The organism is Streptomyces sp. NPDC005791, assembly GCF_042871485.1.
GTDB lineage: Bacteria > Actinomycetota > Actinomycetes > Streptomycetales > Streptomycetaceae > Streptomyces.
In genome coordinates, this window is record NZ_JBIAIP010000004.1 from 113,979 (window position 1) to 170,181 (window position 56,203).

Sequence of the window (56,203 nt, forward strand, 5' to 3'; positions counted from 1 at the left end):
TCGCCCACGCGGTGGGCACCTACGCCCACGATCTGAGCTCCCTGAGCCGTCCGGTCCCGGCCGCGGACGACGAGTCCCGCGGCGGCGTCGGCCTGCGCAAGGGCCACGCCCAAGGTGTCACCGAGTGACGGACGACGTGCACACACTCCGCGGGCGACGCGCTCCCCGCCCGCGGAGTGACGCCCTGGGGCGATATCGGGCCGCCGCCGTGCGGTGGCGGTTCTCCGGGTGCCCTCACCGGCATGCCCCCGCACACACATCGGAGGCAGTAACGCTTTGAGGTGTTTCATACCGTTCTGCCGGACCTTGCAGTCCGGTTCCCTGGCTGCGCCCGCAGGTCCTTCCCCGGTAGGCTTTCCGCGTGATCTTCAAGCGCATCGGAAATGGGCGGCCGTATCCCGACCACGGCCGGGAAAGCACCCGCCAGTGGGCGGACGTCGCGCCGCGCCCGGTCCGCCTCGACCAGTTGGTGACCACCAAGGGCCAGCTGGACCTCGAGACCCTGCTCGCCGAGGACTCCACCTTCTACGGCGACCTGTTCGCCCACGTCGTGAAGTGGCAGGGCGACCTCTACCTCGAGGACGGGCTGCACCGCGCCGTGCGCGCCGCCCTGCAGCAGCGCCAGGTACTGCACGCCCGCGTGCTCGAACTGGGCTGACCCCGCCACTCCCACCCGTGGAGCATTTCGGGCCTTTCGGGTGTTTTTATGCTCAGATGGGTGCCATACGTTGATCGTTTGGTAGGCATCATCACCAGGTCGCACTACGCTGCGCCCATGAGCATGCTGACCCCTCCCGGCATGGGCGGAAAATACCGCATCACGGGTAACGCGTACCCGCGCATGCGCCGCCCCCGTCATCGCCGCAAGCTGGTCCTTTCGGTGGCCTCCGCCGTGGTCGCCCTCGGCCTGGCCGGATGGGGCACGCTCCAGATCGTCGACGTCTTCACCGGTGGCGACGGACAGGCCAACGCGGCCGGCCGGCCGAAGGCCTGCCCCTCCCCGAAAGCCCCGGCGCCCGCGAAGGCACTCCCGAAGCCGGCCGCCATCAAGGTCAACATCTACAACGCGACGCCCCGCAGCGGGCTGGCCAAGGCCGCAGCGGACGAGCTCAAGAAGCGCGGCTTCGTCGTCGGCAAGGTGGACAACGCCCCTGCCGCGTACGACAAGAAGGTGCCCGGCGCCGGAATGCTGCTCGGCGGCCCGACGGCCATGAACGGCTCCTTCCCGGTGCTCGCGACGCAGCTGCCCGGGATCACGCAGAAGACCGACGCCCGCAGGACGGCGGACGTCGATCTGATCATCGGTACGAAGTTCAAGGCGTTCAGCACCCCCGCGGCTGCGGCATCGGCGCTCACGGCCCTGACGAAGCCGTCCCCGGCGCCGGCGCCCTCCTGCTGAAGCGGCAGGGCCGGCCCGGGGCGGCCGGACCGGATCAGCCTGCGGTGCCGTACATCCGGTCCCCGGCGTCGCCGAGCCCCGGCACGATGTAGCCGTTCTCGTTGAGCCGCTCGTCGACCGAGGCCGTGACCACCGTGACCGGCGTTCCGGCCAGCTCGCGCTCCATCACCTCGACGCCCTCGGGCGCCGCGAGCAGCACGACCGCGGTGACATCGTCCGCGCCGCGCTTGATCAGCTCCCGGATGGCCGCCACGAGCGTGCCGCCCGTGGCAAGCATCGGGTCCAGTACGTAGACCTGACGGCCGGAGAGGTCCTCGGGCATCCGCGTGGCGTACGTCTCCGCCTGGAGCGTCTCCTCGTTGCGGATCATGCCCAGGAAGCCGACCTCGGCCGTCGGGAGCAGACGCACCATGCCGTCCAGCATGCCGAGACCGGCGCGCAGGATCGGGACGACCAGGGGACGCGGATGCGACAGCTTCACACCGGTCGTGGGCGTCACCGGGGTCTCGATGTCGACCTGCTCGGTCCGCACATCCCTGGTGGCCTCGTACGCGAGGAGGGTGACCAGCTCGTCGGCGAGCCGCCGGAAGGTCGGGGAGTCGGTGCGCTTGTCGCGCAGTGTGGTGAGTTTGTGCGCCACCAGCGGGTGGTCGACGACGTGGATCCGCATGCCGTCAACAGTAACCGGGCCCCGGCGGGCTTCCCGCCGGTCCGCACTGGCATCAAGCGCCTGTTCGGGGGGAAGGTGGGGGCATACGGACCCAGGCTTGGGGTGGTGTGTCGATTGCCCGACGGGGAGCAGCGGAATCAGCGGCAGGCCGGACGCGACGCGCGCGACCTGCCCGACACTCAGGAGAACGTGCCGGACGCGCAGGAGAGTGAAGCGGCACGCCGGAGGCGCAGGGCGCAGTTCCTCCGTGAGCTCCATGAGGCGAAGCAGTTGCGTGACCGGGTCCAGCCGCGCCGGGCCCGCGCGGCCCGTATGCGCCAACAGATGCGGATGCGTACGTTCCGCTGGTGAGGGCGGCCCCCGGGGGCGGCCGGGTCGCCCCGCAGGGGCGCGGGAGCACCCTCGGCGGACACCCGCTTCTGACAAATGGTGGCCGACGCAACGGTCGAAGAGGCTTCGCATCGCGCTCGTTTCTGCCACGATGCCGGTTGGGCGGGGCCCAGAGCAGCCGGACGACCGGCTGCCCTCCCGTCGGACCGATTCACCTATTCAAGTGGGAGAGTCACGGTGTACTTCGCCGCACTGCTCGCGCGCACCGAAGACGGGTGGGAAGCGAGCGACACGGAACTCGACGATGTGGAAACCCTGTCCGACCTGACGGATCTGGCCCGTGAGGCCTCGGTGGACGAGGACACCGTCCTGGTCTACATCGAGCAGGAGGACGCCTGGTTCGGCGTCCTCAGGGTGGACGGTGAGGAGGACCCCCGTATCTACGTCTCGGACGCGTCCGCCGCCGCCCGCTCCTCGTACGGGGAGATCCTGCTCACCGATGAACTGCTCGGCCGCGAGCCGGGGACCGAGGACGAGATCGCCGCACTCGAGGAGCTCGTGGACCTCGACGGTACGGAGGACGGCGAGCCGGAAGACCCCCGGTCCGACAGCGTCGGCAGCGCTGTCGCCGAACCCGACCTCGATCACGACTCCGACGCCGTACCTGCGGGGCCGATCGGTGATCTCGGGGTCCTGGCCGACCTCGGGGTGTCCGAGAAGGATCTGCTGACCCTGCGCACGGACGCGCTGACGGAGATCGCGGACGCACTGGGAGCGGCCGAGGTCCTGGAGGCCGTCCGTTAGGGTCCGCGGGTGAACGCACCACCGCCCACCTCCTCCTCACCACCTCCCGCCGATCCCGTGAGGGACCCGTGGCAGGCACCCATGCGCCGGGCCCTGGACGAGGCCGCGCAGGCGGCGTCGGCCGGCGATGTGCCGGTCGGCGCCGTCGTGCTGGGCCCCGACGGCGCCCTGCTCGCCGCCGGCCACAACGAGCGCGAGGTGAGCGGCGACCCGACGGCGCACGCCGAGGTGCTCGCCCTGCGCCGTGCCGCCGCCGCTCTCGGCTCCTGGCGGCTGACCGGCTGCACCCTGGTCGTCACCCTGGAGCCCTGCACGATGTGCGCGGGCGCCCTCGTCCAGTCCCGGATCGGACGGGTGGTCTACGGGGCCCGGGACGAGAAGGCCGGGGCCGCCGGTTCGCTCTGGGACGTCGTACGCGACCGCAGGCTCAACCACCGCCCCGAGGTGATCAACGGCGTCCTGGAAAGCCGCTGCGCCGACCTGCTGACGGCGTTCTTCCGGGAGCGCTGAGGAGAGCGCCGCGGGAGCGCCGGGGCTGCCCCCACCGCGCGCCGACCCGTCGCCGGGAATCGGATTTCGAACCAGGGCCCGGCATGGTCTAAGCTCTCTCTCGGTAGCGTGTCCGAGCGGCCGAAGGAGCTCGCCTCGAAAGCGAGTGTGGGGAAACTCACCGAGGGTTCAAATCCCTCCGCTACCGCAGGTGGATGAAGGGACCGACCCGTACGGGTCGGTCCCTTCACTGCGTTCCGTCTCCGTTCCCGCCGACCGCCGCCGACTCGTACCCCGTGATGTCGTCGGGCGTCACCAGGCCGTCCTCGATCGCCCGGGCCAGCATGTCCGCCTTGGTCGGCGCGGTTCTGCCGACCTGCGCGTACTTGACTCTCGCCCGACGGATGTACACGTCCACCGTGTGGACCGACACATCCATGCGCCGGGCGACCGAGGCCTTCGACATGGACTGGAACCACCACAGCAGCGCGGTGCGTTCCTGCGAGGACAGCTTGGGTCTGCTCGCGCCGCGATCACCGACGAGGACCCCCGCGGCCGTCGGCGTGACGTAGGGCCTGTCGCCGGCCGCCGCGAGAACCGCGTTCACCAGATGCGCCCGGCCCTCGTTCTTCGCGACGAACTCGCACGCGCCGGCCTCCAGTGCTTCCAGCACCACCCGCTGCTCGGTGAACTGGGAGAAGGCGATGACCCGCTGCCCCGCCGCGGCCAGCGTCGCGATGTCGCCGATGACCAGTCGGCCGTGCAGATTCAGATCGAGGATGAGGACGTCCGCGACACCAGGCTCCACATCCGCCGTCTCGCCGGTGTGCCGGACCGAGATCCGTGGCTCCTCCGACAGCCAGGTCTGGATGCCCTCGATGACGACGGGGTGGTCGTCGATGACGGCGACGGTCAGCGAGCCGGTCGTAGCGGCCATCGGGTTTCCCACCACAGCTGGTCCTCCTCCTGGTCGTACACGGCGGACACGGTGAGCGGGCCCGGCGCCTTCTCGAGCGTCTCCGGTGGGGCGTCGGCCACCACGCTCACCACGACCTCATCGGATGTCGTCACCACGGTCACCCGTGCCCGGGTGCCGGCGGCGGCCAGGACCAGCAGGGTCCCCTCCGCCAGTTCACGCCGGACGGTTGTCGGCAGTCCGGGCAGTTCGCCGTAGCTGAGCAGGGTCACGCGCACGCCACGGCGCTCGGCGACATCGGCGCAGGCCCGCAGTTCGTTCAGGAGCGGGTGCGGGGTGTCGTCCGTCTCCACGAACAGCCTCCTCAGGCGTGCCGCCTCCACGGCGGCGCGCCGGCGTACGACGGTGTCCCCCGGGTCCAGCCGGCGCTCCGCCAGCCCGCGCAGCAGCGGTTCCACCCTGACGCGCAGATACTCGTAGCGGCGCCTGCGCTCGGCGTGCACGGCCTCGTCGGCGGTGGCACGGGCGAGGTGCTCCGCCTGCGCCGCGGCGACCTCGGTGGCTTCCCTCGCGCCGTCGTTGAGCCGCCGTGCCAGGTACGCGAAGGTCAGCTGGATCCCGGCGGTGGTGTAGACCGCCGCCAGCAGACGGGAGACCGTGACCTGGTCGAGCGCCCCGTCAGCGGCCAGGAAGCCCACCGTGACGGCCGTGTTGGCGGCGAGCAGGGTGATCAGCTCCCACAGCGGACGCTGCACCAGGAGCAGCACACCGAACCAGCCCACGGTGTTCCACGCCCAGCTCACGTCGCCGATCGCCCCGCCCGGCGGGTACGTGGCGGTGGCGACGACACCGGTGACCAGCGCCGCCGCCGCGAGCAGCCGCGCGGTGCGCCCGCTGAGCACGTCGCGCAGCAGCAGGACGGACCCGGCCGTCTGGATGACCACGAGGGCCAGCCATGCCCCCGCGGCCGCCGCCCGCGGCTCGTACGTCGGCCAGCCCCTCAGCACCAGCACGGTGTCCAGTCCCAGGTGCCAGACGCCGACGATCGCCACCAGCCCGATGTTGACCGCCTTGGCGAAGCGGGTGGCGACCACTCCCTCGACGACGCCGACGGTCATGGTTCCCACCTCAGCACGACGCGGGTACCCGCTCCGGGGGATGACACCGCTCGGGCGCTGCCACCCACGGCGCTCATCCGGCCGTAGACCGATTCCCGCAGGCCACGCCGGTGGGAGGGCACGGCAGAGGGGTCGAATCCGCGTCCCTCGTCGTGCACTTCCACGGCGACGCCCTCCCCGGCAGGTCCGGCCGTGACCCGGACGGCGCAGGTGTCCGCGTGCTGGGCCACGTTGGTCAGGGCCTCCGCGAGCCCTTGCGAGAGGGCCTCCACGACCTCGTGGGGCAGGTCCAGCGGCGGCACGTCGAACTCGATGTCCAGAGGCCGGAGACCGACGCGGTGCGTCACCACGACGGTACGCAGCGCGACGTCCAGCGGTGCGGGGTCGTGCGCGACGGTACGTGCCGTGCTCGGATGGGCCCGCAGGTCCTCGATGACGGCCAGGTCGGCCGCGGCCCGTTGCGGCAGCGCGGCGGAGTCACGGGTGATGCTGCTGGTCCCCACCATGGTGAGCGTCGCGAGCACGGTGTCGTGCAACAGCCGCTGCTGGTGCAGTTCGTCGGTGCGGGCGGCCGACCTGGCCCCCGCCGATGCGCGCGCAGACGCCTTCTCGGACAGCGCGAGGTCCGCCCTGCGCGCTCCGTGGCGCAGCAGGACCATGACGGCGGCGGCGAGCAGCCCCTGGAGCACGAGGACGACGGAGGCCTCCCGTATGCCGGCGCCCGCCGCGTGTGCCGCCGCGATGGCGATCGCGGCGGCCATCGCCACGGGCTGTCGCAGCATGAACTGGGCGATGAAGACGCCGGTGCCGGCGATCATGTCGATCCACCCGGAGCCCGCACTCGCTCCCAGGACGTCGGCCGGGACGAGGTTGCCCTGGGCCAGACAGAGCACGAGGACGACGGCGACGTCACCCGCGTAGACCCAGGGGTACGGCTTCGGTCCGAGCGTCAGAACGGTGAACAGGAAGCTCCACAGCAGCAGTCCGACGACCGCGACGGCCACCCAGAGCGAGCGGGCGGGCGGTGCGAAGCCGACCACGGCGACCACGGTCGCCCCGACGGCACTGGTCCCCCTCAGGACAGCGGCCATGCGTGCGGACTTGCGCCGGAGCTGCAGTTGCGCGGGCCCCTGTACCGGCGGGCCGCCCTCCTCGGAGGGATGCCCGCCTCCGTCCGGAAGGGCACGGGATCCGACCGCATTCCTCACAGTGTTTCCCCCGAACGCCGACGAGACTCCAACCTAGGTGAGCGCGAGGCCGACGGACAGAGGCTGTGTGAGGCATCTCACCGCTCCTGCCGCGCGGACAATGAACCCGCTTCCCGACAAAAGACGCACATGAGCAGCGGTGATGTCACGTGTTCGCGTGACACGCCCTTCTCCGGTCCGCCACGTAATCTTCGATACCAGGACGATCGAGGGGGGACCTCAGGTGCGACGCGAGGCTCGACGGAATGCCGAGAACCGACAGGAGGCGGTCACGCCCCTCTCCCGGCCGCGGGGCACTGCCCGCGCACAAGGCCGGTAGCCGGCCGGCCCACGGCACATCCACCGCGCACGGTCGTCCACCCGGAGACCGGAAGGTGGAGCAGAAACGATTCTCAGCGGCACGCCGCCCGCAACCGTGGCAGAGCCCCTGCACAGTGGAGCGGCACGCCGGCGTCGATCACTCACCGGGAGGTCAGGAGAGGTCGCCCCGGGAGTCCGGAACGTCTTGAAGGTGGTCGCGGTGGTGGTCGCCGGCTCAGGCGACACCGCCCCAGTCGATGAGAGTGAGACACGGGGACATGCTTTTCAGGATTCTGGGCCCGCTGCGGGTCCACGAGGCCAGTGCCATGGGATCGCCCGTCCGGCGCGCCATTCTCACGGCCTTCTTACTCCGGCCGGGACGGTCCATAGGCATCGGGGAACTGCTGGAGCTGCTGTGGGACGAACCACCGGCCTCCGCGACGGCCAACATCCGCAGTCATATAGCGGGTTTGAGACGTGACCTGGAAGACATCGCTCCCGGACTCAGCGACCGGCTGAAGACCTACCGGGGCAGCCAGAGCAGTTACGGACTGGACGTAACCTCCGCGGAGTTCGATCTGGCGAAGTTCACGCGCTCCGCCCGGGACGGCAGGAGTCTGCTCCTGAGCGGCGACGCCGACGCCGCGGCCGACGCACTCGAGGAGGCCACCGCTCTGTGGCGTGGGCCGTTCGGCCTCGACCTGCCACCGACACGGTGGTTCACCGGGCACGTCGCCGGCCTCAACAGCGCCCGCATCGACGCCTACCAGGACCTGTTCACCGCCTGCATCCTGGCGAACCGGACCGAGATGCTCTGTTACCGCATAGAGCGCGTCATCGTGGAGGAGCCCTATCGCCAGAGCCTCTGGGAACTGCTCGCCGCAGCGCATTGTGTCTGCGGCGACGCCGTCGGTTCCCTGAACGCGATCAAGCGATGTCAGACGCTGTTCGCCGACGACCTGGGGCTCGGTCTGCCGCCGACCGTCGAGGCCATGCGGAGCGCCGCGCTCAACTGGGACAGTGCCCGAGCCCTGCGCCTGATCGAGGCGCGCGCCTCGGCCTCGGACAGCGGTCAGCGGTATCGCGCCGCGCCGAAGTCCTTGGCGCTGTCCTGACCGGAGGGGCCGGCGCACCACGCGCGCGCCGGCCCCCCTCGTGCCCACCGGGTACGGCGTCAGCTGTCCCTGCGTCGCATCGCCACGTACCCCAGCGCCACCGAGGCGGCGGTCCACGCCACGAGCACGGCCATACCGGTCCACGCGTTGAGCACCGTGCCCGCGGGCTGCTCCCGGAAGAGGACGAGCCCCCCGGCCACGTCGGGCAGGAACTGCGCGACGTTCTTCACGCCGGGCAGGTTGTTGAGGATCGTCGAGACCATGAAGAACAGGGGGATCAGAATGCCCATCGTGAGCGCGGAGCTGCGCAGCACGGTCGCAAGGCCGACGGAGAACGCGCAGAGCAGCGTCGTGTAGAGCACCGCCCCGATCAGCGCCCGGGCCACCCCGTCGTCGGAGAGCGACACGCTCCGTGTACCGCCCAGGGCCACCTGGGTGGTGAAGAAGCTGACGACCACCACGACGAGGGACGTCACGAACGCCGTCGCGGTGCCGGTGAGCACCTTGGCCAGGTAGAAGACGCCGCGCCGCGGCACCGCCGCGAGCGAACTGCTGATCGTGCCCGACGCGTACTCGCTGGTCACGGTGAGCACGCCGAAGACGACCAGCGCGATCAGGCCGAGCCGGAGTCCGCTGAAGCCCGTGGAGACCGGGTCGAAGTCCGCCTTGGCCTGAGCGCTCATGCCGTCGTACACGCCTCGCATGAAGTATCCCGTGAGGAGGGCGACTCCCACGCTCAGGAGGAGGAACACGGCCAGATTCCACTGGGTGGAACGCAGGGTCCGGATCTTGGTCCATTCGAAGGCCATCGCCGCACGTGTGTCCGACATCGTCACCGCACCTCCTTCGCCCGGTAGTCCACCGCGTCGGCGGTGAGTTGCATGAAAGCCGCCTCCAGGGACGCCACTTGGGGACTCATCTCGTACACGGTCACCTGGTTCGCGGACACCAGCGCGCCGACCCTCTCCAAGGTGGTGCCGACCACCTCGATCGCTCCGTCGGGCCCCGTGTCCGTCTGTACGCCCTCGGCCGCCAGGACGTCCCGAAGCCGCTCCGGCTCGGGCGTGCGGATGAGGATGTAGGAGCGGGAGTTGCGGGCGATGAACTCCTCGACCGGCATGTCCGCCAGGAGACGGCCCTGGCCGATCACGATGAGGTGCTCGGCGGTCAGGGCCATTTCGCTCATCAGGTGGCTGGAGACGAACACCGTACGTCCCTCGTCCGCCAGCCTCTTCATGAGCTCCCTGATCCACAGGATGCCCTCAGGATCGAGGCCGTTGACCGGCTCGTCGAGCAGCAGGACCCGCGGATCGCCGAGGAGGGCGGCGGCGACACCCAGGCGCTGGGTCATCCCCAGGGAGAACCCCTTGGCGCGCTGCTTCGCCACCGCGGCGAGCCCGACGATCTCCAGGACCTCGCCGACCCGCCGGTCGGGGATGCGGTTGCTGCGGGCGAGGCCCAGGAGGTGCCCGTGGGCCGTGCGGCCGCCGTGCAGCGCTCTGGTCTCCAGGAGGGCGCCGACCTCGCACAGCGGCTGCGGCAGGTCCACATAGGGTCTGCCGTCGATCAGGACCTGGCCTGACGTCGGGCGGTCGAGCCCGATCATGGCGCGCATCGTGGTCGACTTACCCGCTCCGTTGGGGCCGAGGAAGCCGGTCACACGGCCCGGTCCGACACGGAAGGACAGGTCGTCGACAGCGAGCGTCGCTCCGTAGCGTTTGGTCAGTTGCTGTACTTCGATCATGGGCCATCACTCGCGCTCAGGGGTGGGGGACAGGCCCCGGCCGGTGCCGGAAACGGCGTGGCCGAGGTGGCTTGATGGGCTCGGGACGGCGCCGACGCGCCGGCGCCCCGAGCGGGTCCGGGGTCCAGCGCGGTCCGTACGAGGGTGTCCATGACGCCGTGCGGATCCCGGCCCCGATCGCTCCCGCCCGGTGCGGGTCGAGTGGGCCGAGTCCGGCAGGCGCATCACGACCCGGGCACCGCATTGAGGATCTTCAGCAGATCGCGGGCGGCGGCCTGTGGGCCGTGCGTCAGTCCGACCCCGGTGGCGTTCAGCACGATCTCGTCCACGCCGAACGCCCGGTACTCGTCGAGCCGTTCATGGATCTCCTCGGGGGTGCCGTAGAGGAACACTCCCCCGTCGATCAGCTTGTTCGCGTCATCGGGCCCGTGTTCGCCCGCGACGTCGATGCCCGCCTTGCGCAGGGTGTCCTGGTAGTGCGGGAGCTGGATGTGCGAGCCGCACGCCGCCGCCGCCAGGGTCGTGGCGCTGCGATCCGGTCCCGACAGGGCGACGGGCACGATGGCGGTGACCTTGACCGGATCGGCCAGTGTGCGCTCCGCGCCGCGTATGGCGGGCAGCAGGGTGGTGCCCACGTACTGCGCGGACCCCATCCAGGTGATGGCCACGTCGGCGACCTCGCCGGCGAGGACGGCCATCTTCTCGCGGAGCACCCCGAGGCCGACGGACACCTGCGGTGCGAGGGACTTGGCCAGGGCCCCTGACACCGAGTGGTACTCGCCCGAGATCTCGACGGTGTCCCCGGACAGGAGTCCGCGCACCGCCTGGACGTACTCCCGGGAGGCCCGGAGCGGGCTCGCGTACGGCCGGTTCATGACGCCCCGCTGGATGGAGAGCGATCCGGGACCGAAGCCGGCGACAACGGGGTGTCCGGTCGTGAGCGCCACCGACCGGGCCTCGATCGCCGCCTGGTACGGCGAGCGGAACGGCATCAGCGAGACGCCGAATCCGGCGGGGACGCGGATGCCGATCCCGGCGAGCCAGCTGGCCAGGTGCTGGGACTCGAGGACCATGCCCTGCCCCTGCCAGAGCCGTGCGGCCACGGTCCACTTCACGAGGTTCGCGAACGGCACCACCTGTTCGGGCCGCGTGGGTCCGAACGGGAGAAGTATCGAATACTCCACTCGACGCACCTACTTGCGCCGGGACTTGATGCCCAGGGCGACCGAGAACCCCGCGCCGACGACCACGGCGAAGATCGCTCCGCCGTAGTTCTCCTGAGTGATGGCGACGGCCGCGATCACGACGCCGATGACGACCGGAAGGCTGTGGCCCACGGTGTTCTTCATAAGGAAGCTCCTTGTGCGGTCGGTCAGTTGGAGGGGCGGCCGGCGAGTGCCACCGGCACGGGGAAGTCGTCCCGGCCGGAGTGGGCCGCACGCAGCATCAGATCAGTGTCTCCGATGCCTGACCACCCGAACATGTAGCCGAGCAACGAGGTACGTCCCGCGACCCCGGTGTGGAAACCGTGCGAGCGGGCTGCCGCGAGCACCCGCTCCTGGTAGTCGCAGGCCCGCTCCAGGAGGGACGTGTCTCCCAGGATGCGGCCCGCGGCGATGAGCGACTGGATCACACCACTGCTGCCGTGGCAGACGGAGAGGTCCACCGGCCCGTCGGCGGGCAGTCGGGTGGCCCGCTCCACCAGGGCGGAGAGACGGCCACCGGTCAGCCATTCCTGTCGCCCGGCCGAGGTGAGTACCTCCGCCGAGGTCAGCAACAGTCCGGCGGCGCCGTTGCACCAGCCCGCCACGGGCAGCTCGGCACCGTCGGCCGACCGGCTCGTCAGCCAGTCCGCCGACGCGTTCACCAAGGCGGGGTCGTCGAGGACCCGGCCGATGCGCGAAGCAGCCCACCGCATTCCGATGTCACCGTGTGCCACGTCGAACCAGGGGGCCGCCAGCGTCGCCTCCACCTGCGTGAGGACCAGGTCACACAGTCGCCCCAGCCGCTCCTGGCCGAGTGTCGCGCCCCCTCCCGCCTCCAGCCGGGAGAGCAGGACCATCAGCAGGCCCGCCGGCCCCGTGGAGAGGTCGGCGTCCAGCGTGCCCGCCGCCGCCCGCTCCTCGATCGAGTCGGCCACTCTCCCCAGCCAATCGGTGTCGACCTGGTACGGCCGGGTCAACAGCAGGGAGGCGGAGCCCGTGAACACGCTCTCGGGGGCCTGGATGAGGACGTCGCCGTACTCCGCGAGCAGCGTGTCGAGGCCGCGGGTGGCGCTGCGCGCGGACTCCCGCAGATCACGGTCGTCGCGAGCCGCGTTCTCCAGGAACGTGACGATGCCGCCCGCGTCGTGGAAGGAGATGAAGTTGCCCGGGGTGACCGTGGGCGCGTTGCGGTCGGGGCCGATGCCGCACACCCAGCCGGTCTCCGCCCCGTCGGGACCGTCGTACGACACGCTCACGGAGGAGATGGTGCGGGCGATCCCGGCCCACCACGTCTGCGGGCGCGCGTCGCGCAGCACCGGGGCGAAGACGCTCCGCGCCGACATGGCCGCGGGATGCTGTCCGGCCACCTCGTTGAAGCACTCCTCCATCACGAAGCGGTGGTAGAGGTCGCTCTGGCGGGCGTTGAGCGCCACGCCGCTGCGCGCGAACGCGAGCGGTGACGTCCTGTGCAGCCCGGGGAAGCTCGTCCTCGGTGTGGCCAGTTCGGTGGAGTCGCCCCGAGCCGTGAAGTACGGGACGTTGCCGGTGTGCAGGGAGGCACGCTCCTCGTCACCGACGTAGGCGGCGCCCTCAGGGGTCAGGTAGTCGGGGTACTTCCCGAGGAGCCGGAAGACCCGCTCGGCCTCCTCGGTGTCCCGCAGGTAGTCCGGGTGCGTGGCGGCGTCCAGGAACCGGGCGTAGACCATGGTGGACCGGATCAGACAGCGCACCGGCATGTGCGGGTAGCTGCCGAGCACCTTCTCGACCCCACCACCACGGACCGCCCCGAGGGCGTCCAGGTACCCCTTCAGGATCTCGTCGAAGTGGGTGACGGGGGACAGCGCCTCGCCGCCCAGCCGTGGCACGTTGTCCGTCTGCCGGTGGGTGACGTTCTCCCACCTGACGGCGATGCCGTCCGTCTTCATGTCGTGGATGACGGGGCGCCTCATCTTCGACGTCTGGTCCCCGTCGATGCCGACACCCGCCATGACGAGGTCGATCGGTGAGTTGGGGTTCGCCATCGGGACGAGCATCGTGGAGGCCACGGAGAGCTTCAGCTGGTTGATCAGCACATGTGGCAGGGAGTCGTTGTCCACTCCGGCGTTGGGCCGCACCATGGTCTCGGTGTCGATCACACAGGGGTTCTCGCCGGCCGCGAGCAGGTTCTCGTCGTGCAGGTCCGAGGCGCCGATGGCGCCGAACAGCGCGCACAGTGCGCCGAACCGGTAGAAGTAGCGGGCGGGCTGGTCCGCGCCTGTCATGGCCCGCGCGGTGACGAACTGCTGCCACCCGTGCGCGCCGATCGTCAGGGACACCGGCGCGCACTGCCGCAGGGAATACGTCAGGAAGGGGTCCGCCGCGGTGTAGAGGTCGTGCACGAAACTGTCGGACACCAGGGCGCGGGGCTTGAACACGACCTTGCCGCCGTCGGCCAGCTCCAGGCCCACCACCTGGCGGTTGTCGTTGTGCAGGTCCGCACCGGTGGCGAAGATCCCGACGACGGGGCTGTCGGCCCGGGGCACGAGCCCGGCGGCGTACAGGGCCGCGCGGTCCTCGGCGTAGGCGGTGAACAGGTCGGCGTAGGCGTCGAGCGAGTTGGCGAGCACCCGCTCCAGACGCGTCCGGAGCACGGGGTATGTGTCGCCGAGCCCCCGGATGTGCTCGGGGTCCTCCAGATGCCGGCGGAACGCCGTGAGCGCCGTGTCGCTCTCGACGGTCATCGGCAGGCCTCGGTGCTCCCGGAACGAGTGGAACTCGCCGATCAGCATCCGGAAGGAGTGGCCCTCGACGGTGGTGACGAGGTCCTCCCACACCGCGTCGAGCAGCGCGTCGGCGTGTTCCGGGGCGGACGCCCCGGCGATGAGGCCGGCCAGACGGCCGACGGCGGCCCCACGTGGCATCAGGCTCAGGTAGTAGGGCATGAACGCCGGTATGGACACGTGCGGTTCGGTCATGCTCGGTTGCCTCCGACGAGAGTGTCTGCGGTGGGGTCTGCGTAGAGGTCGGAATAGACCGAGCCGTTGTTCACCAGCGTCTCGTGCGTCCCGTGCTCGACGATGCGCCCGCGGTCGAACACGTAGATGCGGTCCGCCGACTTGACCGTCGCCAGCCGGTGGGCGATCACCACCTGGGTCGCGCCGAGGTCCTGGATGATCTGGGTGACGCGCCGTTCGTTGATGGTGTCGAGCGACGCCGTCGCCTCGTCCATCACCAGGATCCTGGGACGCTGCAGCAGTGCGCGGACGATCGCGAGGCGCTGACGCTGGCCTCCGGAGAAGTTGGCGCCCATCTCGGAGACCAACGTCTTCAGGCCCATCGGCAGATCGTCGAGGAAGTCGAGGATGCCGACGCTGTCGCAGTACTCCCTGACCCTCTCGTCCGGGATGTCCTGGCCGAGGGTGAGGTTCTCCAGGATGGTGCGGTTGTGCAGGTGCACCTCCTGCGGGATGTAACCGATGGAGCGGCGCAACGCGCGCTTGTCGTACTCGGCCAGGTCGTGCCCGCCGAAGCGCACCGATCCGCCACTGGGTTCGTACAGGCCGCAGATGATCCGCCCCAGGGTGCTCTTGCCCGAGCCGGAGGCGCCGACGAGCGCGACCTTCGAGCCCGCCTCGATCTCCAGCGACACGTCCCGCACGACGAGGTCGCTGTGCTTCGTGTACCGGAAGCTGACGTCGTCCAGGCGGATGGAGGTCGTGGTGAGCTCGGTGCGGGTGCCGCCGGGTGACTCCGGCGGCGCACCGGTGATGTCGTTCAGCCGCGCCATGTACCGGGAGGCCTCGCTGAACTCGGTGTACGTCTGGAAGACCGACGTCGCGAGGGCGAAGTACGTCGCGGACACCGCCTGGACGGCGATGGCCGCGCCGAGGGATATCTGGCCGTGGCTGACGAAGTACAGGCTGGACAGCAGCAGGACGATCGGCCCGAACATCTGCGTGGTGGTCGTCACACCGGCGATCCGGCCCTGCTGCAGGCGCATCCGCTGCTTCATCGCGTCGAGCGACTGGTCGTACGTCGTCCGCCAGCCGGCGACGAACTCGTCGGCGTATCCGCCCATCTTGATGGTCGGGATCGACACGATCGCGTCGAGCTGCGTGGACTGGCTCTTGGAGAGGTGCGCGATCTCCGCGTCGACCGCTTCCATCACCCGTACGCGGGTCTTCGCGAGGTAGACCGCGTTGAGCAGGAACAGGCCCGACGCCATGGCGCCCAGCCGCCATTCGGTGATGAACAGGTAGACGCTGACACAGGCGAGCGTGCCGACGTCGAGGATGCCCTGAGCCACCCGGGAGGAGAGCAGATCACGGATCGAGTTCACGCTGTTGAGGCGGAACAGCAGCTCGCCGGGTTGTCGTGTGGTGAAGAACCTGTACGGCAACGCCAGGAGCCTGGTGAACGTGTGCGTCATCAGGTGCCTGCCCAGCACGGCGACCAGTGACGACAAGGCGACGACCCGGACGAGGTGGATCGCGAAGTAGCCGACCGCCACGGCGACGACCATCGCGATCACCTGGGTGAGCTCACCGATGTCCTGCCGGTGCTGCGACCGGTCGACGGCCCACTCGGTGAGCATGGGGATGCCGAGGACCGCTCCGTATCCGCCGAGCGAGAGGAGCGCCACCAGACCGATCCGCTTGAGCGACCCCTGTGCGAACAGCTGGACGCCCCGCCACTCGCTCAGCGGCTTCGCCCGCGTCCTCTCGAAGTCGGGGCCCGGCTCGGCCGCGAGGGCGATGTCGCTGAAGCCCGCCTCCAGTTCCGCGCGGTTGAGGCGCCGACGCCCGACGGCCGGGTCCATGACGACCGCGGTGCGGCCGTCGAACTTCTCCAGGACGAGGAAGTGGTAGTCCTCCCAGTAGAGGATCACCGGCGACGTGAACTTCTCCAGTGCGGCTATGTCCTTGATCCGGTAGGGCTTGACGACCATGCCGCGTGACGTCAGGAACCGCGCGAGCTGGCTGGCGGACAGGCCGTCACGTCCCGCGTCCATGGCCTCGCGTGCGCTGGAGAGGTCCTCCGCGCGCCCGTAGTGGCGGAGGACCGCGACGCATGAGCACAGGCCGCACTCGGTCTGGGTGACCTGCGTGACGGTCGGTATGTGACGGGCCATGGTCATCGGCCCCCGGTGGTGAGGGCGACCGGCGAGACGCGGTGCTCCGGGTCGATGCGGTTCACCAGGTGCAGGACGATGCCGGCCGTGCCGACCATGAGGCTGTTGGTGTGCGCGTAGCGGCTCCTGGTGTCCCCGATCTTGCGGATGAAGGCCTCCGGGTGGAGCCACCGCTGCTCGATCCTCGCGATCTCGTCGCGCAGGGCGCGGTCCCCGGCCCCCTGGAGGGCCGTGAGGACGTCGTGGTTCCCCAGGTCGCCGTGGCACCAGGTGAGGTTGCGGCCGAAACCGTGCCGGAGGGTGTTGCCGACGGCCCTGTCGCGCTGTCTCACCACGTCCTTGTCGCCGCTGACGGAGTGGTACGAGGAAAGGGCGAGCGCGATGCCGGTCGCACCGTGGCACCAGCCGGTGGAGAAGGACCGCGACGTCCCGGTGTTGGAGTACCAGTTGCCCTCGTCGGCGTCGTAGAAGCCCTGCAAGGAGCCGGCCAGCTCCGCCAGGGTGGTCCCTGCCGCGTCCCGGCCGCCGGGTGGCAGGTGCGGGTGTGCCCGGCTCAGGGCGTGGACGACGCCGCTGACGCCGTGCGCGAAGCCGGACTGGGACAGGACGGACCGTGCGGCACGGCCGTCGCCGCGCAGACCGTTCACGAGCAGCGACGTGAGCTCGGTGACCGCCGTGCCGGCGTGCGGTCCGCCGAGCGCCGTGACGCACGACAGCACGCCCGCGACCCCGCCGATGACGTCCAGGGGCAGCTGCCCCGGCGGCTGGTCGCGGATCTGGTCGAGCACCAGCGGGACCGCGTCCTGCGCCGCCCGGACCCAGGCGGGCTCGTCCAGGAGTCCGCCCGCCATGGACAGGGCGAGGAGGATCCCCGCCAGGCCCGTGTAGCCGCCGTAACCGGCCTGCTGGACACTGCGCGTCTCGTAGCGTCGCGTCGCGAGTACGTCGGCGGTGGTGGAGAAGATCTGGGCCGACAGCTCGGCGTAGTCCTGCCGGCCCAGGAGGCGTGCGGCGGCGGCCAGGGTCAGGGCCGGGCCGGTGCGCCCGGTGTAGAGGTCATAGCCGAGGACCCCGGGCGGCCACGGCCGGTCGGCCTCCGCGGAGGCGAGCGGACCGATCCAGGTACGGGGGAGATGCGCGAACCGGTCCGGCCGCGAGGTGGCGATCAGCTGGTCGCAGAGTCCGGTGACGATCGAGGTCAGCGCGTCGTCCCACCGCCGCACGGCACCTCCGGCGACGGGCGCGGCGTCGGCGCCCGCGGTGAGGTGGTTGTCGGGAAAGCGCGCGGCGAAGGCCGAGTGGATCAGTCGGAGCTGCTCACCGAGCTCGAACTCGGTCAGGCGCGCGCACTTGTCCAGGGCCAGGTCGAGCGGCGACCGGTCGAAGACGGCACCGACGGGGGCGCCGTCGCCGTCCAGCAGGGCCGTGCCGGTGCCGGCGACGGTGAAGTAGGGGACGTCGCGCTCGGCGAGCTGCCGCATCTCGGAGCGGATGATCTGCGGATCGGAGGTCTTGCTGGCGATCGCGATGCGCTTGAGCAGCGCCAGGTAGGGGGCCGTGCCGTCGAGCGCGCTCGGGCTGGACGTCATCCGCAGCGTCTGGGAGTACAGGACGGTGGGGTTGTGTACGTAGCGGATGCGGACGCCCGCGGCCGCTTTGCGCAGAAGCGCGGTCCAGCGGTCCGGTGCGGCCATGACGGCACGGAAGACCTGGGTGAAACCGTCGGCCATGTGACGCCCGAGGTCGTACGTCTCGTCCTCGGTCAGCGCGTTGACGACGGTCTGGCGCCGTCCGGCGGCGGCCGCGCGGAAGCCCAGGCTGACGTGGTCGGTGAACGGGTGGTCGAACTGCATCGACTTGAACGGCGAGGTGCCGCGTCCCTGATCACCGAGGAACCCGAGGTCGACGTGCCCGGCGTCGGCCTCCTTGCCGGCCATGACGAGGGGCAGGATGCCGATGCCGTAGACGGACTGGGCGATCGTCTCGTACGCGTTGCCGGGGGCCTCGGGGACCGGCCCCGTGTGGACGCGCTCCGGGTGGAGGATCGTCTCCAGGTCGATCGGCAGCGGGCCGCGACGGGTCGGCAGGATGTTCTCGAAGTGCATGTCCCGCGCGTTGAGCAGGTGGAGCACGGCCGCCAGTTCCCCGCTGGCCCGCATGAACTCCGCGGAGATGTCGGAGACGTCCTCGGCGTGGACGTACTCGACGTAGCCGTAGCCGTCGCGCTCGAGCGTGGCCGCGCTGACGAGCGCGGTGCCCAGCCAGGCGTTGAGCTCGTCGGCGACCGTGACGTAGGCGGCCTCGCACGACACGTCGCGCGGCTTGTACACCAGGCGCTGACCGGATTGGAAGGTGAGGACGCACACGCTGCGGCCGTGGTGGTGCGTGTCGCCCTCGGACAGGCCGAAGGAGGCAAGGCGGTCGTCGGCATCGATCCCGAACGCGGCCTCGATGGCCGCGCGATCGGCCCGCAGACGGCGGCAGAGCTCATGGAAGCTGTCCGTCTCGTGGCTGAGGACGATGCGGATGATGTCCCGCATGACCGGGAACGACAGGCCGCTCACCACTTCGAAGGACGTACGGCTCGACTCCCGCACGAAGTGCCCGTACCGGTCCTGCGGGGTGTCGCCTTCGAGCAGGCCCCTCTCCCGCGCGTGATTGACCGCGGCTACCAGCGGGCGCGTACAGACGTCACGGAGGCGTGCTTCGGCCCGTCCGAGCAGCTCGACGAGGACGGCCCGCGGGTCGGCGAAGAGCTCCTCGAAGTCCGCGAGGGGATCGGCTGCCGCGATCGTGACGGCGACGCTCCTGATGACGCGCTGGAACGGGTACTGCTCGTGGTGGCCCAGCCAGGCCTCCACGGTGTCCCGGTGGTCGCGGCGTGGGTGCGCCCCGCCGTCCGGAGCGGTGCGGCCGACATCGGTTCCGCTGTTCTTGAGGACGGCTGCGACCTCGTCGTCGAACCGCGTCAGGGGCGTGATGGTCTCTTCGACTTCGGCGCTGTCGAACTCGGGATAGTACTGGGCTGGAGATATCACGTTCTTGCTCCTGCGCGATGTCGAGAAACGAATCGGTAGGGGCGGGACGGGATCCGGCGGACCGGACCCCGTCCCGCGACACCGTGCTACACCCTCGCCACAAGTGGCCGAGCGGGGTTCAGCACTTGCTGGTGCACTTCGTGGTCGGGCACGCGGCCGCGGAGACCAGGGTCAGCGTGGCGATGCACAGCGCGCCGGTGCCGCCGTACGTGTCGACCTCGCTGAGCTCGATGAGCTCGGCCTCGTCGTAGCCGCCGAGTACGTCGTTCTTCTTGTCCTGCATGGTGTTCTCCTTCTGAGACGGCCGACGGGGGTCAGTTGCAGTTGGGCTGGCATTCCTTGGTGAGGGTGCACCAGCCGCCGTTGTTCCCCAGGGCGTCGGAGAGCGAGAACGTGTTCGTGGAGCAGGCGCCGTACGCGACGCCGACGAAGTCCTGCTCCTGGATCTCTTCCAGCAGTGCTATGTCGCCCTTGTACACAAGGTCTCCTCGAGGTGGGAAGGAAGCGCCGGACTTCTCGTTCTCCGGCGGCCATGGGCGATCCTTCGCCATGGCCGTTCACCCGGAGCACCGGGAAGGAGCGGGCCGCGCACATCGGGAGCATGTGCTGAGCATGCGCGCGCCGTGTGGGGCGTGAAGCCGCCGTCGCGCCGGGCCTTGGGCGCACGCCGGGACAGATCGGGAAATAATTTTGCAGATCGTGCATCTTTGCCTACCATGCAGGACGTGCCGAAGACGACGACATCCGTACCCGGACTGCGGGAACGCAAGAAGCAGGCGACCCGCAACGCCATCGCGGAGGCGGCCGTGCGGCTCGCCGCCGAGCACGGCGTGGAGAACGTCACGGTCGAAGCCATCAGTGAAGCGGCGGGCGTCTCGCCCAGGACGTTCTTCAACTACTTCTCGAGTCATGACGACGCGTTCGTCATGATCGACGACGAGGTCGGCGAGCGGATCAGGCAGTCCGTGCGCGACGCCCCGGCCGACCTGACGCCGCTCGACGCCGTCCGTGAGGCCATCGTCGCCGAGCTGGACGGATTCGAGGACCGCCAGGAACTGTGGGCCCTGCAGGCCCAGGTGCTCCAGCGGTCACCGCATCTCATCCAGCGCGGCCTCAACGCCCATGTCGCGGACGAGCAGGCCCTCGCCGTCACCCTCACCGAGTGGCTCGACGCCACCCGGTCCGGGACGGGAGGACCGGGGGGCTACGGCATCTACCCCCGGCTGGTCGCCGCCGTCAGTCACACCGCCATGCGGATCGCCTTCGAGTACTGCTGCACCCATCCCGAGGAAACCGTGCTCACGGACGCCTTCCAGGAGGCCTTCGTCCACCTGGCACACGGCCTCCCGCGGCCGACGGAGTGATCCGGCCCGCCGCCGACGACCGTTCCCCGCACCCGATCCCTGTTCTGCTCCAGCTCCTAAGAAGGACTCCGTGACCGCAACCGAGGCGCCTGAGCAGGCGCCCACCTCCATGTCCGACAAGCAGATACTCCAGGCGATGTCAGGCCTGATGGCGGGCATGTTCGTCGCCATCCTCGCGGGTACCGTCGTCGCCAACGCCCTGCCGCGGATCATCGCCGACCTCGGCGCGAGCCAGTCCTCGTACACCTGGGTCGTGACCTCCGAGCTGCTCGCCATGACGGCGACCGTGCCGCTGTGGGGCAAGCTCGCCGACCTGTTCAACCAGAAGCTGCTGCTCCAGCTCTCGCTCGGCCTGTTCGTCGTCGGTTCCCTCGTGGCCGGCTTCTCCCAGGACGTCGTCACCCTGATCATCAGCCGTGTCATCCAGGGCATCGGCGCCGGTGGTCTGACGGCGCTGGCCCAGATCGTGATGGCCGCCATCATCCCGCCGCGCCGGCTCGGCAAGTACGCGGGCATCTTCGGCGCGGTCTTCGCCGTCGGCACCGTCGCCGGTCCGCTGATCGGTGGCGTCCTCGTGGACACCTCGTGGCTCGGCTGGCGCTGGTGCTTCTTCATCGGTGTGCCGTTCGCGCTGGCCGGGATCGTGCTGCTCCAGCGCACCCTGAAGCTGCCGACCGTGCGTCGTGAGGTCAAGATCGACTGGACGGGCGCCTTCCTGATCGTGGCGGGCGTCTCCGCGCTGCTGATCTGGACCTCCCTCGCGGGCAACAGCTTCGACTGGGCGTCCTGGCAGACGGCCGCGCTGGTGACCACCGGGGTGGTGCTCCTGGCGGCGGCGGTCTACGTCGAGTCCAAGGCCGCGGAGCCCGTCATCCCCCTCGACATCTTCCGCAACCGCACGGTGTCGCTGACGACTCTGGCGAGCTTCTTCGTCGGTGTCGCCATGTTCGCCGGGACCGTGTTCCTGTCCCAGTACTTCCAGGTCTCGCTGGGCAAGTCCCCGACCGTGGCGGGGCTCATGAGCCTCCCGATGATCGGTGGTCTGCTGGTCTCCTCCACCGTCGCCGGGCAGCTCATCTCCGCGACCGGCAAGTGGAAGGTGTACCTCATCTCGGGCGCCGTCGTCATGGCGGCCGGTCTCGGACTGCTCTCGACCATCGACGCCGACACGCACTTCGGTCTGCTCAGCCTCTACATGGCGCTCATGGGTATCGGCGTCGGCATGCTGATGCAGAACCTCGTGCTCGCCGCGCAGAACGACGTGCCCGCGCACGAACTGGGCGCCGCGACCTCCGTGCTGTCCTTCTTCCGCAGCCTCGGTGGCACCATCGGCACCAGCGTGCTCGGCGCGATCCTCGCCAACCGGGTGGCCAGTGAGATGGCCAAGGGCCTCGAGGAGAGCGGGCTCCCGACGGCCGGCGGCGGACACGGCAGCGCCGTGCCCGACATGACCAAGCTGCCCGAGCCGATGAAGAACATCGTCGAGCACGCGTACGGCGTCGCGACCGGTGACCTCTTCCTCATCGCCACCCCGTTCGCCGTCCTCGCCCTCCTCGCGGTGGTCTTCATCAAGGAGAAGCCCCTCAAGACGACGAGCGGCATGGAACGCCTGGCCGCCGAGGACGCCTCCACGGCAGCCGCCGGCACCGTCCCGGCACCCCGGAACGGCACGGACTCCGACGCTCAGGACGCGGCCCCGGGCTCGATCGGCCTGAAGAAGGACTGACCCCGGTCCGCACCGGCGGATGACACGAAGGGCCCGGCGCGTCGCCGGGCCCTTCGGACGTCAGGTCGGGGAGAGCGGCATCGGGGGGACAAGCCGCTCCCCCCGGTGAGAACGGGGACCGTAGGCCCTCGCCGCGGTCGGGGGGAAGTCACGCGGTGGGGACCTCGTGGAGGTCCCGTTCCTCGGCCCGCGCTTTCCTGCCTGCGCTGCGGGCCCACGCCCCATCCTCCTCCCTGCCGTAAGCCTCGCTCGCCGACAAAGGGCCCGAATCGACGGGTCCTTCGACCCTAAAAGCCTTGTCGGTGCTCGGAAACGGCCGACGGACACGGCCGTACGTGCGGCTAGAATCACCCGACTGCACAGGTGATCGAAGGGGAGGGGCGGGCTGTGGTGCAAGCGAGGAAGATCGCGCTCTACGTGATCGTGGTCTTCGTGCTGTACACGATCATCACTTCACCCGAGCGGGCCGCCGACCTCGTACAAGTAGGGTTCGAAGGTGTTTCGAGCGCCGCTCAGGGCGTAGGAGACTTCATGTCCGAGCTGGTGCAGTAGGAGGACCCACATGATCCGCCACCTGGTCCTGTTCAAGCTGAACGACGGCGTCGAGCGGGACGACCCCCGCGTCGTCGCGGGCGCGGAGGCCTTCCGGGAGCTGGGCGGGAAGGTTCCCGAGCTGGAGTTCTGGGAGTGTGCCTGGAACATCACCGACCGGCCGATCGCCTACGACTTCGCCATCAATTCGGCCGTCGCCGACGAGGACGCGCTCAAGCGGTACATCGAGCACCCCGAGCACCAGGCCGCGGCCGGTCAGTGGCGCGCGTTCGCCACTTGGGTGATCGCCGACTACCCCTTCTGACCCTTTCGGCCATCCGGTCCCGCAGGCCCCTCCCCTACCGGAGAGGGGCTTTTCGGCATGATTAAACGCATGTTTAAACCAAAACACCCCCAACACGACACTATGCGGTGCTTGCACACAGTGGACATGTCTTGTGATGCTATGACCGCTTTTGACGAATGAGTTGACCGTAGTTGACCGCAAAGGGGTGGCGACACCGTGCCGGCCAGTACAGCGCCTCAAGTCCCACCCCAGAACGTCCAGACGGACGACATCCAGACCGAGACCCCCGACCCCGCCACGCCGCCCGCCAGGACGCGGGGCGCGGACACCCGGGCCCTGACCCAGGTGCTGTTCGGGCGGCTCAAGGACCTCGAACCCGGCACCTCGGAACACCACAGGGTGCGCGCCGCGCTGATCGAGGCGAACCTGCCGCTCGTGCGGTACGCGGCGGCCCGCTTCCGCAGCCGCAACGAGCCGATGGAGGACGTCGTCCAGGTGGGCACCATCGGCCTGATCAACGCCATCGACCGTTTCGACCCGGAACGCGGCGTCCAGTTCCCCACGTTCGCCATGCCCACCGTGGTCGGCGAGATCAAGCGCTACTTCCGGGACAACGTACGGACCGTGCACGTGCCGCGGCGGCTGCACGAGCTCTGGGTCCAGGTCACCGGCGCCACGGAGGACCTGACGACCGCTCACGGCCGCTCACCGACCACCGGCGAGATCGCCGAGCGGCTGAAGATCTCCGAGGACGAGGTCCTCGCCTGCATCGAGGCGGGCCGCTCGTACCACGCGACCTCGCTGGAGGCGGCCCAGGAGGGTGACGGGCTGCCAGGACTCCTGGACCGTCTCGGCTACGAGGACCCGGCACTGGCCGGTGTCGAACACCGTGACCTGGTGCGGCATCTGCTCGTCCAGCTGCCCGAGCGCGAGCAGCGGATCCTGCTGCTGCGCTACTACAACAACCTGACGCAGTCACAGATCAGCGCGGAACTGGGGGTCTCGCAGATGCACGTGTCAAGGCTTCTGGCCAGAAGTTTCGCCAGGCTGCGATCCGCAAACAGGATCGAAGCGTAGCCGGAACGGGTAGACCCCGAGAGGGCCGGATCGGGGGGCGTAAATGCCGCACACCCCCTGTTTCCTGCGCACTTTCAGCGCTGACTTGTCGACAAGTCACTACAGCGTGTTGCCGACATGTGACATTCTGCTGGAACCGCGTTTGCCGCAGCCCCACCTCCGGTATTCAGGTGGAGGCTGCGTTCCTCCGATGGTCGTGGCCGCCGCGACCGTCCGCGACCTCAAGGGGGTGGCATGTCCGCAGAACAGGGCAGCTCGAAGGTGCTCACGCTCACGAAGAGCGTGCCGGCACCCGCCGTGCTCACCAGCTCGTCGGAAGCCATCGACACCCGCACCCTGTCCCGCTCCCTGTTCCTGCGGCTCGCCGCGCTGGGTCCCGCCTCGGGCCCCGACGGAACGGACAGCCCGGAGCGGGCCTACGTGCGGGACACACTCATCGAGCTCAACCTCCCGCTCGTGCGGTACGCGGCGGCACGGTTCCGGAGCCGTAACGAACCCATGGAGGACATCGTCCAAGTCGGGACGATCGGCCTGATCAAGGCGATCGACCGCTTCGACTGCGAACGAGGCGTGGAATTCCCCACGTTCGCGATGCCCACCGTGGTGGGCGAGATCAAGCGCTTCTTCCGCGACACCTCGTGGTCGGTGCGGGTGCCGCGCCGGCTCCAGGAGCTGCGGCTCGCCCTCACGAAGACCAGCGACGAGCTCGCGCAGAAGCTGGACCGTTCGCCGACCGTGCCCGAGCTGGCCAAGGCGCTCGGGGTCTCCGAGGAGGACGTGGTCGACGGCCTGGCCGTGGGCAACGCCTACACGGCCTCCTCCCTGGACTCGCCGTCCCCCGAGGACGACGGCGGAGAGGGCTCGCTGGCGGACCGCCTGGGGTACGAGGACGCGGCGCTGGAAGGCGTCGAGTACCGCGAGTCCCTGAAGCCGCTGCTGGCCAAGCTCGCCCCGCGCGAGCGGCAGATCATCATGCTGCGCTTCTTCGCGAACATGACCCAGTCGCAGATCGGCGAGGAGGTCGGCATCTCCCAGATGCACGTCTCCCGGCTGCTGACCCGGACCCTCACCCAGCTCAGGGAAGGCCTCATCGCCGACTGATCCATGCCGGATCCGTACGGCACGGCTCACGGGCCGCCGTGGGCGCCGCAAGCGCCGCCCTCGGCGGCCTCGCCGCGTCCGGGGCCGCTCGTCCCGGGCCGCGCCGGTGACGCGGACGCTCCCGCACCGGCGGGCGGTACGGGAGCGGTACGCGAGCCCGGCGTACACGCTCAGGTGGACGCCTGGCAGGTCCTCCGCCCCGGGAAGGGGACGGCGGGCCCGCCGATACGGGGAGGGGCGGTCAGCCGAGCGCGAGCCAGGCGACCGCACCCAGGACGACGATGACCGCGACGACGGCCACGATCACCCCGGTCTTCGAGCCCGACGCGGCCGCGGCGGGCTGCTGCCTGCGCTGCGGCTCGCCGTCGTCGACGAACGCGCGGAACATCTGCGTACTGCCCGCCGGGTCGGGAGTGCCCTCGGGGCCCGGCTGAGGGGCGTGGGGGTTGTGTGCCATGGGCCAGGACACTAGCGAACGCGGGCCGTCCGCCCAACCCCCGGGTCCCCAGGGGCCGATGCCCTCCCACCGCGCACACGGCCCCTTCACCCGTCCGCCGGAGCGCTCCGCACCTCCTCCACGCGCCCCCGCACCGGTCCGGTCCTGTGACGAGGAACACAGCCGAAGCCGCTCACCCCACGTGCGCTGCACGCTTGACCGGGATACGACACAGCCTTTTGCGTTCCTTTACTTCTGCAAGCCCGATTTAGTTTGCCTGCAGCAACCAACCGCTTCTATCGTTGCCCTAAGCAACAAGATGACCTCGCGAGACGCCTGGAGGGTCAGTGGCAGCACGGAGCCAGTACCAAGAACTGGCCCGGCAGCTCAGCGCCGTCGGAGCCGTCAAGCGGGGCCTCGCCCGCATCCTGCCCGCCGAGTGTCCCGGTGGCTCGGCCGCCGTGCTGACGCTGCTGGCCAAGTACGGCGAGATGCGGATCTCCCGGCTCGCCGACCTCTTGTCCGTGGACATGTCGGTGACCAGCCGCCATGTCACCCACGCGGTGGAGAACGGCTGGATCGAGCGGTTCGCGGACCCGACGGACAAGCGGTCCCGCATCCTGCGGCTGACCCCCGTGGGTGAGGAACTGCTCGACGAGCTGACCCGGCGGACCACCGAGATGTTCGCCCACAACCTCGTCGACTGGACCGACGAAGAAGTCGGACAGCTCAACACGTTGTTGGCCCGGCTGCGCGACAGCTTCTCCTGCCGCGGCTCCGGAGGGTGTACCCCCGGAAGGCACAGCGGCGACTGCCGCACCGGGCACTCCGACGATGCGCACACCCGTACACCTGTGTAACAGAAGCAAAGACAAGGAATTCAATGGCTACGACCACACCACCCGGTGTGCGGGGCGGCCACGCCAAGCACGGGGCTGCCGAAGCCCCTGCGGGCACGCCGATGACACACCGGCAGATCATGGAAGCGCTGACCGGGCTGCTGCTCGGCATGTTCGTCGCGATTCTGTCGTCGACGGTCGTTTCCAACGCCCTGCCCGAGATCATCTCCGACCTCGGTGGCGGCCAGAGCGCCTACACCTGGGTCGTGACGGCCACGCTGCTGGCCATGACCGCCACCACCCCGCTGTGGGGCAAGCTCGCCGACCTGTTCAGCAAGAAGCTGCTGGTCCAGATCGCACTGATCATCTACGTGGCCGGCTCCATAGTCGCCGGCCTGTCGACCAGCAGCGGGATGCTGATCGCCTGCCGTGTGGTGCAGGGCGTCGGCGTCGGCGGTCTCTCCGCCCTCGCCCAGATCGTCATGGCCGCGATGATCTCCCCGCGCGAGCGCGGGCGGTACAGCGGCTACCTCGGCGCGGTCTTCGCCGTCGCCACCGTGGGCGGACCGCTCCTCGGCGGTGTCATCACCGACACCAGCTGGCTGGGCTGGCGCTGGTGCTTCTACGTGGGTGTGCCGTTCGCGATCATCGCCCTGTTCGTTCTCCAGAAGACCCTGAAGCTCCCCGTGGTCAAGCGCGAGGTCAAGGTCGACTGGTCCGGCGCGTTCTTCATCAGCGCCGCGGTCTCGCTGCTGCTGCTCTGGGTGACCTTCGCGGGCGACAAGTACGACTGGATCTCCTGGCAGACCTGGACGATGCTCGCCGGCACCGTCGTCCTGACAGCGATCTTCCTGCTCGTCGAGTCGAAGGCCAGCGAGCCGATCATCCCGCTGCGCCTCTTCCGTAACCGCACCATCACCCTGGCCTCCGCGGCCTCGCTGTTCGTCGGCATCGGGATGTTCGCCGGCACCGTCTTCTTCAGCCAGTACTTCCAGCTGGCGCGGGACAAGTCGCCGACGATGTCCGGCGTCATGACGATCCCGATGATCGCGGGCCTGTTCCTGTCCTCGACCGTCTCGGGCCAGGTCATCACCAAGACGGGCCGCTGGAAGGCCTGGCTCGTCAGCGGTGGCTTCCTGCTCACCGCGGGCCTCGGTCTGCTGGGCACCATCCGGTACGACACCGAGTACTGGCACATCGCGATCTTCATGCTCGTCATGGGGCTCGGCATCGGCATGATGATGCAGAACCTGGTGCTCGCCACACAGAACCAGGTGGCTCCCGCCGACCTCGGCGCGGCCAGCTCCGTCGTGACGTTCTTCCGTTCCCTCGGTGGTGCGATCGGCGTCTCGGCGCTGGGTGCCGTCCTGGGCAACCGCGTCACCCACTACGTCAAGGACGGCCTCGCCGACCTCGGCCCCGAAGGCGCGGCGCTGGGCCACGGCGGAACCGGTGGCGGGGGCATCCCCGACCTGGACGCGCTGCCCGCCCCGCTCCGTACGGTCATGGAGGTCGCCTACGGCCACGGTGTCGCCGACGTCTTCCTGTACGCCGCCCCTGCCGCGCTGGTCGCTTTCCTCCTGACCCTGTTCATCAAGGAGGTCGCCCTGAAGAGCCGAGCAGGCAACGACGACGCCCCCGCCGAGGCGTCCACCGCGACGGAGTCCGTCGAGGCCGCCACCGGCACCGCGCCCGTCACCGGGGCGACGGACGGACACACCTCGGCCGCCGTCCCGCAGGGGTCGGTCGCCACCAAGGAGCTGACCTTCCAGGGCACCCCCGTACGCGGTGTGGTGCGGGGCGCCGAAGGCGCACCCGTCGCCCGCGCCGCCGTCACGCTGATCTCGCTGGGCGGCCGGCAACTCGGGCGCTCCGTCGCCCAGGCCGACGGCGGTTACGCACTGGACGCGCCTGCCTCCGGCAGTTACGTCCTGATCGCCTCCGCCGACGGTTTCCAGCCGCAGGCGTCCACCGTGGTCGTCGGCGACGAGCCGCTGGCCTACGACATCCTGCTCGCCGGCACGAGCGGTCTCTCCGGGACCGTACGGACCGCCGAGGGCAGCACCCCGGTCCATGGCGCCATGGTCGTCGTGACCGATGTGCGCGGTGACGTGCTGGCCACGGGTGTCTCGGGCGACGCGGGTGAGTTCACCTTCGGTGAGCTGATCCCCGGGTCGGTGACCGTCGCCGTCACGGCAGCGGGCTTCCGTCCGCTGGCCCTGCCGGTGGAGGTCGGCGGCCAGGGTGTCACCCGGCTCGACGTGGCCCTGCGGTCCGGTGCGCTGGTGCGCGGCGTCGTCAGGGCCGGCTCCGGCCGGGCACCGCTGAACGACGCCCGGGTCACGCTGATCGACGCGGCCGGCAACGTGGTGGCCACGTCCACGACCGGGGAGGACGGCGTGTACGCCTTCACCGACCTGGACGCCGGTGAGTACTCCGTGATCGCGACCGGCTACCCGCCGGTGGCCGGCTCGCTGACCGTCAGCGGCAGCGGAGTCGACGGTCACGACATCGAGCTCGCCCACCCGGGCGAGTAGGAGAGATCCACAAAGACCACTGGCGGAACAGCACTTCGAGCGGAGAGGCTGTGGCGCCGGCGGAAATGGGCCCCGGGGCGGGAACGGCAGGCAGGGGACGGCCTGCTGATCCCGCCTCGGGGCCCGACTCATCGAGTCGCTGCTTCACGAGTGATTTTGAGCAAGGAGAGAACACGGGATGGGACTTCGCGCACAGGTACGCACGCGGGACGGCTGGGCCGTCCAGCACGCTGTCGTGACGGTGACCGACATGACGGGCACCCAGGTGCTCCGGGCCGCCGCGGACGAGAACGGGGCCGTCCGCACCGAGGACCACCTGCAGGCCGGCGCGTACACGGTGATCGTCACGGCGGTGGGCTACGCCCCCGCCGCGTCGACGGCCCTCGTCACGGCCAGCGGACGGGTCGAGGCCGGCACCGTGGTGCTGGCCCGGCAGGGTGGCGTGGAACTGCCGCCTCCGGGCACCTGGTCACTCGACCCGGTGCACTCCTCGGTGGCCGCGGTCGCACAGCACCTGGGGATCTCCAGCGTGCACGGCCGGTTCACCGAATTCGGCGGCCGCATCGAGATCGCCGAGGACGTCCAGCACTCCCGGGTGGAGGCATTCATCGCCTCCTCCAGCATCGACACGGGCAACGCCATGCGGGACAAGCACCTGCGCTCGGCGGACTTCCTGGACGCGGAGACGTTCCCGGAGCTCACCTACCGCTCCCGTGCGCTGACGCCGGCCGGGCCCGACCGCTGGACGGTCCACGGACTGCTCACGATGCACGGCATCGCGCGGGACGTCGACCTCGACCTCAGCTACCTGGGCACCGGGCCCGACCCGTGGGGCGGAGTGCGGGCGGCCTTCCACGCCACCGCGGAGCTGCGCCGCGACGACTTCGCCATGAACTACAACCAGGTGCTGCAGGCCGGCATCTCCGCGATCGGCACGACCCTGCGCGTGGAGCTCGACATCCAGGCGGTCCAGGGTGATTCCGTCCCGGCCTAGGACCACCGAGCGGGTCTAGTGCCGCATCAGCCAAGGTTCGCCCCGTCGCGACGCCCGGCACGCACTCTCGCCGCACCGGCCGAAAGCCCGAGTACATCCAGTACAAGGGCTTCCGGCCGGCACACCGACAGCACGCACCTGACGCCGCTCCTTGACGGGCAAACCCTGACTGACGCGGCACTAGTGTGGGCCGTATGGCACCCCACATCGCGACCAACACCGCCGTGGAACTCGCGGAACTGCTGGACTTCGTGCGGCCCCGGCACCGGGCGATCCTGCTGACCACCCGGTCCGACGGCCGCCCCCAGGGCTCCCCACTCACCTGCGGCGTCGACGACGCGGGACGGATCGTCGTCTCGACCTACCCCGAACGGGCCAAGACCCGTAACGCGAAGCGGGACGAGCGGGTCAGCGTGATCGTCCTGTCGGACGACTGGAACGGCCCCTGGGTCCAGGTCGACGGCTCGGCCGAGGTGATCGACTCACCGGATTCGGTCGAGCCCCTCGTCGAGTACTTCCGCACCATCTCGGGGGAGCACCCGGACTGGGACGAGTACCGGGCGGCGATGGTCAAGCAGGGGAAGTCCATCATCCGGATCACCCCGGAGCGCTGGAGCCCGGTCGCCACCGGCGGCTTCCCCGCCCGTCTGGCAGGCGGCAGCTGACCGCGCCGATGACCCCGCCCCACCCGGATGCCCTCGCGCGGGCCCGACTGCTGACCTCCCCGTCCCTGAGCCCGGCCCTCGTCCACGAGCTGGAGCGGATCACCGGTCGCCCGGCCGGATCCGCCTGCTCCGAGGAGCCCGGCGGGCCCTTCATCTGCGTAGGTGACGCGCTGCCCGAGGCGTTGCGGACCCCCCGGCTGCTGTGGTTCCACAGCGTCAACGCCGGTACGGACGCGCTGTCGGCCGCCGGGCCCTGGCCGGAAGGGGCCCTGCTGACGCGGACCGTGGGGCGGATGGGCGAACGGATCGCCCAGTACACGCTGGCCTGGGTCCTCGCCGAGTGCCAGTCCGTCCCGGAGCACGCCGCCCAGCACTCCCGGTCCGAGTGGCGTCGTCTCCCTTCCGAACTCGCCGCCGGGCAGACCGCCGTCGTCCACGGCACCGGGCGCATCGGCTCCGCGGTCGCCGGCCTGCTGCGAGCCTGCTTCGTACGCACGGTGGGCGTGTCCCGCACTCCCCGCGCCGTGCCGACGGGCTTCGACCGGGTGGTCCCGGCCGGCTCGGAGGAGGAGACGGCAGCGCTGGCGGAGGCCCGCTGGGTGGTGTCCGCCCTGCCCCTGACCGGCGCCACGGAACGCTTCTTCGACGACGTCCGGTTCTCCGCGATGCGGGGCGCCACCTTCGTCAACGTGGGCCGGGGAGCGACCGTGGACATGTCGGCGCTGGAGACCGCGCTGCACGGCGGGCAGGTGCGCCGGGCCGTACTCGACGTGCTGCCGGACGAGCCGGCCGGCCCCGCTGACCCCGCCTGGCGCCTGCCGCGCACGGTGATCACGTCCCACTCGGCCGGCATCACGGCCGACGAGGACGTCGTCGCGGACTTCTCGGCCTGCTGGACGGCGGTCGCCGAAGGGCGCACACCCGCACTCGCCGTGGACACCCGCCAGGGCTACTGACCCTGCGTCCTCCGCCGCCCGGGGCCGCCCACGGCGTCCAGGACCGGCGTCTCCCGCCGCACCAGGGCACGGCAGGCGGCGGCCCCGGAGCAAGAGCTCCGGGGCCGCCGCCGTCCGCCTGCCTCTAGTGCCGGGTGAGGTCGTAGAAGGTCGCGCTTCCTGCGGTGACCTCCTCGAAGTTGTCCTCCACCCACGCCGAGATCTGCGACGAGGCGCCCTCACCGCCCATACCGCCGCCTCCCGTTCCGCCCGAGATGAAGTAGTGGATCCTGCCGTCCTCCACGTACTTCTCGAACTGGGCGAGCGTGGGTGACGGGTCGCTGCCGTTGAATCCGCCGATCGCCATCACGGGGTTACCGGTGGCGAGCTGATAACTCGCGGCGTTCTGCGACCCGATGGCCGCTGCTGCCCAGGTGTAGGCGTCGGCGTCCTGTCGCAGGAGCGTCTCGGCCTCGGAGCCGACGGAGGCTCCGCCGAGCAGGCCGCCCATGCCACCACCACCGCCCATGCCGCCTTCGCCCGTAGCGCCGCCGGGCACGCCGCCCTGCTGACCGCCGGGAGCCTGGCCCTGCTGCGTGCCCTGGCCCGGGGTGCCACCGCCCTGCGCGTTGCCCGGTGCCCGGCCGCCGCCCTGCTGCGTGCCCTGGCCGGGGGGCTGCATGCCGCCGCCGGGGCCGCCGCCCTCCCCACCGCCGGGACCCCCGCCCCGGCCGCCGCCGGGGCCGCCCATGCTCGCGCCCGACGGGCCCGCCGTGACGATCGAACCCTGGTGCCCGGTGTTCAGCGTGCTGATCGTGTACGCCGTCGGCCCGGCCAGCGACGCCGCGAGGCCCAGCCCCACCACGCCGAACGCCAGCGCGCGTCCCAGCCGTGCCACGAGGAGCAGCCCCACCGCCGCGGCCAGGCCGACGGCCAGGACGGCCCAGCGCAGCCACGGGACGTAGTCCGGCGTGCGCCCCAGCAGGACGTACGACCAGACGGCCGTCGCCGCGACCGTCGTGCCGAGCACGGCGCCCGCCCACCATCTGGCGCGCTCCTCCCAGAGGAGGGTGGCGCCCATGCCGACCAGAGCGGCCGTGTAGGGAGCCAGGGCGACCGTGTAGTACTGGTGGAAGATGCCGGCCATGAAACTGAAGACGAAGGCCGTCATCAGCAGTGAACCGCCCCAGGCGAGGAACGCCGCGCGGGCCGTGTCGGTCCGCTTCGCCCGCCAGGTCAGCCAGACGCCCGCGACCAGCAGGATCAGCGCGGCGGGCAGAAGCCACGCGATCTGGCTGCCGATCTCCGAGTTGAACATCCGGCCGATGCCGGTCTCACCCCAGCCGCCGCCCTGACCGCCGCCGACGCTGCCGGTCTCCTCGCCGTTGATCCGGCCGAGTCCGTTGTAGCCGAAGGTGAGTTCCAGGAAGGAGTTGTTCTGCGAACCGCCGATGTACGGGCGCGAGGAGGCGGGCCACAACTCGACGACCGCCACCCACCAGCCGCCGGAGACCACCGCCGCCAGCGCCGCCAGGCCGAGCTGGCCGAACCTCTTCCGCACGGACACCGGCGCGAACACCGCGTACAGCACAGCCAGCGGCGGCAGGATCAGGAAGGCCTGGAGGGTCTTCGACAGGAACGCCAGACCCACCGCGACACCCGCCCAGACCAGCCACTTCGTCCGGCCGCCCTCCAGGGCGCGCAGCACGCAGTAGACGGTGGCCGTCATCAGGAGCGCGAGCAGCGCGTCCGGGTTGTTGAAGCGGAACATCAGCGCGGCGACCGGTGTCAGCGCGAAGACCGCCATCGTGATCAGCCCGGCGGCCGCACTGAAGCGGCGGCGCACGGCCGCGTACAGGACACCGGCCGTGGCGACGCCCATCAGCACCTGGGGCGCGAGGATCGCCCAGGAGTTCAGCCCGAAGATCCGCACCGACAGGGCCATCGGCCACAGCGTGGCCGGCGGCTTGTCGACGGTGATGGCGTTCGCGGAGTCCAGCGAGCCGAAGAAGAAGGCCTTCCAGCTCCGGCTGCCGGCCTGCACGGCCGCGGAGTAGAAGGAGTTGGCGTAACCGGAAGCGCTCAGATTCCACAGGTACGCAAGCGCGATGACCAGCAGCATGGCGAGGAAGGCGGGCCGCGCCCAGCGCGGGTCCTGCGGCCTGCCCCGGCGGACGCGGAGCGTCAACGGCTTCCGGTGGCCCGCCGCGTGCGCGGGCGCCCCTGGGGCACCGGGCGGTACCTGGTGATGGTCACAGTGGGTTGCGGCGGTCATCGGACGTTCCTCGGTTCGTGTGCGGAACCCTTGCGGGCTTCCTGGTGGCCGGTGCGCCGGTCGGGGAAGACCCAGGCGCGGAAGAGCAGGAACCGCAGCACCGTCGCCGCGAGGTTGGCCGCGATCAGCACGGCGAGCTCGGTGCCGTGCGACGCCGTTCCGGAGGTGCCCAGGGCGGCCAGCGAGCCGCTGGTGAGGGCGAGCCCGATCGCGAAGACGACGAGGCCCTGTGCCTGGTGGCGCGCGGCACCGCCCCGGCCGCGTATCCCGAAGGTGAGTCTCCGGTTCGCCGCGGTGTTGGCGACGGCGGACACGAGGAGGGCCGCCGCGTTGGCGAACTGCGAGCCGAGGCCCAGCCGGAAGAGGGAGTACAGCGCGAGGTGGACGAGGGTGGAGAACGCGCCCACGACACAGAAGCCGACCATTTGCCGGGCGAGTCCGCGCGGCACCCCGGGCACGGCCCGGTCGCGCGGGTCGTCACCGAAGGGCCGGGCCAGCCGGTCGAGCGGCAGTGCTCCGGTGGCCAGGGCCCGGCCCACCCGCCAGACCCCCTTGAGGTCCTCGGTCGCGGTCCTCACGATGTGCACGGTCGAGTCCGGGTCGTCGACCCAGTCGACCGGCACCTCGTGGATGCGCAGCCCGGCCCGCTCGGCGAGCACCAGCATCTCGGTGTCGAAGAACCAGCCGGTGTCCTCGACCATCGGCAGCAGCCGTTGCGCCACCTCGCGTCGTACGGCCTTGAAGCCGCACTGGGCGTCGCTGAACCTCGCGGACAGCGAGGAGCGCAGGATCAGGTTGTAGGCCCGTGAGACGAACTCCCGCTTCGAGCCCCGCACCACCCGCGAACTGCGCGCCAGGCGGGAGCCGATGGCCAGGTCGGAGTGGCCGGAGATCAACGGGGCGACCAGCGGTAGCAGGGCGTTCAGGTCGGTCGAGAGGTCCACGTCCATGTAGGCGAGGACCGGGGAGTCCGAGTGGGACCAGACGGTCCGCAACGCCCGCCCCCGGCCCTTCTCCTCCAGCCGGTACGACCTGACCTCCGGGATCACGGCCGCCAGCCGGGCCGCCACCTGGGGCGTGCGGTCGGTGCTCGCGTTGTCCGCCACGGTGATCCGGAATCCGTAGGGAAAGGTCCGCGCCAGGTGGTCGCGCAGGCGCAGCACACACGTTTCGAGGTCCTTCTCCTCGTTGTACACGGGGATCACCACGTCGAGCACAGGGACGGGTACGGGAGCGCCGACCGCCGCGGCCAGGAGGTGTTCCCGGGCCGGAAGGGTGCTCCAAGGAGTGTCGGTTCGCATGACACCGACAGTCCTCAACCGCGCTGTCACATCCGTGTGCTGAGCCTGTGGTGCGCCTGTGAGTGCGTCACGGAGTCGGTCACAGGGGCGTAGGGGATGTGGTCCGTACCCGCCGGGGGACCGCTCCCGGGGCCGTTCTCCCGGGCTCCCGCACGCACCGCGTCCGCCGGCAGATGGACGGCGAACACCGTGTCGCCCGGCACCGACCGCACCTCGGCCAGCCCGCCGTGCGCGGCCACGACGGCCTGCACGATGGCGAGACCGAGCCCCGTCGAACCGGCGTGCCGGGAACGCGAGGCGTCGCCACGCGCGAAGCGTTCGAAGACACGGGGCTGCAGCTCCGCCGGGATGCCGGGCCCGTCGTCCTGGACCTCCAGGGTCACCCAGGGCAGCTCCCTGCTCGCCTGGCGCACCCGGGCGGTGACGGTGGTCCCCGGCGGGGTGTGCGTACGGGCGTTCGCGAGCAGGTTGACCAGCACCTGCTGGATCCTGGTCGGGTCGGCGAGCACCGTCGCGGGCAGCTCGGGCAGCTCCAGCCGCCAGTGATGGGTGGCACCCGGGGCGCCACCGGGGGCGCGGTCCGCGACGCGGGCGTCGCTCACCGCGTCGATGACGAGCGGTGAGAGATCGGTGCTCTCGTACGAGAGCGGCCGTCCGGCGTCGAGACGTGCCAGGAGGAGCAGGTCCTCGACCATGCCCGTCATCCGCTCCGCCTCGGACTCGATCCGCCCCAGGGCGTGCCGGGTGTCGGGGCCGGTGTTCTCCCGGCCGCGCCGGGTCAGTTCGGCGTACCCGCGGATGGAGGCGAGCGGGGTGCGCAGTTCATGGCTGGCGTCCGCGACGAACTGCCGTACCCGCGTCTCGCTCTTCTGCCGCGCGTCCAATGCCGAACCGACGTGCCCCAGCATCCTGTTGAGGGCCGCGCCGACCTGGCCGACCTCGGTACGCGGATCGGCCTCGGCCTCCGGGACCCGTTCGAACAGGGCGACCTCGCCGCTGTGGAGCGGGAGTTCGGAGACCCTGGTCGCGGTGGCCGCGACCCTGTGCAACGGCCGCAGGGCGACGCCGACCATGGCGGCACCCGCGATCCCGGCGGCGATGAGCCCGGCGCCGGTGACGCAGACCTCGACGAGGATCAGGGTGGTGACGGCCTTGTCCACCTCGGCCGTGGGGATGCCGACCAGGACGGACGTGCCGCCGCTCGACGGGACGATCTCCACGCGGTAGCTGCCGAGTCCGGGAAGTTCGACGTCGTGCGGCTCGCCGTCCGGTGTCACCCCGGCGGCTTCGAGGGCGTCCTCCTGCGCGTCGGTCAGCTCCTCGGTGCTCTGCGGGGCGTCCGGGCCGTTGATCATCTTCGAGACGGTGACGGACCCGTCCGTCACCACGGCACCGAAGGTGTCGGGGCCGCCCCTGCCGACGAAGTCCAGCGGATCCTCGTTCTCCGGACCGCCCGGGGTGATCTTGCCGCCGCCCGGCGGACGGGCCTCGGCCAGTCTGGTGATGTCACGCAGCTGACCGTCCAGCTTTCCGTACATGTAGCTCTGGAAGGCGATCGCGGTGACCGAACCGATCACGGCGGCGACGACCGCGATGAGCGTGACCGCGTACACGACGAGCCGCGTCCGCAGCGTCCAGGGCCGGCGCGCGCCGCTCCTCGTGCCCACGGCGTCAGTCGCCGGGCTTGATGAGATAACCCGCGCCGCGCCGGGTGTGGATCATCGGGGTGCGCCCCGCGTCGATCTTCTTGCGCAGGTAGGAGATGTACAGCTCGACCACGTTGGCCTGGCCGCCGAAGTCGTAGTTCCAGACACGGTCGAGTATCTGTGCCTTGCTGAGCACCCGGCGCGGATTGCGCATCAGGAAGCGCAGCAGCTCGAACTCCGTCGCCGTGAGGTGGATCGACGTGTCGCCCCGGCTCACCTCGTGGCTGTCCTCGTCCAGCACCAGGTCACCCACGACGAGCGTCGAATCGCTGCGGACCGCCGCCGTACCGGAGCGGCGGATCAGCCCGCGCAGCCGCGCCACGACCTCCTCCAAACTGAACGGCTTGGTGACGTAGTCGTCACCGCCCGCCGTGAGTCCGGCGATCCGGTCCTCCACCGCGTCCCGCGCGGTCAGGAACAGCACCGGCACGTCGGAGATCTCGCGCCGCAGTCGGCTGAGCACGGCCAGCCCGTCCATGTCGGGGAGCATCACGTCGAGGATCACCGCGTCGGGGCGGAAGTCGCGCGCCGTACGGACGGCGCCCGCACCGTCCCCGGCGCTGCGCACCTCCCACCCCTCGTAGCGCAGGGCCATGGAGAGCAGCTCGGCCAGCGGGGCCTCGTCGTCCACGACCAGGACGCGGACGGGGCTGTTGTCGGGCCTGAGCAGTTCGGTACGCCCCTGGGGCAAGGTCGTCGTCATGGCTCAAGCCTGTGAGACGGCCGTGAGAACGACCTTTCGCCTACCTGTGAATTGCCTGAGAAACACGTCGGCGGGCTCTCAGCGCCTCGGCTGTCGCGCTCCCCGCACCTCGGCCCGCGGACTTCCACACGCGTCGTAAGCCCTCGAGAACGATCCCGGTGCCGATGTCAGAACAACCCGTGCTGCACGCCACCGGCCCGCACGGCCACGGACGGAACGCTCAGCCCGGCCCGCGCGTCGGCGCCCACCAGGTCCCAGCCGGTGACGAGCCGTGTGTCCAGGACGACGACCCCCTCGTCCACGGTCTCCAGATGCAGATCGGGCCCTGCCGCCGCCACCAGCCGTCCGGCCACCACGCCGCCGTCCACCAGCCCGGTGACCGCCCGCGCCGCCCGGCCCGCACCACCGAGCCCGAACACCGCGGCGTGATCGACCGCCTCGAACGGCAGCCGCTCCAGCGCCTCCGGCCATCCCGCACCCGCCAGTGCCACGGCCCGCCGGTACAGCGCTTCGAGCTCGGCCGCCCGCTCCGCCGCCCCCGGCAGGGCGTCGCGCACGGCACGTTTGCGGGCGTACGGGATACGGTCGGGGACCCCGAGCGCCGAGCGCAGCAGCTCCTCCGTGCGCCGCGCGGCCATCAGCGGGCCGCGCCCCAGCCAGCTGAACACCACGGCCCCCTGCTCCCGCAGCCGGGCGGCGTCCCGCGCCTCCCCCGTGATCCCGACCTTGACCATGCCCGGCCCGAACCAGGCCAGGTAGACGCGGTACGTGCGCGGGTCGTCGGCGATCGTGTCGGCCGCCACCGAGTGCGCCCGGTCCAGCCGCGCGCACTCCGCGCACCGCGCCCCCGTGCTGCGCACCGGCACCGGGGCCCCGACCGGGCACGGGTTGCCGCGCGCGCCGATGCAGTGCCGCTCCCCCTCGGCGCGGAACCCGAGCTCCTTCCCGTACGCCAGGACGCTCACCCGGCCCCGCGCGGTCCCGTCGCTCCGCGCCCACCCGAGCACGGGCCCGCCCCGGGGCCAGCGCAGTCCGGTGCACCGCCAGCCGCTCATGCCGTCCCTTCCCAGCTCACATCGGGGGCCACGCCCGTCAGCGTAGAACCCCTGCGTTCCCGACGCGTACGTGTACCGCCTGGTCGGCCTCGGCTCCTACGCGCGCTGCGGGGGACCCGGCGCTAGGATCCGGGCCATGGCACCGACCACGGACCACCTGGACCGGTTCGAAGCCTCCAGGCCCCGCCTGGAGGCCATCGCGTACCGTCTGCTCGGCTCCGCGAGCGATGCCGAGGACGCCGTGCAGGACACGTACCTGCGCTGGCAGGCCGCCGACATCGACCGCATCGAGGTCCCCGAGGCCTGGCTGACGAAGGTCCTCACCAACCTGTGCCTCAACCAGCTCACCTCGGCCAGGGCCCGGCGCGAGACCTACGTGGGCCAGTGGCTGCCCGAGCCGCTGCTCGCCGGGGACCCGATGCTCGGCCCCGCCGACACCGCCGAGCAGCGCGAGTCGGTGTCGTACGCGGTCCTCACCCTCATGGAGCGCCTCACCCCCGACGAGCGGGTGGTGTACGTGCTGCGGGAGGCCTTCGACTACCCGCACCGGAAGCTCGCGGAGACCCTCGGCATCACCGAGGCCGCGAGCCAGCAGATCTTCCACCGCGCCAAGAAGCACCTGGCGGACGGCAGGGCCCGTGCCGAGATCGACGGGGCCGCCGCCCGGCGGATCGTCGAGGAGTTCCTCGAGGCCGCCACCAGCGGCCGGACCGAACCGCTCGTACGGCTGCTCGCCGAGGACGCCGTCGCGATCGGCGACGGCGGCGGCAAGGTCCCGGCCCGCACCAAGGCGTTCGAGGGTGCCCTCGCGGTCGCGACGTTCATGCGGGGCCTGTTCAGACCCAGCAAGGCCAAGCGCGCCCTCGTCGGCGGCTCACCCGAGGTGCACGCCACGACCGCCAACGGCGGGCCCGCCCTCGTGGTGGTCCTCGACGGCCGGGTCATCGGCGTCATGTGCCTGGAGATCACCCCCGACGGCATCGCCGCGTTCCGCAACCAGGCCAACCCCGACAAGCTCGAACGCGCGACCCGGTCGTGGGCGGCCACCGACCACGGGGACCCCCTGATGTACGCCTTCTGATACCGCTGTGAGGTGCTTCACACCACGTTCCTGTCAGGAAACGTCGGGCTGCCCGGTTCAAGGGGCGAACCCGCGCGAGACAGGAGCAGGGAAATGAAGCACCGCATCATCGTCCTCGGGGCCGGATACACCGGTGCCACCGCCGCCGGGCGCCTCGCCAGGCGACTGCACCGCGAAGACGTCGCCATCACCCTCGTCAACGCCGAGCCCGACTTCGTCGAGCGCGTCCGGATGCACCAGCTGGCGGCCGGTCAGGACCTCGGACTCCGGCCACTCGGTGCGATGTTCGCCGGCACCGGCGTCGCACTGCGGATCGGCAAGGTCACCGCCGTGGACGTCGAGCGCAGGACCGTGACCGTCCTCGACGCGAACGGCGCGGAGGAGCTGGCGTACGACAGCCTCGTGTACGCCCTCGGCAGCGGCTGGAACCCCCAAGGCGTACCAGGCACCACCGAGCACGCCCACGACATCGCCGGCCGCCCGGGAGCACTCCGGCTGCGCGAGCGCCTGGCCGGCCTGGACGCCGGACAACCCGTGGTCGTCGTCGGCGGCGGGCTCACCGGCGTGGAGGCCGCGACCGAGATCGCCGAGTCCCGCCCCGACCTCGACGTCGCGCTCGTCGCCCGAGGCGGCCTCGGCGACTGGCTCTCGCCGAAGGGCCGCCGGCACCTGCGGAAGGTCTGCGACGGACTGGGCATCACCGTGCACGAGCGGACCGCGGTCACCGGAGTCGAGGCCGACGGGGTGACCACCACCGACGGCGGGTCCGTCCCGGCCGGGGTCACGGTCTGGGCCACCGGCTTCGCGGTCCACCCGATCGCGAAGGCCACCACTCTGCAGGTCACGAGTACGGGCCAGATCGTGGTCGACGGGACCATGCGCTCGGTCTCGCACCCGGACGTCTACGCCGTGGGCGACGCGGCCATGGTGAGGGGCCCCGGCGACAAACCGCTGCGGATGTCGTGCGCTTCGGGCGTCCCCTCCGCCTGGCAGAGCGCCGACGCCATCGCGGCACGCCTGACCGGCGGGAAGGTCCCGAACACCCCGCTCCGCTACTTCAACCAGTGCATCTCGCTGGGCCGCAGGGAAGGCCTGATCCAGTACGTCACCGCCGACGACCGCGCCGTCCGCTCGGCCTTGACCGGCCGGCTCGCCGCGCTCTACAAGGAACTGGTCTGCAAGGGAGCGGCCTGGGGCGTCGCCAACCCGACGCTCGGGATCCCGACCCGGCGCCGCCGCGTCGTGCGGACAGCAGCCCCGGCCACCCCGGTGACCGAGGCGTCGGCCTGAACCGGCCGGGCATGGGCGTGACTGCCCGTCCACGCAAAAGCCGGAGGCCCTCAGGATTTCTCCTGAGGGCCTCCGGCCTGCTGTGCACTCGGCAGGATTCGAACCTGCAACCTTCTGATCCGTAGTCAGATGCTCTATCCGTTAAGCTACGAGTGCTTGTCCTCGGCCTGAGCCTCGGTCCCGCTTCCCGGACTTTTCTGCCCGGTCGGCGTTGCGAGAACAACATTACATGACCTGCGCCGTGACGCGAAATCCATTAGTCACACCGCATCTGACCTGCGGAAACATCCTCCTGAGGCGGATTTACGCGGCCGGATACGACCGAAGCCCCGTGCCTGGGGCACGGGGCTTCGGGATCTTGCGGAGGCGGAGGGATTTGAACCCTCGATGGGCTTTAAGACCCAAACCGCATTAGCAGTGCGGCGCCATAGACCGGACTAGGCGACGCCTCCAGCACACCCCACGCGAGCGCGGGTGGTGCGTGCAGATGATGACACAGTCGAGCGCGCTGTCACCAATCGCCGCCCACGGTACTAGGCAGGTGGGCGGCGAGGCAAAGCGCCCTGCGGCGTGTGTTCCGGTGAACGTCGCCGCTCGGCTGTTCCGGTCGGCCCCCCATGAGTTGCGCAACGTGCGGGCGTAAGGAGCGTTAGAGAGGACGAGGGCTCCGCCCTCCGTCCGTCATCCCATGGGCCCGGCGCTCGCCTCCGACACGGCGCGCACCGGAGCAGACCTGCGCGCCTCCGGCGCGCCAGAACATTAGGAGCCCCGCATGCTGCGCCGTCTCACCCTCACCGCCGTCGCGTCCCTCGCCGCGCTGTCCGCCGCCGCACCCGCCGCCACGGCCGCGTCCCCTCTCGTGCCGCTGCCGCCGCTCCCCGTGCTCCAGGGTGGCTGGTCGATGGTGCAGGCCACGGAGACCCGGCTCACCGTGACGGTCTCGGAGTCCGGCAACCCGGCGGCCGACGGGGTGTTCGAGTTGGAGTGCGACCCGGCAGGTGGCAGCCACCCGTCCGCGCAGCGTGCCTGTGACCTGCTGGACCAGGCCGCCGAGTCGGGGGGCAACCCCTTCGTGGCCACGGACCGCAACGCCATGTGCACCCAGCAGGCGGGCGGGCCGGCCTCCGCCCGGGTGCAGGGCACCTGGCGGGGAGAGGTCGTCGACGCGCGGTTCAGCCGGGCCAACGGCTGCGAGATCTCACGCTGGAACAACCTCGTGCCGGTGCTCCCCTCCGCGCGGTAGGGCGTGTTTCGGTGCGCGCCCCTCCACTCCGTAGCCGGTTCGGCGGGGCGTGCGCCGGGACTTCCGCCGGGCCGGACGGCGTGAACCAGGGCGCGCGCGTGCTCTGCCCAGGGGCTCGCACGCCGCCCAACAGGGGGACTTCGGGCTGTCTCCGGCTGGACTCCGGAGGTATCGGCGCACGTCAGAGGGGGGGCGTGCAGTCACGCCATGGACCACCGGCGTACACCGTTTGCACAGAACCTTGGTGAGAGCTCCCCCTCATCCGCCGCCCGCCATGCGCTCCCTGCCTTTAGACTCCTCCAGTGACAGCCTGAGGCCCGAGGGGCAGGATGGGGCCCGCTGTCGGCAAGGTGCGGTATTCAGGGAGGAAGCGTCTCGTGAGCAGCAGGCCATCCCGAGGCGCTGCTCGCCTCGCAGCCATACTCGACGCCCTCCCGGACGGGCTCCTGCTCGTCAACTGCAACGGTACGGTCGTCAACGCCAACACCATCGCCCTCGAAATGTTCGAGACCCCGGGCACCGCGCTCGTGGGGCGCGGACTGCTCGATCTGCTTCCGGAGTTCGACTCCAGGCTGATCCCGGGGTCGATGCGCAGGCCGGACGCTGCGGACGAGCAGGGCAGGACCAAGCCGACGCGGATGACCGCGCGCCGGACCGACCGCACCGAGTACCCCGTCGAGGTCACCAGCGCGTCTTTGGACAGCGGCCAGGCCGGCTACAACGACATCCACTCCAGCTACACCGGTGACGAGCTGCTCATGCTCGTCGTACGGGATCTCTCCGGCACCGTCGACACCGAGGCCGAGCTGGCCCGTTCGCAGCGCCAGACCGAGATGATCCTGCGGGCCGCCTCCGAGGGAGTCGTCGGCACGGACACGGACGGCCGCGTCGTCCTGGTCAATCCCGCCGCCGCGCAGATCCTCGGCTTCCGCGCCAGTGACCTCGGCGGACAGGAGCTCCACCCGCTGATCCTGCACTCGCGTGCGGAGGGCGACCCGTTCCCGTACGAGGAGTCGCCGCTCGCCGACACCCTCAGGTCCGGCCGCAAGCACCGGGTGCGCGGGCAGGTGCTGTGGTCCAAGAGCGGCGCCCAGGTACCGGTGGACCTGACGACCGCCCCGGTACGCGACGGGGACCAGCTCGTCGGCGCCGTCATGACGTTCACGGACCGCAGGCCCTACGACGAACTGGCCCAGCAGCACACCGAAGAGGTCACCGGTCTGACCGAACGGCACGCCGCCGAGATCGCCGAGCTCACCGCGAGCCACCGGGCCGAGATCGCCGCGCTCACCGAACAGCACGCGGCCGAGAGCGCCGACCGGACCGAGCGGTACGCCTCCGAGCTGGAGGAGCAGACGGAGCGTCTGGCCGGCCTCGACGCGCGGCACACCCAGCTGACCGCCGTGCTGGGCGAGTCGCTGCGCGGGCCCCTGGAGGAGCTGCGCGGCGAACTCTCCGCCCTCGCCGCCGACCCGGCCGGCCAGCTCTGGCCCGAGGCCAACCAGATCCTGCACCACCTCGCCGCGGGCTATGCGCGCATGACGACGCTGGTCGACAACGTACTGAGCTACCAGCGCCTGGACACGGGGGCGGAGGAGCTCGTCAAGCAGACGGTGCTGCTCGACTCCGTGGTGACCGCGGGCATCGATGGTGCGGTCGAGCTGATCGGTCCGGGGCGCGCGCAGTTCGCGGTGCACGCGCCGCCGATCGAGGCCGAGGTCGACGCCGGCCGGATGATCACGGCGCTCGCCCATCTCGTCGCCGACGTGGCCGGTGTCGACTCGACCGGCAAGGCCCGGACGGTGCCGGGCGGCGGTTACGTCGACTCCACGGTCGTCGTGGCCGCGGCGCAGCGCGGTGACGTCGTACGCATAGAGGTGCGCGGGCCGTTCGCCGGGGGCGACCCCGTGCATGTGCCCATCGTGCGCGGGATCGTGCGCGCGCACGGCGGTGTGCTCCAGACGCATGAGATGCCCGGGATGAGCGGCAGTGCGTACGTCCTGGAAGTGCCGCTCGGCACGGGCGCCGGGACCGTCGTGCCCGAGCCGCTCCCGGCGCCCGAGAAGGCCGCCGTACCCGTGCCCGAGCCGCTCCCGGTGCCCGAGGAAGCCGCCGCTCCCGCGCCCGGGTCCCAGCCCGCGCAGGGCGGTCGGCGGCGGGCGCGCCGGGGGTCGACGGACGCGTTCCTGGACGCTCCCCTGGACGCGGGGGCGGCCGCACCGGAGTCCGGTGGCACCGCGGCAGCGGAGCCGACCGGTCGGCGCAGGGCACGCCGTACGTCCACGGATCCCCTGGAACAGCAGCAGGAACAGGCGCAGGCACCGGACATGACCCCGTCTCAGCAGGGGGAGGGATCCGGGCGTAGGCGTGGCCGGCCCAGCCCCGCGGAGACGGGTGCGGAAGGTGCGGCAGGACAGCCCCGGCAGGCGCTGGCGCTCCCCGCGGCGGCCTCCGCCCCCTCGGAGGGGTCGGTGGTCACGGCGGCCGAGGGTGCGCAGGGAGGTGGGGGCCGCCCGCAGCGCGGGCAGACGGTTCCGCCCCAGGGCGTGCCGCAGAACGCCTCCGGGCGCCAGGGCGGTGGCAGCCGGCCCGCGCTGCCCGCCCTCGCGTCGTCACCCGAGGCCCGCGGGCCTCAGGAGCCGTCGCGTCCGGAACAGCAGGCGCAGCAGCCCGGGGGGCGACGGGCCCGCCGGGCTCTCGCCGCGGCGCAGGACCGCGTCGCGGCCGAGTCCCGTACCGACCAGGGACCTCGTACGGCCTTCGCGCTGCCGCCCGCCGCCGCGGACCGGGTTCCGCCGGCGGCTCCGGGCGGCTCGCCCGTCGTGGCACCGCCGGCCGCGGCCGCCGCGCAGCCGCTCCCGGGCGTGCCCCGGTCACCTCAGCCGCCCCCGCCGGGCCCGGTCCCCTCCGGTGCTCAGCCTGCCCCGGCGGGTGCGGGGCCGTTGTCCGAGCGCCACGACGCCGTACGCACCGCGCCGGACGCGGACCACACCCCGTCGCAACCGCACCCCCTGCCGTCCGGCCGCCGGAGGGCACGGCCCGCGGAGGTATCGGAACCGCAGGCCCGTCCGGGCCATCCCGTTCCCGGGCAGCCGCTTCCCGCCGTCCCGCCGCAGCCCGACTGGGCACAGGACGGCACCGCCGTACAGGGGCCGGACGTCCCGGCGTCCGAACCCGGCACGGGTCCGGCCGGTGACGTGTCCTGGGCGGGCCGGGGCAGCACCGCGCACACCACGGGCACCGCCGCCGCCCCGGCCGGCTCCGGGCCCGCATCTGGTCCCGCACCGGCGCCCTCGGCGCCCGAGCCGGAACCACATCCGGCCGGCAGCGACGCTCCGGCCCCCGTCCCGGACGCGCGGCGCAAGCCGCTGCCCGCAGAGGCCCCCATGCCCGCGTCCTCGGATTCGACGCAGGGCCGCGCGTTCAGCGTGCGGACGCTGGGTCAGGGCATGCCCTTCGCGCAGCACCTCGCGCATCAGCAGAACCAGACGCTCGGCGGCGCAGGGCGGCGCCGTAAGCTCGCGGCTCCGCCCGAGGCCGAGCGGCCCGCCGCTCCGGCGGCCATGGCTCCCGTGCCGCCGCAGCCCGCTCCCGTCCTGCCGCAGCCCGGTGGCGCACAGGGAAGCACCGTGCAGGGCTCCGGCTCCGGTCAGCTGCTGTCCCCGCCCGCGTCCGAGGGGCGTGCGTACGCGATAGGGGCGCCCGACGAAGGTGCCGAGGGCCCGGAGCCGCTGGACGGCCCCGGTGGAGCCGTCGAGGTGGCCAACCGCCCGCAGCCGCAGCCCGTCGACGACGAACTGCCCCCGGAACCGCTGGACAATCCGCGCCGGCTGCTCGTCTGGCCCGCCCCGGACGTCTCCACCCAGCAGGCACTCAGCGACCGCGGCTACCGTCCGGTGATCGTGCACTCCCGCGAGGAGGTCGACGCCCAGATCGCGGCGTTCCCCGCCGCGCTGTTCGTCGACCCGCTGACCGGGCCGATCACCCGTACGGCGCTGCAGTCGCTGCGTCAGGCGGCCGTGGCCGCCGAGGTCCCGGTGCTGGTCACGGCCGGTCTCGGACAGGCGACGAGGGAAGCGGCCTACGGCGCCGACCCGGCCGTGCTCCTCAAGGCGCTCGCCCCGCGCGACAGCGACCAGCATCCGCCGAGGGTCCTGGTGATCGAGGAACACGAGGAGATCGCGCTGGCGCTTACGGAGACGCTGGAGCGGCGCGGCATGCAGGTCGCGCGGGCGTCGGGCGACAGCGAGGCGGTCGACCTCGCCACCCGGGTGCGGCCCAACCTGGTGGTGATGGACCTGATGCAGGTACGCCGCCGCCGCGCCGGGATCATCGACTGGCTCCGCGCGAACGGCTCGCTGAACCACACACCGCTGGTCGTCTACACCTCGTCCGGCATGGGAGAGGCGGACCTGCCGAGGCTCGCCTCCGGTGAGACGGTGCTCTTCCTCGCCGAGCGGTCGACGAGCGACGAGGTGCAGTCCAGGATCGTGGATCTGCTGGCGAAGATAGGGACGAACTGACTCCCGGACACGGGCACACGACGGGGGCGGTACGGAAGGATCCGTACCGCCCCCGTCGTACGCGGTGAAGCGGGTCAGAGCCGCGTGATGTCCAGCTCACCGTCGGCGTACTGCCTGCGGATCACCTTCTTGTCGAACTTGCCCACGCTCGTCTTCGGCACCGCCGGCACGATCGTCCAGCGCTCGGGCAGCTGCCACTTGGCCACCGACTGGGCGAGGAACGTCCTGAGCGAGGCGTAGTCGGCGGTGGCGCCCTCCTTGAGGACGACGGTCGCCAGGGGACGCTCACCCCACTTCTCGTCGGGGACGGCGACGACCGCCGCCTCGGCCACATCCGGATGTGCCATGAGCGCGTTCTCCAGATCGACACTGGAGATCCACTCGCCGCCGGACTTGATGACGTCCTTGGCCCGGTCGGTCAGCGTCAGGTAGCCCTCGTCGCTGATCACGCCGACATCGCCGGTCTTCAGCCAGCCGTCCTCGCTGAACTTGTCCTTAGGACGCAGGCTCTCGCCGTCCGCGCCGCCGTAGTACGCACCGGCGATCCATGAGCCGCGGACCTCCAGCTCGCCCGCGGACTCACCGTCCCACGGCAGGTGTTCCCCGCCGGGGCCGACCAGACGCGCTTCGACGCCGGCCGGGAAGCGGCCCTGGGTGACGCGGTACGGCCACTCCTGCTCCTCGGTCAGCCCGGCCGGCGGGTTGGACATCGTGCCCAGCGGCGACGTCTCGGTCATGCCCCAGGCGTGGCAGAGGCGGACGCCGAGCTTGTCGTACGCCTCCATCAGGGAGGGCGGACAGGCGGCACCGCCGATCGTGACGCGGGCCATGGAGGAGAGGTCGCGCGGCTTCGAGGTGACCTCGGCCAGCAGTCCCTGCCAGATGGTGGGAACGGCCGCGGCGTGCGAGGGCCGCTCCTGCTCGATCATGTCGGCGAGCGGCGCCGGCTGCAGGAAGCGGTCGGGCATGAGCATGTTGACGCCGGTCATGAACGTCGCGTGGGGCAGCCCCCACGCGTTCACGTGGAATTGCGGCACGACCACCAGCGTCGTGTCCTTGTCGGTCAGTCCCATCGACTCGGCCATGTTGACCTGCATGGAGTGCAGGTAGATGGAGCGGTGGGAGTAGACGACGCCCTTGGGGTCACCCGTGGTCCCGGAGGTGTAGCACATGGCGGCTGCCTGGCGTTCGTCCAGCTCGGGCCAGGCGTAGGAAGTGGGCCGGCCGGCGATCAGTTCCTCGTACTCGTGCACCCGGGGCACGGCACCGTCGAGCACGGAGCGGTCGCCGGGACCCGACACCACCACGTGTTCGAGGGAGGGCAGGTGGGGGAGCAGCGGTGCGAGCAGCGGAAGCAGCGAACCGTTGACGAGGACGACCTTGTCGTCGGCATGGGCGACGATCCAGATCAGCTGCTCGGCGGGGAGCCGCAGGTTGAGCGTGTGCAGGACGGCGCCCATCGAGGGGATCGCCAGGTACGCCTCGACGTGCTCGGCGTTGTTCCACATGAAGGTGGCGACACGCTGGTCGCCGTCGACGCCCAGCTCGTCGCGCAGGGCGTGCGCCAGTTGCGCGGCGCGTACGCCGATGTCGGCGAAGCTGCGCCGGTGGGGCTCCGGGTCACCGGTCCAGGTCGTCACCTGCGACTTCCCGTGGATGGTCATCCCGTGGTTCAGGATGCGGGTCACAGTCAGCGGTACGTCCTGCATGGTGCTGAGCACGGCGTCCTCCCGGTGGGCGCTACGCGGCAGTAAGGGTGCGCTGATTCTGCTCACATACCAAGCGGTATGTCACTACTCCGGGAGTACCAATCGCCGTCGGCCGGGCGCGAGCGGGCCGCGAAGGGGCTGGGCAGAGCGCTCTCGCACGCCCTCGGTCACCGTACGGGGGTGAGCTCCGGATCCTGGCGGAGCTTCCCGAGCGCCCGCGACACGGCGCTCTTGACCGTACCGACGGACACGCCCAGCACCTCGGCGGTCTGGGCCTCACTGAGGTCCTCGTAGTACCTCAGGACGACCATGGCCCGCTGGCGGTCCGGAAGCTTCAGCACGGCACGCCACATCGCGTCGTGCAGCGACTGCTGCTCGGCCGGGTCCGGTGCGGGTGCGGCCTCCTTCTCGGGCAGCTCCTCGCAGGCGAACTCGTCGACCTTGCGCTTACGCCACTGCGAGGTGCGGGTGTTCACCAGGGCGCGGCGGACGTATCCGTCGAGCGCGCGGTGGTCCTCGATCCGCTCCCACGCGACGTACGTCTTGGTGAGGGCTGTCTGCAGCAGGTCCTCGGCGTCGCTCGGGTTCGCGGTGAGGGACCGTGCGGTCCGCAGCAGCACAGGGCCCCGGGCCCGCACGTACGACGAGAACGACGGATAGCGGCGGTGTCCGGTGGTGGCAGCGGCCGCCGTGGAGGCGCCGGTGCAGACTGGCGTGGTCATGGCTCCACGCTAGGAGCGGGCGCGGACGAGGGGATCGGCCCCAGGTCCCGAAGCCATGTCCGCCTCAGGTTGTAGGGGTCGGGCGGGCCCCACCTCCTGAAGGTGGAGGGACGGCCCACCCGCCTCAGGGTCCTCACCCCCGGGGCCCGCCTCGCGCCCCCGCACGGAGGCGGCCCGTGCGGCAGCGGCAGCGACGCCGCCGCACGGGCGCCCGGTCAGTTCACCCAGAGCGGCGTGAAGGTCACATAGACGTTGGACGTGGACTGGTCGATGTACGCGAAGGGCGATCGGCTGACCTGGACCGTATTGCTGTGGTTGGAGGCACCGGCGCCGACGGCCTGCTGCTGCGACGTCGACGTGTTGCCGGTGTTGTCCCCGCCGACACCTCCGGACCCGATGGTCGCCACCCCCGCGTTCGACCCGTCACTCGCGAACGCGCCGTTGTCGGCCGCGGCGACTCCCCCGAACAGGGCGACGGCCAGAGGCAGAGCGGCAACGGCGGCGAGCGCGCGAGCGGTACGGATACGTGCCATGAGATTTCCTCCAGGAACCGAAAAAAGCGGCTTGATACGACTGGGCTCGACACGACTGGTCCCGAAGCGTTGGCCGATTGCCTCGGTGCTGGTCACGACGTCGCGGAAGCAGAACTGCCCACCGCATCCCGGGCGAACCGCCCAGGGCGCGCGATTCCCCCGGACGTATGAGGAACACCCGATAAACCTCCCGCACGAGGAAACGCGTTCCGCCCCGAGCGGACCCGACCCCCTCCCCTTCTTCGAACGTCTGTGCGAAAATACGCTCCATGGCCATCACTGACCGGCAGACCGCCACCCTGGCCCTGGCCCACGCGCTCTCCGCCGCCGAGCGCGGGCTCCCCGTCTTCCCGCTGTCCGCCTCCAAGCTCCCCGCCCTCCGCTCACCGCACCATGACGAGGACCCGCCCGTGCACTGCCGGGGAGCCTGCGGACTGCCCGGCCACGGGGTGCACGACGCCACCACCGACCCGACCGCCGTACGCGCACTCTTCGCCGCAGCGCCTCGGGCCACCGGATACGGCATCGCCTGCGGACGGCCACCGCACCGCCTCATCGGCATCGACCTCGACATCGACACCACCCATGGCAACGACTCCGTCGCCGCTCTCCAGCACCTGGGCCTCCAGCACCTGTTCACCATCCCGGCCACCGTCACGGTGCTCACGCCGAGCGGCGGCCGGCACCTCTGGCTCACGGGCCCGTCCGGCGTCTCCGTGCCCAATTCCGCGGGCCGCCTCGCTCCCGGCATCGACGTACGCGGAGCGGGCGGCTATTTGGTCGGCCCCGGCTCCGTCACGGCCCACGGCAGATACCGACTGGCGCCCGGCACGGCCCACCTGGCCCCGGCCCCCTGCCCACGTGCCCTCCTGCGCCTGCTCACGCCCCCACCACGCCCCCACCACCACCCGGCCGGCCGGGCCCCCACGGTCCGACAGGGACAGGGTCTGGTCCAGTTCGTACGCGACGCACACGAGGGTCAGCGCAACACCCGCCTGTTCTGGGCGGCTTGCCGAGCGTACGAACACGGCTTCGGCGACGCTCTCGCGGACGCCCTCACCGAGGCGGCGATCCGTACGGGTCTCACCGAACAGGAGGCACGCGCCGCGATCGCCTCGGCCGCCCGCCTGACCACCCCACGACGGAACCCCTGACGGGAGCCCCCCTCCACCGCGGGGCACCTCGCCACACATCACCGGCGCGGGCTCGGCCCGAAAAGGATTACTCGTGGCGTCGGGCGTGCGGCGATACTCCGGCATGAGCAGAATCGCGCAGGTCATCGTCTTGGCGAAGTACGCCGATGAGGTCATGGAACCCCTGACCCGCCCTGACGAGTCCCGCAGTTGGCAGGGGCACTTCGAACCTCTCGACCTGTTCGTCGGCGGATGGGTCGTCGAGTTCCACCGCGTGGGGCCGCGCACCGGGTTGCTGAAGCACCTCGAATCGCTTCCGTGGCCCGACCCCGGCCATGTGCAGGTGCTGATCCATGACGAGGAGGACGACTGCTTCGGCCTATGGATGATTTACGACGGCGCACTGGTCGAGGTGCCGCTCCCACGCACCCAGCGCTTCCATCCCCCGGCGCCGCCCTCCGACGAGTACGCGCCGAGTCCGGGGTACCTGTGGCGAACGGACTCGGGCAGCGGCGTGCCGGCGGACCTGTCGGCAGAGCGACAGGATCCGCGACCGGCCTGGTAGAGCCGGAGCCCACGAGAACGGCCCCCGACCGATTCGCCCGGTCAGGGGCCGTTCACCTGCGGTGGGTGTGGGATTTGAACCCACGGTGACATCGCTGCCACGACGGTTTTCAAGACCTTTCGGTGGTCGGGCGGCGTCTGGACTGCATCGCAGGTCAGACGGAGTGCGCACACTCCGAAGAACCCATCGCTGTCGTCATCGTGCCCGCTGCGTGCCCCTCGCCCATGATCGTGCCCCTGCCGAGAGAAGGGCTACCGCTTCAACCTGTGATCACAGGGACGATGACGGCAGCGATGGCCGACAGCAGGCCACCGACCGCGAGGAAGGCGTTGAACTTCTCCTTGGCCGTCGGGAACACTGCGCGACTGAAGTCTCCGGCCTTGCTCCGCATGACGATCATCTTGATCTTCTGCCAACGATGCTGACGTTTGCTGCACCCCATCAGCACGCCGTGGGCGTTGTTCCGGCAGTACGTGTGGCCGTCTCGATTCACCGCCCCACACCAGACCGGCACCTGGAAGGCAGCGTAGATCGAAACACCGATCGACAGAACCGCTATGACCGGCAAGGCCCACCGTTGGCTCCACCCGACGACAAGAGCCGCGACGACTATGTATCCCCAGTACAGACACACCACTTTGCCCATGACCACGCACAGTAGCGACAGCCGCCTAGCCTCGACAGACGGTAACCAGTCACATTCCTCCCACAATCGGCACAGCCGGAGACTGAACAACGCGAATCCCCCTGATGCGGCCTGCGATCCGGAGGATTTTGCATGCGGCGGCAACAGGCAGCGGGATCGGTCTCGTCTCCGCCGCTGAGCCCCGGTCAGCCCCCGCTCGCCTTTACAACGCCAAGATCATCCGGGGGCAGTAGGACCACGCGAACGCCCTCATCGAGCAGGGGCTCAATGGCAAATTGCCCCACTCCACCAGCAAACCCATCGGCATCCTGGCGTCCGCATCGACAGGATGTGCGCATGAACACATCGCTCGACATGATCAAGAACAATCCCGAGGTCTTCGCCGCGCTCGTCGCGGCTCTCGGCATCGCCGGAGGCATCCTTGGCAACTGGATCTCGGCCAAGGTGCAGGCAGCCGGCGGCCGGGCGCAGGCGGCCGCCGCTGTGGATGCGGCCCGGATCGCCACTGAGGCACAGCGCATGGCCGCCTTGCGGGAAGACCGAAAGATACAGATTGCAGCGTTTGTCCGCTTGGCCAGGGAGATCCTCACCCACACCGAGTTCATGTTCGTGGAGGAAGGGCGCTTGGAGCCAGCAGAGGCTGGCTGGGAGGAGTTGATGCAGCTTGAGGGTCAACTCGAACTCGTCGCTCCAGACTCCGTACTCGACCAAGTCAGACGGGTCGTGGAAGCAGTGGGCAAGAGCATGGAGTTGGCAATTCTCCGGGCGCCGGCTGCTCGCGCACGACGCAAACTGTCCCGGGTGCACCCTGGGGACAGTGCGTATGAAGCGGCCCGTCGAGCGTGGAATTGCCTTGAGGAACTTCGGGCCGCCTACGCGGCAGGTGACGGGAACACGGGCGAGCAGAACGCCTTTCACTCAGCGGCCGTCTCCGCGCTGGCTGACATCGAAACGTTCACCGATGCAGAGCGACAGGCGCTGGTCTTCGACGCGACGCTTCCCCCCGCGGACGAAGCACAGAGCGAGATCGCCACACTGCGGAACACTGCAGTGAGGAACCTCGTCGCCTACGCACGCGTGGCTCTGGGAGCGGACGAGAGCTAACACTCTCACTCAAGCCATTAGCTGCCCGCACATGCCCCATACGTACTGGTCAGAACCGGGATAGGGCGGTCCAGAAGCGCGCTCGCCAACAGAATCCTGGCTCAGGGCCTGGACGAGGCATCGACTGCCCTCACTCGACAGTCCGGGCACTTCCCGGACCTCCTCGCGACGAACAGATGCCTGTAGACCGTCACGTGGCGGCGAGGAATGCCGCAGAGTGTCGTCTGATCCACTAGGGCGTGCTCCAAAGCCGGACTACGTGTCGCGCGGCACGCCGTGAAGCTCGTCGGAGCAATTCCGAACGTGAATCTGAAGGAACGGAGGCGGTGACCAAGATTCTTCACGGGTACAACCTTGCACCTTGCTCGATCTACGTGAAGTCAAAGAGGCAGGCTCCATTCGGCGGCAACTCAGCCAGCGGGATCAATCTCGTCGTCGCCGCTGAGCCAAATATCCGCAGCCGCCGCCACCTGATCATCACGACCAGCGACCGGCCGGGCGTAGTGCCGGGTGGTCACGCTCGCGTTCGAGTGCCCGAGGCGGTGAGCGGCGGTCATCACCCCGTACCGGTCGGCGACCCAAGTGCCGTGCGAGGCGCGGAGATCGTGCGGGGTGACGTCGGTCAGGCCGGCCACCGCCACGGCAGGGTCGAAGTACGCCTTGCGCCACTGGTTGTAGCGCAGAGGCTTGCCGCCGGGCGTGACGAAGAGGAGAGCGTCCTCTCCGCCCGACAGCGTCTCCAGGTGCCGGCCGATCCGCGTCGCGAGCGAGGGGCCGATCCGCAGAACTCGCTTCTGATGGGACTTGGGAGTGTCGAAGACGAGAGTGCCGTTCGCTTCCGCCAGGTTCTCGTCAACGACGACCAGGCCGCCGAGTACGTCGATGTCCGCCCGTCGCAGCGCGAACGCCTCGCCGACCCGCAGACCCGCGTAGGCCAGCAAGGAGATCAGCAGGTCATGCGGCTTGGTCGCGCTCCGGACGATCCGCGAGGCTTCCAGCGGGGTGAGGATGTGCGGCTCGGTCTGCGGCATCCGAGGTAACTTCACGCCCCTGCACGGGGTCTGCCCGATCATCTCGTTGTCGACGGCCGCCCGCATGATCTGCGAGAGCACCCGGTACGCCTGCCTGATCCGCGACGCGCTGAGACCGCGAGTTTTCATCGAGCCAACCCACTCGACGACGGTGATCGGCCGGAGGCTGGACAGCTCACGATCACCGAGAGCCGGAACGATCAGTGAGTTGATCAGGGATCGATACGACGCCTGTGTCTTGTGCTTCAGCTGCGGGGAGACCGCCGCGAGCCAGCGCGCCGACCAGTCTCGGACGGTGGTCTGTCCCTCGGCAGGGTCGAGCCAGCGGCCCTCTTCCATCTCGATGCGCTTCCGTGCCAGCCAGCGATCGGCGTCCGTCGTTGTCGCGAACGTTTGATCAGCGGCACGCAGCACCCCGTCAGGCCCCGGGTATCGAGCCTGGAAGCGGCCGGACGGCAGCTTGCGGATCCGTCCGAAGGCGCGGCGGGACTTGCGCTTGCCGGCCATCAGGCAGCCCTGCGGTACGGCGCGGTGGGCCGCAGGACGATCGGTTCCACCGTGTGGGCACTGACGTACTCGTCCACGGCGCTCTCCCGGATTCGGACGTGTCGCCCGACCTTGACGAACGCGATGCGGCGTTCCTCGATGAGCCGACGTGGGAAGCGGAGACCGGTGCCGAGGCGTTCGGCGACCTGGCCCACGGTGAGCAGTCGGTCCACGGTCACCACTCCCCTTCGTCGGCGGTGAGACCGCTCAGCGCCTCGCGGGCGGTCTCACGGTTGGTCTGGAGATCACGGGCGATGGTGGCGGCAAGGGCTCCTTCACCGGGGGTGTGTCCGTGGCCGACGTACTGCCAGTCCGTCAGGACGAGGACGGTGTCCGGTTCGCGGTCGGCGAGGCCGAGGGCGGGCGCTTCCTGCGCGGCGCGGTAGTCGGCGCGTTCCTGGCGCAGAGCGCCGAGGGTGGTGGAGTACGTGCGCGACTTGGACGAGAAGTGGCCGCGGAAGCCGAGCATGTGCGCCCAGGCCCAGAGGCGCCGGTCCGGATAGAGGCCATCGAGCTCACGGCATGCAGTGATGAGCCGACGGGTGTGATCGGGGACCCGGTGGCGGTCGAGTTCGGCGAGCTCGCCGATGCGGCGGTCCAGGGTGCCGGTGTTCTCGGCGGCTTTGGTGGCGTACTTGGCCACGTAGGAGGCGACTGCCTGTTCGGTGACGTCGGAGCCGTCCCCGAAGGCCTTGACCGGGCGGACGTCGAGCTGTCGGCCCCAACGGAACGTCCGGGACGGCTGGTCACCGGCAGCCGGGACCGAGACCGAGGTGTACGAGTGCGAGGCGGCGGCTCGTATCGCGTCGGTGAGTGCGTCGACCGTGGCCCAGGCGGGCGGCGGTGTGCCGGGTCCGTCCGGGCCGTCGAGGCGTACGACAGCGTGGAAGTGGAGGGCTCCGCGCTTCTGGAATTCGGCGACCTTGCCGAAGGAGAGCCGGAGATGGTCGCCGAGCTCCGAGCGCCGGATGCCCGCGCGGACGGCGAGTTCGCGGCGGAGTCGGGTGGTGAAGCGCTGCCAGAGCTGTCCGGCATGGTTGTTGAAGAGCACGGAGCCCGCGTAGTCGTAGGAGTCCGGG

51 protein-coding genes and 4 tRNA genes (2 of these 55 only partly in view) are annotated in these 56,203 nt (G+C 70.7%); 26 read left to right on the forward strand and 29 right to left on the reverse strand.

What is annotated here, in order from left to right; translation table 11 throughout:
* The 3 genes from ACFYSH_RS10030 to ACFYSH_RS10040 form a co-directional block, all read left to right on the forward strand.
* A protein-coding gene (locus ACFYSH_RS10030; protein WP_359463978.1) for a M28 family metallopeptidase crosses the window boundary here: on the forward strand, positions 1-128 show its end. Its footprint begins 1,414 nt before the window's first position; the window shows 128 of its 1,542 coding nt (coding positions 1,415-1,542); the start codon falls outside the window, past its left edge; its stop codon occupies positions 126-128.
* A 233-nt stretch (positions 129-361) separates the two neighbouring features.
* Positions 362-658, forward strand: coding sequence for a type II toxin-antitoxin system VapB family antitoxin (locus tag ACFYSH_RS10035; RefSeq protein ID WP_003955420.1), 297 nt, complete (start codon positions 362-364; stop codon positions 656-658).
* Positions 659-799: 141 nt separating this feature from the next.
* Positions 800-1,399 carry a LytR C-terminal domain-containing protein gene (locus ACFYSH_RS10040; RefSeq protein ID WP_388752000.1) on the forward strand — a complete coding sequence of 200 codons (600 nt, stop codon included), beginning with the start codon at positions 800-802 and terminating at the stop codon, positions 1,397-1,399.
* A 34-nt stretch (positions 1,400-1,433) separates the two neighbouring features.
* Here the strand turns inward: ACFYSH_RS10040 and upp are convergent, their stop codons facing one another.
* The gene (gene upp, locus ACFYSH_RS10045) at positions 1,434-2,069 is read right to left on the reverse strand and encodes a uracil phosphoribosyltransferase (RefSeq protein ID WP_351273336.1); all 636 of its coding nucleotides are present in this window, start codon (positions 2,067-2,069) and stop codon (positions 1,434-1,436) included.
* A gap of 114 nt (positions 2,070-2,183) precedes the next feature.
* Here upp and ACFYSH_RS10050 point away from each other — a divergent pair, with 114 nt between their 5' ends.
* The 4 genes from ACFYSH_RS10050 (at position 2,184) to ACFYSH_RS10065 (ending at position 3,900) form a co-directional block, all read left to right on the forward strand.
* Positions 2,184-2,420 (forward strand): hypothetical protein, encoded by a 237-nt coding sequence (locus tag ACFYSH_RS10050; RefSeq protein ID WP_359463976.1) that lies wholly within the window; start codon positions 2,184-2,186, stop codon positions 2,418-2,420.
* Between the two features lie 216 nt (positions 2,421-2,636).
* Entirely contained in the window at positions 2,637-3,203 is a 567-nt protein-coding gene (locus ACFYSH_RS10055) for a hypothetical protein (protein ID WP_388751745.1), read from the forward strand.
* Positions 3,204-3,284: 81 nt separating this feature from the next.
* Positions 3,285-3,713, forward strand: a complete 429-nt coding sequence (gene tadA / locus ACFYSH_RS10060; RefSeq protein WP_388752002.1) for a tRNA adenosine(34) deaminase TadA — start codon at positions 3,285-3,287, stop codon at positions 3,711-3,713.
* Between the two features lie 102 nt (positions 3,714-3,815).
* Positions 3,816-3,900: transfer RNA gene (locus ACFYSH_RS10065), tRNA-Ser, on the forward strand.
* Positions 3,901-3,939: 39 nt separating this feature from the next.
* On the opposite strand, the gene ACFYSH_RS10070 is transcribed toward ACFYSH_RS10065, so the two are convergent.
* From ACFYSH_RS10070 to ACFYSH_RS10080, 3 genes are read right to left on the reverse strand one after another with little or no spacing between them, the layout of a single operon-like run.
* A complete protein-coding gene (locus ACFYSH_RS10070; protein WP_359463971.1) occupies positions 3,940-4,629 on the reverse strand; it encodes a response regulator in 690 nt (229 codons plus the stop codon).
* Positions 4,605-5,726, reverse strand: coding sequence for a hypothetical protein (locus ACFYSH_RS10075; RefSeq protein ID WP_388751747.1), 1,122 nt, complete (start codon positions 5,724-5,726; stop codon positions 4,605-4,607). The genes ACFYSH_RS10070 and ACFYSH_RS10075 overlap by 25 nt, the downstream gene beginning before the upstream one ends.
* On the reverse strand, positions 5,723-6,817 hold the full coding sequence (locus tag ACFYSH_RS10080; RefSeq protein WP_388751749.1) for a sensor histidine kinase: 1,095 nt from the start codon (positions 6,815-6,817) through the stop codon (positions 5,723-5,725). The genes ACFYSH_RS10075 and ACFYSH_RS10080 overlap by 4 nt, the downstream gene beginning before the upstream one ends.
* 695 nt (positions 6,818-7,512) lie before the next feature.
* Here ACFYSH_RS10080 and ACFYSH_RS10085 point away from each other — a divergent pair.
* The gene (locus ACFYSH_RS10085) at positions 7,513-8,349 is read left to right on the forward strand and encodes a BTAD domain-containing putative transcriptional regulator (RefSeq protein WP_388751751.1); all 837 of its coding nucleotides are present in this window, start codon (positions 7,513-7,515) and stop codon (positions 8,347-8,349) included.
* A 59-nt stretch (positions 8,350-8,408) separates the two neighbouring features.
* Here the strand turns inward: ACFYSH_RS10085 and ACFYSH_RS10090 are convergent, their stop codons facing one another.
* The 9 genes from ACFYSH_RS10090 to ACFYSH_RS10130 form a co-directional block, all read right to left on the reverse strand.
* A complete protein-coding gene (locus ACFYSH_RS10090; RefSeq protein WP_359463960.1) occupies positions 8,409-9,179 on the reverse strand; it encodes an ABC transporter permease subunit in 771 nt (256 codons plus the stop codon).
* A gap of 2 nt (positions 9,180-9,181) precedes the next feature.
* Positions 9,182-10,093, reverse strand: a complete 912-nt coding sequence (locus ACFYSH_RS10095) for an ATP-binding cassette domain-containing protein (RefSeq protein WP_359463958.1) — start codon at positions 10,091-10,093, stop codon at positions 9,182-9,184.
* Positions 10,094-10,317: 224 nt separating this feature from the next.
* Positions 10,318-11,277, reverse strand: coding sequence for an LLM class flavin-dependent oxidoreductase (locus tag ACFYSH_RS10100; protein WP_359463955.1), 960 nt, complete (start codon positions 11,275-11,277; stop codon positions 10,318-10,320).
* A 9-nt stretch (positions 11,278-11,286) separates the two neighbouring features.
* Positions 11,287-11,442, reverse strand: coding sequence for a hypothetical protein (locus tag ACFYSH_RS10105; protein ID WP_359463952.1), 156 nt, complete (start codon positions 11,440-11,442; stop codon positions 11,287-11,289).
* A 23-nt stretch (positions 11,443-11,465) separates the two neighbouring features.
* Positions 11,466-14,252, reverse strand: coding sequence for a type 2 lanthipeptide synthetase LanM (lanM, locus tag ACFYSH_RS10110; protein WP_359463949.1), 2,787 nt, complete (start codon positions 14,250-14,252; stop codon positions 11,466-11,468).
* A complete protein-coding gene (locus ACFYSH_RS10115) occupies positions 14,249-16,408 on the reverse strand; it encodes a peptidase domain-containing ABC transporter (protein ID WP_388751752.1) in 2,160 nt (719 codons plus the stop codon). The genes lanM and ACFYSH_RS10115 overlap by 4 nt, the downstream gene beginning before the upstream one ends.
* A gap of 2 nt (positions 16,409-16,410) precedes the next feature.
* Positions 16,411-19,446 carry a type 2 lanthipeptide synthetase LanM family protein gene (locus tag ACFYSH_RS10120; RefSeq protein ID WP_388751754.1) on the reverse strand — a complete coding sequence of 1,012 codons (3,036 nt, stop codon included), beginning with the start codon at positions 19,444-19,446 and terminating at the stop codon, positions 16,411-16,413.
* Positions 19,447-19,564: 118 nt separating this feature from the next.
* Positions 19,565-19,729, reverse strand: a complete 165-nt coding sequence (locus ACFYSH_RS10125; RefSeq protein WP_359463942.1) for a class II lanthipeptide, LchA2/BrtA2 family — start codon at positions 19,727-19,729, stop codon at positions 19,565-19,567.
* 31 nt (positions 19,730-19,760) lie between these two features.
* Positions 19,761-19,925 (reverse strand): plantaricin C family lantibiotic, encoded by a 165-nt coding sequence (locus tag ACFYSH_RS10130; RefSeq protein WP_359463940.1) that lies wholly within the window; start codon positions 19,923-19,925, stop codon positions 19,761-19,763.
* A 237-nt stretch (positions 19,926-20,162) separates the two neighbouring features.
* Here ACFYSH_RS10130 and ACFYSH_RS10135 point away from each other — a divergent pair, with 237 nt between their 5' ends.
* From ACFYSH_RS10135 to ACFYSH_RS10160, 6 genes are all read left to right on the forward strand, one after another.
* On the forward strand, positions 20,163-20,810 hold the full coding sequence (locus ACFYSH_RS10135) for a TetR/AcrR family transcriptional regulator (protein WP_359464148.1): 648 nt from the start codon (positions 20,163-20,165) through the stop codon (positions 20,808-20,810).
* A 109-nt stretch (positions 20,811-20,919) separates the two neighbouring features.
* On the forward strand, positions 20,920-22,536 hold the full coding sequence (locus ACFYSH_RS10140) for an MDR family MFS transporter (protein ID WP_359464146.1): 1,617 nt from the start codon (positions 20,920-20,922) through the stop codon (positions 22,534-22,536).
* A 387-nt stretch (positions 22,537-22,923) separates the two neighbouring features.
* Positions 22,924-23,088 carry a hypothetical protein gene (locus ACFYSH_RS10145; protein ID WP_388751756.1) on the forward strand — a complete coding sequence of 55 codons (165 nt, stop codon included), beginning with the start codon at positions 22,924-22,926 and terminating at the stop codon, positions 23,086-23,088.
* Positions 23,089-23,098: 10 nt separating this feature from the next.
* On the forward strand, positions 23,099-23,392 hold the full coding sequence (locus ACFYSH_RS10150) for a Dabb family protein (RefSeq protein WP_359463935.1): 294 nt from the start codon (positions 23,099-23,101) through the stop codon (positions 23,390-23,392).
* A gap of 198 nt (positions 23,393-23,590) precedes the next feature.
* Positions 23,591-24,451 (forward strand): RNA polymerase sigma factor SigF, encoded by an 861-nt coding sequence (locus tag ACFYSH_RS10155; RefSeq protein WP_359463933.1) that lies wholly within the window; start codon positions 23,591-23,593, stop codon positions 24,449-24,451.
* A gap of 234 nt (positions 24,452-24,685) precedes the next feature.
* Positions 24,686-25,552 carry an RNA polymerase sigma factor SigF gene (locus tag ACFYSH_RS10160; RefSeq protein ID WP_359463930.1) on the forward strand — a complete coding sequence of 289 codons (867 nt, stop codon included), beginning with the start codon at positions 24,686-24,688 and terminating at the stop codon, positions 25,550-25,552.
* A 241-nt stretch (positions 25,553-25,793) separates the two neighbouring features.
* Here ACFYSH_RS10160 and ACFYSH_RS10165 read toward each other — a convergent pair whose 3' ends face one another.
* Positions 25,794-26,009, reverse strand: coding sequence for a hypothetical protein (locus tag ACFYSH_RS10165; protein ID WP_359463927.1), 216 nt, complete (start codon positions 26,007-26,009; stop codon positions 25,794-25,796).
* Between the two features lie 326 nt (positions 26,010-26,335).
* Here ACFYSH_RS10165 and ACFYSH_RS10170 point away from each other — a divergent pair, with 326 nt between their 5' ends.
* The 5 genes from ACFYSH_RS10170 (at position 26,336) to ACFYSH_RS10190 (ending at position 31,979) form a co-directional block, all read left to right on the forward strand.
* Positions 26,336-26,848 carry a MarR family winged helix-turn-helix transcriptional regulator gene (locus tag ACFYSH_RS10170; RefSeq protein WP_359463925.1) on the forward strand — a complete coding sequence of 171 codons (513 nt, stop codon included), beginning with the start codon at positions 26,336-26,338 and terminating at the stop codon, positions 26,846-26,848.
* A 23-nt stretch (positions 26,849-26,871) separates the two neighbouring features.
* Positions 26,872-29,364: an MFS transporter gene (locus ACFYSH_RS10175; RefSeq protein WP_359463922.1), complete on the forward strand. Its 2,493-nt coding sequence runs from the start codon at positions 26,872-26,874 to the stop codon at positions 29,362-29,364.
* Positions 29,365-29,542: 178 nt separating this feature from the next.
* Complete coding sequence (locus ACFYSH_RS10180) at positions 29,543-30,358, forward strand: YceI family protein (protein WP_359463919.1); 816 nt, start codon at positions 29,543-29,545, stop codon at positions 30,356-30,358.
* Between the two features lie 194 nt (positions 30,359-30,552).
* Positions 30,553-31,023, forward strand: a complete 471-nt coding sequence (locus tag ACFYSH_RS10185) for a PPOX class F420-dependent oxidoreductase (protein WP_359463917.1) — start codon at positions 30,553-30,555, stop codon at positions 31,021-31,023.
* Positions 31,024-31,031: 8 nt separating this feature from the next.
* Positions 31,032-31,979 carry an NAD(P)-dependent oxidoreductase gene (locus ACFYSH_RS10190; RefSeq protein WP_359463914.1) on the forward strand — a complete coding sequence of 316 codons (948 nt, stop codon included), beginning with the start codon at positions 31,032-31,034 and terminating at the stop codon, positions 31,977-31,979.
* Positions 31,980-32,103: 124 nt separating this feature from the next.
* Here the strand turns inward: ACFYSH_RS10190 and ACFYSH_RS10195 are convergent, their stop codons facing one another.
* The 5 genes from ACFYSH_RS10195 to ACFYSH_RS10215 all read right to left on the reverse strand — a co-directional run bounded on the left by ACFYSH_RS10195 (position 32,104) and on the right by ACFYSH_RS10215 (position 38,998).
* A complete protein-coding gene (locus ACFYSH_RS10195) occupies positions 32,104-34,233 on the reverse strand; it encodes an ArnT family glycosyltransferase (protein ID WP_388751760.1) in 2,130 nt (709 codons plus the stop codon).
* Entirely contained in the window at positions 34,230-35,534 is a 1,305-nt protein-coding gene (locus tag ACFYSH_RS10200) for a glycosyltransferase (RefSeq protein WP_388751762.1), read from the reverse strand. The genes ACFYSH_RS10195 and ACFYSH_RS10200 overlap by 4 nt, the downstream gene beginning before the upstream one ends.
* Before the next feature lie 26 nt (positions 35,535-35,560).
* Positions 35,561-37,201, reverse strand: coding sequence for an ATP-binding protein (locus tag ACFYSH_RS10205; RefSeq protein WP_388751764.1), 1,641 nt, complete (start codon positions 37,199-37,201; stop codon positions 35,561-35,563).
* Positions 37,202-37,205: 4 nt separating this feature from the next.
* The gene (locus tag ACFYSH_RS10210; protein ID WP_388751766.1) at positions 37,206-37,943 is read right to left on the reverse strand and encodes a response regulator transcription factor; all 738 of its coding nucleotides are present in this window, start codon (positions 37,941-37,943) and stop codon (positions 37,206-37,208) included.
* A gap of 167 nt (positions 37,944-38,110) precedes the next feature.
* Entirely contained in the window at positions 38,111-38,998 is an 888-nt protein-coding gene (locus tag ACFYSH_RS10215; RefSeq protein ID WP_388751768.1) for a DUF2797 domain-containing protein, read from the reverse strand.
* Between the two features lie 136 nt (positions 38,999-39,134).
* Between ACFYSH_RS10215 and sigJ the strand changes: the two genes are divergently transcribed.
* Complete coding sequence (gene sigJ / locus ACFYSH_RS10220; protein ID WP_388751770.1) at positions 39,135-40,079, forward strand: RNA polymerase sigma factor SigJ; 945 nt, start codon at positions 39,135-39,137, stop codon at positions 40,077-40,079.
* Between the two features lie 93 nt (positions 40,080-40,172).
* A complete protein-coding gene (locus tag ACFYSH_RS10225; RefSeq protein WP_388751771.1) occupies positions 40,173-41,369 on the forward strand; it encodes an NAD(P)/FAD-dependent oxidoreductase in 1,197 nt (398 codons plus the stop codon).
* 83 nt (positions 41,370-41,452) lie between these two features.
* On the opposite strand, the gene ACFYSH_RS10230 is transcribed toward ACFYSH_RS10225, so the two are convergent.
* A tRNA-Arg gene (locus ACFYSH_RS10230) sits at positions 41,453-41,525 on the reverse strand.
* A 205-nt stretch (positions 41,526-41,730) separates the two neighbouring features.
* A tRNA-Ser gene (locus tag ACFYSH_RS10235) sits at positions 41,731-41,821 on the reverse strand.
* A 320-nt stretch (positions 41,822-42,141) separates the two neighbouring features.
* Here ACFYSH_RS10235 and ACFYSH_RS10240 point away from each other — a divergent pair.
* The gene (locus tag ACFYSH_RS10240) at positions 42,142-42,612 is read left to right on the forward strand and encodes an SSI family serine proteinase inhibitor (protein WP_388751773.1); all 471 of its coding nucleotides are present in this window, start codon (positions 42,142-42,144) and stop codon (positions 42,610-42,612) included.
* 377 nt (positions 42,613-42,989) lie between these two features.
* On the forward strand, positions 42,990-47,135 hold the full coding sequence (locus tag ACFYSH_RS10245) for a PAS domain-containing protein (protein ID WP_388751775.1): 4,146 nt from the start codon (positions 42,990-42,992) through the stop codon (positions 47,133-47,135).
* A 74-nt stretch (positions 47,136-47,209) separates the two neighbouring features.
* On the opposite strand, the gene ACFYSH_RS10250 is transcribed toward ACFYSH_RS10245, so the two are convergent.
* The 3 genes from ACFYSH_RS10250 to ACFYSH_RS10260 form a co-directional block, all read right to left on the reverse strand.
* Entirely contained in the window at positions 47,210-48,856 is a 1,647-nt protein-coding gene (locus tag ACFYSH_RS10250) for a long-chain fatty acid--CoA ligase (protein WP_388751777.1), read from the reverse strand.
* A gap of 155 nt (positions 48,857-49,011) precedes the next feature.
* On the reverse strand, positions 49,012-49,566 hold the full coding sequence (locus ACFYSH_RS10255; RefSeq protein WP_359463886.1) for a SigE family RNA polymerase sigma factor: 555 nt from the start codon (positions 49,564-49,566) through the stop codon (positions 49,012-49,014).
* Between the two features lie 215 nt (positions 49,567-49,781).
* Positions 49,782-50,099 carry a hypothetical protein gene (locus ACFYSH_RS10260; protein ID WP_388751779.1) on the reverse strand — a complete coding sequence of 106 codons (318 nt, stop codon included), beginning with the start codon at positions 50,097-50,099 and terminating at the stop codon, positions 49,782-49,784.
* 269 nt (positions 50,100-50,368) lie between these two features.
* Here ACFYSH_RS10260 and ACFYSH_RS10265 point away from each other — a divergent pair, with 269 nt between their 5' ends.
* Complete coding sequence (locus ACFYSH_RS10265; RefSeq protein ID WP_388751781.1) at positions 50,369-51,253, forward strand: bifunctional DNA primase/polymerase; 885 nt, start codon at positions 50,369-50,371, stop codon at positions 51,251-51,253.
* Between the two features lie 103 nt (positions 51,254-51,356).
* Positions 51,357-51,797 (forward strand): hypothetical protein, encoded by a 441-nt coding sequence (locus ACFYSH_RS10270; RefSeq protein WP_388751783.1) that lies wholly within the window; start codon positions 51,357-51,359, stop codon positions 51,795-51,797.
* A 59-nt stretch (positions 51,798-51,856) separates the two neighbouring features.
* Here ACFYSH_RS10270 and ACFYSH_RS10275 read toward each other — a convergent pair.
* A tRNA-OTHER gene (locus tag ACFYSH_RS10275) sits at positions 51,857-51,985 on the reverse strand.
* A gap of 71 nt (positions 51,986-52,056) precedes the next feature.
* Positions 52,057-52,443: a hypothetical protein gene (locus tag ACFYSH_RS10280; RefSeq protein ID WP_388751785.1), complete on the reverse strand. Its 387-nt coding sequence runs from the start codon at positions 52,441-52,443 to the stop codon at positions 52,057-52,059.
* 336 nt (positions 52,444-52,779) lie between these two features.
* Here ACFYSH_RS10280 and ACFYSH_RS10285 point away from each other — a divergent pair, with 336 nt between their 5' ends.
* Positions 52,780-53,547: a hypothetical protein gene (locus tag ACFYSH_RS10285; RefSeq protein ID WP_388751787.1), complete on the forward strand. Its 768-nt coding sequence runs from the start codon at positions 52,780-52,782 to the stop codon at positions 53,545-53,547.
* 410 nt (positions 53,548-53,957) lie between these two features.
* Here ACFYSH_RS10285 and ACFYSH_RS10290 read toward each other — a convergent pair whose 3' ends face one another.
* The 3 genes in view from ACFYSH_RS10290 to repSA are tightly spaced (each overlapping or abutting the next) and all read right to left on the reverse strand, a layout consistent with a single transcriptional unit that may run on beyond the window.
* The gene (locus tag ACFYSH_RS10290; RefSeq protein ID WP_388751789.1) at positions 53,958-55,085 is read right to left on the reverse strand and encodes a tyrosine-type recombinase/integrase; all 1,128 of its coding nucleotides are present in this window, start codon (positions 55,083-55,085) and stop codon (positions 53,958-53,960) included.
* Positions 55,085-55,306 carry a helix-turn-helix domain-containing protein gene (locus ACFYSH_RS10295; protein ID WP_388751791.1) on the reverse strand — a complete coding sequence of 74 codons (222 nt, stop codon included), beginning with the start codon at positions 55,304-55,306 and terminating at the stop codon, positions 55,085-55,087. Before ACFYSH_RS10295 ends, ACFYSH_RS10290 begins: the two co-directional genes overlap by 1 nt.
* Positions 55,300-56,203 carry the 3' portion of a replication initiator protein RepSA gene (gene repSA / locus ACFYSH_RS10300; protein ID WP_388751792.1) on the reverse strand. It continues 512 nt past the right edge of the window, so 904 of the gene's 1,416 nt are visible here — the last part of the coding sequence; its start codon lies off the right edge, out of view; the stop codon is at positions 55,300-55,302. The genes ACFYSH_RS10295 and repSA overlap by 7 nt, the downstream gene beginning before the upstream one ends.

Coding starts and splice junctions, on each gene's coding strand:
- ACFYSH_RS10040 (WP_388752000.1), top strand. CDS start 800: ATGGGCGGAAAATACCGCATCACGGGTAACGCGTACCCGCGCATGCGC.
- upp (WP_351273336.1), bottom strand. CDS start 2,069: ATGCGGATCCACGTCGTCGACCACCCGCTGGTGGCGCACAAACTCACC.
- tadA (WP_388752002.1), top strand. CDS start 3,285: ATGCGCCGGGCCCTGGACGAGGCCGCGCAGGCGGCGTCGGCCGGCGAT.
- ACFYSH_RS10070 (WP_359463971.1), bottom strand. CDS start 4,629: ATGGCCGCTACGACCGGCTCGCTGACCGTCGCCGTCATCGACGACCAC.
- ACFYSH_RS10075 (WP_388751747.1), bottom strand. CDS start 5,726: ATGACCGTCGGCGTCGTCGAGGGAGTGGTCGCCACCCGCTTCGCCAAG.
- ACFYSH_RS10080 (WP_388751749.1), bottom strand. CDS start 6,817: ATGGCCGCTGTCCTGAGGGGGACCAGTGCCGTCGGGGCGACCGTGGTC.
- ACFYSH_RS10085 (WP_388751751.1), top strand. CDS start 7,513: ATGCTTTTCAGGATTCTGGGCCCGCTGCGGGTCCACGAGGCCAGTGCC.
- ACFYSH_RS10090 (WP_359463960.1), bottom strand. CDS start 9,179: ATGTCGGACACACGTGCGGCGATGGCCTTCGAATGGACCAAGATCCGG.
- ACFYSH_RS10095 (WP_359463958.1), bottom strand. CDS start 10,093: ATGATCGAAGTACAGCAACTGACCAAACGCTACGGAGCGACGCTCGCT.
- ACFYSH_RS10105 (WP_359463952.1), bottom strand. CDS start 11,442: ATGAAGAACACCGTGGGCCACAGCCTTCCGGTCGTCATCGGCGTCGTG.
- lanM (WP_359463949.1), bottom strand. CDS start 14,252: ATGACCGAACCGCACGTGTCCATACCGGCGTTCATGCCCTACTACCTG.
- ACFYSH_RS10115 (WP_388751752.1), bottom strand. CDS start 16,408: ATGGCCCGTCACATACCGACCGTCACGCAGGTCACCCAGACCGAGTGC.
- ACFYSH_RS10125 (WP_359463942.1), bottom strand. CDS start 19,729: ATGCAGGACAAGAAGAACGACGTACTCGGCGGCTACGACGAGGCCGAG.
- ACFYSH_RS10135 (WP_359464148.1), top strand. CDS start 20,163: ATGCAGGACGTGCCGAAGACGACGACATCCGTACCCGGACTGCGGGAA.
- ACFYSH_RS10140 (WP_359464146.1), top strand. CDS start 20,920: ATGTCCGACAAGCAGATACTCCAGGCGATGTCAGGCCTGATGGCGGGC.
- ACFYSH_RS10150 (WP_359463935.1), top strand. CDS start 23,099: ATGATCCGCCACCTGGTCCTGTTCAAGCTGAACGACGGCGTCGAGCGG.
- ACFYSH_RS10160 (WP_359463930.1), top strand. CDS start 24,686: ATGTCCGCAGAACAGGGCAGCTCGAAGGTGCTCACGCTCACGAAGAGC.
- ACFYSH_RS10165 (WP_359463927.1), bottom strand. CDS start 26,009: ATGGCACACAACCCCCACGCCCCTCAGCCGGGCCCCGAGGGCACTCCC.
- ACFYSH_RS10175 (WP_359463922.1), top strand. CDS start 26,872: ATGGCTACGACCACACCACCCGGTGTGCGGGGCGGCCACGCCAAGCAC.
- ACFYSH_RS10180 (WP_359463919.1), top strand. CDS start 29,543: ATGGGACTTCGCGCACAGGTACGCACGCGGGACGGCTGGGCCGTCCAG.
- ACFYSH_RS10185 (WP_359463917.1), top strand. CDS start 30,553: ATGGCACCCCACATCGCGACCAACACCGCCGTGGAACTCGCGGAACTG.
- ACFYSH_RS10190 (WP_359463914.1), top strand. CDS start 31,032: ATGACCCCGCCCCACCCGGATGCCCTCGCGCGGGCCCGACTGCTGACC.
- ACFYSH_RS10195 (WP_388751760.1), bottom strand. CDS start 34,233: ATGACCGCCGCAACCCACTGTGACCATCACCAGGTACCGCCCGGTGCC.
- ACFYSH_RS10200 (WP_388751762.1), bottom strand. CDS start 35,534: ATGCGAACCGACACTCCTTGGAGCACCCTTCCGGCCCGGGAACACCTC.
- ACFYSH_RS10210 (WP_388751766.1), bottom strand. CDS start 37,943: ATGACGACGACCTTGCCCCAGGGGCGTACCGAACTGCTCAGGCCCGAC.
- ACFYSH_RS10215 (WP_388751768.1), bottom strand. CDS start 38,998: ATGAGCGGCTGGCGGTGCACCGGACTGCGCTGGCCCCGGGGCGGGCCC.
- sigJ (WP_388751770.1), top strand. CDS start 39,135: ATGGCACCGACCACGGACCACCTGGACCGGTTCGAAGCCTCCAGGCCC.
- ACFYSH_RS10225 (WP_388751771.1), top strand. CDS start 40,173: ATGAAGCACCGCATCATCGTCCTCGGGGCCGGATACACCGGTGCCACC.
- ACFYSH_RS10240 (WP_388751773.1), top strand. CDS start 42,142: ATGCTGCGCCGTCTCACCCTCACCGCCGTCGCGTCCCTCGCCGCGCTG.
- ACFYSH_RS10255 (WP_359463886.1), bottom strand. CDS start 49,566: ATGACCACGCCAGTCTGCACCGGCGCCTCCACGGCGGCCGCTGCCACC.
- ACFYSH_RS10260 (WP_388751779.1), bottom strand. CDS start 50,099: ATGGCACGTATCCGTACCGCTCGCGCGCTCGCCGCCGTTGCCGCTCTG.
- ACFYSH_RS10265 (WP_388751781.1), top strand. CDS start 50,369: ATGGCCATCACTGACCGGCAGACCGCCACCCTGGCCCTGGCCCACGCG.
- ACFYSH_RS10270 (WP_388751783.1), top strand. CDS start 51,357: ATGAGCAGAATCGCGCAGGTCATCGTCTTGGCGAAGTACGCCGATGAG.
- ACFYSH_RS10280 (WP_388751785.1), bottom strand. CDS start 52,443: ATGGGCAAAGTGGTGTGTCTGTACTGGGGATACATAGTCGTCGCGGCT.
- ACFYSH_RS10285 (WP_388751787.1), top strand. CDS start 52,780: ATGAACACATCGCTCGACATGATCAAGAACAATCCCGAGGTCTTCGCC.
- ACFYSH_RS10290 (WP_388751789.1), bottom strand. CDS start 55,085: ATGGCCGGCAAGCGCAAGTCCCGCCGCGCCTTCGGACGGATCCGCAAG.